Annotated in this window: 40 protein-coding genes; 27 read left to right on the forward strand and 13 right to left on the reverse strand. The window is 53.5% G+C overall.

Annotated features, from left to right (window positions below; genetic code table 11):
- Positions 1 to 832: 832 nt before the first annotated feature.
- The 3 genes from CX650_RS20200 to hutI form a co-directional block, all read right to left on the reverse strand.
- Positions 833 to 1,195, reverse strand: a complete 363-nt coding sequence (locus CX650_RS20200; RefSeq protein ID WP_208622098.1) for a hypothetical protein — start codon at positions 1,193 to 1,195, stop codon at positions 833 to 835.
- Positions 1,196 to 1,240: 45 nt separating this feature from the next.
- A complete protein-coding gene (locus tag CX650_RS20205; RefSeq protein WP_208622099.1) occupies positions 1,241 to 1,957 on the reverse strand; it encodes a hypothetical protein in 717 nt (238 codons plus the stop codon).
- Positions 1,958 to 2,355: 398 nt separating this feature from the next.
- Positions 2,356 to 3,582: an imidazolonepropionase gene (hutI, locus tag CX650_RS00010; RefSeq protein WP_101094671.1), complete on the reverse strand. Its 1,227-nt coding sequence runs from the start codon at positions 3,580 to 3,582 to the stop codon at positions 2,356 to 2,358.
- A 145-nt stretch (positions 3,583 to 3,727) separates the two neighbouring features.
- On the opposite strand from hutI, the gene hutC reads away from it, so the two are divergent.
- From hutC to hutH, 3 genes are read left to right on the forward strand one after another with little or no spacing between them, the layout of a single operon-like run.
- Positions 3,728 to 4,450, forward strand: coding sequence for a histidine utilization repressor (gene hutC, locus CX650_RS00015; RefSeq protein WP_101094672.1), 723 nt, complete (start codon positions 3,728 to 3,730; stop codon positions 4,448 to 4,450).
- A gap of 47 nt (positions 4,451 to 4,497) precedes the next feature.
- Positions 4,498 to 6,168: a urocanate hydratase gene (hutU, locus tag CX650_RS00020; protein ID WP_101094673.1), complete on the forward strand. Its 1,671-nt coding sequence runs from the start codon at positions 4,498 to 4,500 to the stop codon at positions 6,166 to 6,168.
- Positions 6,168 to 7,709: a histidine ammonia-lyase gene (gene hutH, locus CX650_RS00025; protein WP_101094674.1), complete on the forward strand. Its 1,542-nt coding sequence runs from the start codon at positions 6,168 to 6,170 to the stop codon at positions 7,707 to 7,709. The genes hutU and hutH overlap by 1 nt, the downstream gene beginning before the upstream one ends.
- Before the next feature lie 128 nt (positions 7,710 to 7,837).
- On the opposite strand, the gene CX650_RS00030 is transcribed toward hutH, so the two are convergent.
- On the reverse strand, positions 7,838 to 8,512 hold the full coding sequence (locus CX650_RS00030; RefSeq protein WP_101094675.1) for a DUF3157 family protein: 675 nt from the start codon (positions 8,510 to 8,512) through the stop codon (positions 7,838 to 7,840).
- A 519-nt stretch (positions 8,513 to 9,031) separates the two neighbouring features.
- Between CX650_RS00030 and CX650_RS00035 the strand changes: the two genes are divergently transcribed.
- Positions 9,032 to 9,466 (forward strand): hypothetical protein, encoded by a 435-nt coding sequence (locus CX650_RS00035; protein ID WP_101094676.1) that lies wholly within the window; start codon positions 9,032 to 9,034, stop codon positions 9,464 to 9,466.
- Between the two features lie 130 nt (positions 9,467 to 9,596).
- Entirely contained in the window at positions 9,597 to 10,877 is a 1,281-nt protein-coding gene (locus tag CX650_RS00040; RefSeq protein ID WP_039035189.1) for a mechanosensitive ion channel family protein, read from the forward strand.
- A gap of 30 nt (positions 10,878 to 10,907) precedes the next feature.
- On the opposite strand, the gene CX650_RS00045 is transcribed toward CX650_RS00040, so the two are convergent.
- Together CX650_RS00045 and CX650_RS00050 are read right to left on the reverse strand one after the other, a co-directional pair.
- Positions 10,908 to 11,528 carry a LysE family translocator gene (locus CX650_RS00045; protein WP_101094677.1) on the reverse strand — a complete coding sequence of 207 codons (621 nt, stop codon included), beginning with the start codon at positions 11,526 to 11,528 and terminating at the stop codon, positions 10,908 to 10,910.
- Between the two features lie 64 nt (positions 11,529 to 11,592).
- On the reverse strand, positions 11,593 to 12,150 hold the full coding sequence (locus CX650_RS00050) for a lysophospholipid acyltransferase family protein (protein ID WP_101094687.1): 558 nt from the start codon (positions 12,148 to 12,150) through the stop codon (positions 11,593 to 11,595).
- Between the two features lie 384 nt (positions 12,151 to 12,534).
- Between CX650_RS00050 and CX650_RS00055 the strand changes: the two genes are divergently transcribed.
- Both CX650_RS00055 and CX650_RS00060 read left to right on the forward strand, forming a co-directional pair.
- A complete protein-coding gene (locus CX650_RS00055; protein ID WP_039035131.1) occupies positions 12,535 to 12,960 on the forward strand; it encodes a YybH family protein in 426 nt (141 codons plus the stop codon).
- Positions 12,961 to 13,022: 62 nt separating this feature from the next.
- Positions 13,023 to 13,592, forward strand: coding sequence for a Tll0287-like domain-containing protein (locus CX650_RS00060; protein WP_208622100.1), 570 nt, complete (start codon positions 13,023 to 13,025; stop codon positions 13,590 to 13,592).
- Here CX650_RS00060 and CX650_RS00065 read toward each other — a convergent pair.
- Together CX650_RS00065 and CX650_RS00070 are read right to left on the reverse strand one after the other, a co-directional pair.
- Positions 13,555 to 14,334 (reverse strand): NRDE family protein, encoded by a 780-nt coding sequence (locus tag CX650_RS00065; protein ID WP_039035133.1) that lies wholly within the window; start codon positions 14,332 to 14,334, stop codon positions 13,555 to 13,557. The two genes, CX650_RS00060 and CX650_RS00065, sit on opposite strands and share 38 nt — an antisense overlap.
- Before the next feature lie 78 nt (positions 14,335 to 14,412).
- Positions 14,413 to 16,092, reverse strand: a complete 1,680-nt coding sequence (locus CX650_RS00070; protein ID WP_101094679.1) for a ZIP family metal transporter — start codon at positions 16,090 to 16,092, stop codon at positions 14,413 to 14,415.
- Positions 16,093 to 16,278: 186 nt separating this feature from the next.
- Between CX650_RS00070 and CX650_RS00075 the strand changes: the two genes are divergently transcribed.
- From CX650_RS00075 to CX650_RS00090, 4 genes are all read left to right on the forward strand, one after another.
- Positions 16,279 to 16,866, forward strand: a complete 588-nt coding sequence (locus CX650_RS00075) for a YhgN family NAAT transporter (RefSeq protein WP_039035135.1) — start codon at positions 16,279 to 16,281, stop codon at positions 16,864 to 16,866.
- A 59-nt stretch (positions 16,867 to 16,925) separates the two neighbouring features.
- Positions 16,926 to 19,028: an MGH1-like glycoside hydrolase domain-containing protein gene (locus tag CX650_RS00080; protein WP_244175160.1), complete on the forward strand. Its 2,103-nt coding sequence runs from the start codon at positions 16,926 to 16,928 to the stop codon at positions 19,026 to 19,028.
- Between the two features lie 99 nt (positions 19,029 to 19,127).
- Positions 19,128 to 19,415 carry a hypothetical protein gene (locus CX650_RS00085; RefSeq protein ID WP_101094681.1) on the forward strand — a complete coding sequence of 96 codons (288 nt, stop codon included), beginning with the start codon at positions 19,128 to 19,130 and terminating at the stop codon, positions 19,413 to 19,415.
- A complete protein-coding gene (locus CX650_RS00090; protein ID WP_101094682.1) occupies positions 19,412 to 22,225 on the forward strand; it encodes an immune inhibitor A domain-containing protein in 2,814 nt (937 codons plus the stop codon). The genes CX650_RS00085 and CX650_RS00090 overlap by 4 nt, the downstream gene beginning before the upstream one ends.
- Positions 22,226 to 22,294: 69 nt before the next feature.
- On the opposite strand, the gene CX650_RS00095 is transcribed toward CX650_RS00090, so the two are convergent.
- Positions 22,295 to 22,873, reverse strand: coding sequence for a chorismate--pyruvate lyase family protein (locus tag CX650_RS00095; protein WP_039035139.1), 579 nt, complete (start codon positions 22,871 to 22,873; stop codon positions 22,295 to 22,297).
- A gap of 105 nt (positions 22,874 to 22,978) precedes the next feature.
- Here CX650_RS00095 and CX650_RS00100 point away from each other — a divergent pair, with 105 nt between their 5' ends.
- Together CX650_RS00100 and rlmF are read left to right on the forward strand one after the other, a co-directional pair.
- A complete protein-coding gene (locus CX650_RS00100; protein ID WP_025010605.1) occupies positions 22,979 to 23,386 on the forward strand; it encodes a flagellar basal body-associated protein FliL in 408 nt (135 codons plus the stop codon).
- The gene (rlmF, locus tag CX650_RS00105) at positions 23,379 to 24,452 is read left to right on the forward strand and encodes a 23S rRNA (adenine(1618)-N(6))-methyltransferase RlmF (RefSeq protein ID WP_071239164.1); all 1,074 of its coding nucleotides are present in this window, start codon (positions 23,379 to 23,381) and stop codon (positions 24,450 to 24,452) included. Before CX650_RS00100 ends, rlmF begins: the two co-directional genes overlap by 8 nt.
- 42 nt (positions 24,453 to 24,494) lie before the next feature.
- On the opposite strand, the gene CX650_RS00110 is transcribed toward rlmF, so the two are convergent.
- The gene (locus CX650_RS00110; RefSeq protein WP_039035141.1) at positions 24,495 to 25,400 is read right to left on the reverse strand and encodes a helix-turn-helix transcriptional regulator; all 906 of its coding nucleotides are present in this window, start codon (positions 25,398 to 25,400) and stop codon (positions 24,495 to 24,497) included.
- A gap of 24 nt (positions 25,401 to 25,424) precedes the next feature.
- Complete coding sequence (locus CX650_RS00115) at positions 25,425 to 26,255, reverse strand: formate dehydrogenase accessory sulfurtransferase FdhD (RefSeq protein WP_101094683.1); 831 nt, start codon at positions 26,253 to 26,255, stop codon at positions 25,425 to 25,427.
- A 278-nt stretch (positions 26,256 to 26,533) separates the two neighbouring features.
- Here CX650_RS00115 and CX650_RS00120 point away from each other — a divergent pair, with 278 nt between their 5' ends.
- The 14 genes from CX650_RS00120 (at position 26,534) to CX650_RS00185 (ending at position 43,594) form a co-directional block, all read left to right on the forward strand.
- Positions 26,534 to 26,992: a DUF3305 domain-containing protein gene (locus tag CX650_RS00120; RefSeq protein WP_025010609.1), complete on the forward strand. Its 459-nt coding sequence runs from the start codon at positions 26,534 to 26,536 to the stop codon at positions 26,990 to 26,992.
- Positions 26,992 to 27,618 carry a DUF3306 domain-containing protein gene (locus CX650_RS00125; protein WP_101094684.1) on the forward strand — a complete coding sequence of 209 codons (627 nt, stop codon included), beginning with the start codon at positions 26,992 to 26,994 and terminating at the stop codon, positions 27,616 to 27,618. Before CX650_RS00120 ends, CX650_RS00125 begins: the two co-directional genes overlap by 1 nt.
- Positions 27,619 to 27,768: 150 nt before the next feature.
- On the forward strand, positions 27,769 to 29,433 hold the full coding sequence (locus tag CX650_RS00130; protein ID WP_039035191.1) for a 4Fe-4S binding protein: 1,665 nt from the start codon (positions 27,769 to 27,771) through the stop codon (positions 29,431 to 29,433).
- A 10-nt stretch (positions 29,434 to 29,443) separates the two neighbouring features.
- A complete protein-coding gene (locus CX650_RS00135; RefSeq protein ID WP_039035144.1) occupies positions 29,444 to 30,100 on the forward strand; it encodes a TorD/DmsD family molecular chaperone in 657 nt (218 codons plus the stop codon).
- A 75-nt stretch (positions 30,101 to 30,175) separates the two neighbouring features.
- Positions 30,176 to 30,373 (forward strand): twin-arginine translocation signal domain-containing protein, encoded by a 198-nt coding sequence (locus tag CX650_RS00140; protein ID WP_025010612.1) that lies wholly within the window; start codon positions 30,176 to 30,178, stop codon positions 30,371 to 30,373.
- A gap of 18 nt (positions 30,374 to 30,391) precedes the next feature.
- A complete protein-coding gene (locus tag CX650_RS00145; RefSeq protein ID WP_071239163.1) occupies positions 30,392 to 33,241 on the forward strand; it encodes a molybdopterin-dependent oxidoreductase in 2,850 nt (949 codons plus the stop codon).
- Between the two features lie 27 nt (positions 33,242 to 33,268).
- Entirely contained in the window at positions 33,269 to 33,865 is a 597-nt protein-coding gene (gene fdh3B, locus CX650_RS00150) for a formate dehydrogenase FDH3 subunit beta (RefSeq protein WP_039035146.1), read from the forward strand.
- 45 nt (positions 33,866 to 33,910) lie between these two features.
- Positions 33,911 to 34,909: a formate dehydrogenase subunit gamma gene (locus tag CX650_RS00155; protein WP_039035147.1), complete on the forward strand. Its 999-nt coding sequence runs from the start codon at positions 33,911 to 33,913 to the stop codon at positions 34,907 to 34,909.
- 373 nt (positions 34,910 to 35,282) lie between these two features.
- Complete coding sequence (locus CX650_RS00160) at positions 35,283 to 35,480, forward strand: twin-arginine translocation signal domain-containing protein (protein ID WP_039035148.1); 198 nt, start codon at positions 35,283 to 35,285, stop codon at positions 35,478 to 35,480.
- Between the two features lie 18 nt (positions 35,481 to 35,498).
- Positions 35,499 to 38,351 (forward strand): molybdopterin-dependent oxidoreductase, encoded by a 2,853-nt coding sequence (locus CX650_RS00165; RefSeq protein WP_101094685.1) that lies wholly within the window; start codon positions 35,499 to 35,501, stop codon positions 38,349 to 38,351.
- 29 nt (positions 38,352 to 38,380) lie between these two features.
- Entirely contained in the window at positions 38,381 to 38,950 is a 570-nt protein-coding gene (gene fdh3B, locus CX650_RS00170; protein WP_025010615.1) for a formate dehydrogenase FDH3 subunit beta, read from the forward strand.
- Positions 38,951 to 39,003: 53 nt separating this feature from the next.
- The gene (locus CX650_RS00175) at positions 39,004 to 39,984 is read left to right on the forward strand and encodes a formate dehydrogenase subunit gamma (RefSeq protein ID WP_044733397.1); all 981 of its coding nucleotides are present in this window, start codon (positions 39,004 to 39,006) and stop codon (positions 39,982 to 39,984) included.
- 428 nt (positions 39,985 to 40,412) lie between these two features.
- Positions 40,413 to 41,999 (forward strand): methyl-accepting chemotaxis protein, encoded by a 1,587-nt coding sequence (locus CX650_RS00180; protein ID WP_101094686.1) that lies wholly within the window; start codon positions 40,413 to 40,415, stop codon positions 41,997 to 41,999.
- Between the two features lie 257 nt (positions 42,000 to 42,256).
- A complete protein-coding gene (locus CX650_RS00185; protein WP_025010617.1) occupies positions 42,257 to 43,594 on the forward strand; it encodes a coproporphyrinogen III oxidase family protein in 1,338 nt (445 codons plus the stop codon).
- 75 nt (positions 43,595 to 43,669) lie between these two features.
- On the opposite strand, the gene CX650_RS00190 is transcribed toward CX650_RS00185, so the two are convergent.
- Positions 43,670 to 44,086 (reverse strand): GFA family protein, encoded by a 417-nt coding sequence (locus CX650_RS00190; protein WP_044733395.1) that lies wholly within the window; start codon positions 44,084 to 44,086, stop codon positions 43,670 to 43,672.
- A 32-nt stretch (positions 44,087 to 44,118) separates the two neighbouring features.
- Complete coding sequence (locus CX650_RS00195) at positions 44,119 to 45,939, reverse strand: M14 family metallopeptidase (RefSeq protein WP_044733394.1); 1,821 nt, start codon at positions 45,937 to 45,939, stop codon at positions 44,119 to 44,121.
- Positions 45,940 to 46,533: the final 594 nt, after the last annotated feature.

A 46,533-nucleotide genomic window follows, 5' to 3' on the forward strand; every position in this document is an offset into this window, starting at 1 on the left:
TCCATCCATTTTGAAGGACGACTGGATGCTCACATCGATCTGTGATTTTTAACGTGACACAGAATTTTGAACACCCTCCATCCCCATTAACCTTAAGCCCTTGGTGATTTTGCATAAACAGGCTTAAGCCTGCCGTTGGCATGCTTGGCAACCGCAGTTTTTGCATGAATCTCGCAGATTACTCATCTCAGAGAGCCTACTTCCAAAAATACGTCGTTATTTATCAGAGACTGACACCCTGCATCGTACTTCCTTGCAGCTCAGAAAGTGTTTTGGATGTCCTGTAAGTTTCCGTATGAAGCATGCAAATTACTCATCTCAGAGAGCCTATTTCCAAAAATCCGTCGTTATTTATCAGAGACTGACCCCTGCAAGGTGCTTCCTTGCGGCTCAGAAAGTGTTTTGGATGTCCTGTATATTTTATGAAGGCCAAATATGGCGGTAAGTGGTGCCGGGGTAAGCAACAAAGCCAAGCAATACATCCCCATTAACCTTAAACCCTTGGTGATTTTGCATAAACAGGCTTAAGCCTGCCGTTGGCATGCTTGGCAACCGCAGTTTTTGCATGAATCTCGCAGATTACTCATCTCAGAGAGCCTACTTCCAAAAATACGTCGTTATTTATCAGAGACTGACACCCTGCATCGTACTTCCTTGCAGCTCAGAAAGTGTTTTGGATGTCCTGTAAGTTTCCGTATGAAGCATGCAAATTACTCATCTCAGAGAGCCTATTTCCAAAAATCCGTCGTTATTTATCAGAGACTGACCCCTGCAAGGTGCTTCCTTGCAGCTCGTAAAGTGTTTAGGATGTCCTGTATGTTCGGTTTAATGTTCAACCTTTAAGACCGTATAACTTCATTAATCGTGATTTTTCTTCATTAAATAAATAGTCATAGTCTAGATTATCTTCAAGGGTGTCTTTTATGACCATCAATTTTTTAATGATCACCCAAGCACTATAATTTGCAAATGGATTAAGGCCAATAAAGTTGCCAGCATCATGATCTTTAACTGTCCGAATTTTATAAATTATTTCAACCTTTCCCCATGCTTCATCAATATCCCAATTCGATACAAATAGTAGTAAAGCTGAAAGTGCCATTAACGGATTAGATTTAAAAATTGCACTAGGAGATAGATTTTGTGATAGAAAACCATCGTTTTGAACAATTTTATCGGAAAGCTTACGGGTCAATTGATACTTATCTAAGAGTACGCTTCGGTCAAAACTTAAGAAATTTTAGTCGTTTCTTATTATTTTAATAGCCTTTTTAACTACAGCCTTCTGTGCTATTTCTAAATAGAATGGATTTTCCTTATAATACTCAATCAATTTGTAATGAGGATATTGATGGCTTAGAGATTCATAAACTTCCCTATCGATATCAAACCCTTCCTTTGAAGCTTCACTCACGTCTGGGACAAATTTTTCAAAATTTCTTTTAGATCTAACGTATGAGCTTCTGGCTAGATTGACAATGTGTGGAGAGATATCAAAAAGTTCTTGGCCACTTTTCCTCAAATCAAGAAACCATTGCCTCATATCCCTCATGTCACCTTGGCTGAAAATATTATTTTCTATCCCAATACTAACTATGACTCCAATTTGTCTTGTTATAGCAGACTGAGACCTTCTGAAGTCAACTCTACCCTCATTTGATACCAATTTCTGTTTGTCTTCACCATCATAGAAGTCACAAAATGGTAAGTGTGCATCTACTCCTTGAGCGTTTCTAAATGCAAAGTGAGCTTGAGATACCGTTCTACCCGTTCTTGTACAAATGCCCTCACTAACTATATAACCACCAGTAACATTGCATGAAGGGCACTCTATGTCATTTTTCACAAAGTTTTGAAACGAAACATCTAGAGAATGAGGACTTTCATTAAAAAGTGACTCCAATTGAGTTGCATCTAATTCTCGTTTATAAGTGTTTGAATAGGCAGTTATTGGCATATCTCATCATCTCTCAATCTGTCCGATTACAAATCATTTTTATCAACGATTAAGATACTACTTTAAAGATAAGTTGTCGCTCATTTTTATTTTTTGTCAAGACCAGGTGATAGAAAGAAAGTCATTCATTAGTTTCATCGTGCGAAAGTAACTTCTTCGAGGTACTTTGGATTAGTAAAATTACTACATATATCGTGCATAACTCATTTTGGGGCAGAACCAGGTTAGGCCAATCTGTCAGATATGGTCACGTCAAGGAAACGAAACTGACAGATTGGATCCATACTAATCCAGTTAAAACTGATGAGTTTAAGCTGTGCAGCTATTCCCTGGCGCTGGGAAGCCTGCGCGCAAGCCGATAGCAGGTCGGTGACCTGCCATCCAATCACTTGCCAAACTTATTGATGAATAAGTTTGCCCCCTTTGATGACATCCACCAACGGATTCACGCCGTAGCTGTAGGCGAGTTCCGCTGGGGTTGAGATCCGCCACAGGCAGAAGTCGGCATCCATTCCCTGGCGCAGCATGCCTATGCGCTGTTCACGACCCAGGGCGCGGGCGGCGTTGCAGGTGACACCGGCCAAGGCCTCTTCCGGCGTCAGGCGGAACAGGGTGCAGCCCAGGTTGAGCATCAACAGGGTTGAGCAGATGGGGGACGTCCCCGGGTTGAAGTCGCTGGCCAGTACCATGGGCACCTGATATTGGCGCAGCAAGGCTATCGGTGGCATCTGGGTTTCCCGCAGGAAGTAAAAGGCGCCGGGCAACAGGGTGGCGCAGGTGCCGCTCTCGGCCAGGGCCTTGACTCCGGCTTCATCCAGATACTCGATATGATCCACAGACTTGGCCCCCAGACGGGCGGCCAGTATTGAGCCGCCCATGTTGGAGAGCTGCTCGGCGTGCAACTTGATATCCAGCCCTTTGGCCTTGGCGGCGCTGAGAATGGCTTCTGTCTGTTGCAGGTCGAAGGCGATATTTTCACAAAACACATCCACGGCATCGGCGAGATCTTCCGCCAATACCTGAGGCAGCATCTCCTCGATTACCAGTTGCACATATTCCTGCTCCCGGCCTTGATATTCGGCCGGGAAGGCGTGGGCGCCCAGGAAGGTTGTGACCACATCCACATGGTGGTGTTTGCCCAGCTCGCGGGCGACCCTGAGCAACTTGAGTTCGGTCGCGGTTTCCAGCCCGTAGCCCGACTTTATCTCCACCGTAGTAACCCCTTCCTTGGCCAGGGCGTTGAGGCGGCGACGAGCCTCATCGAACAGTTCGGCCTCGCTGGCCTCACGGCAGGCCTTAACCGTGCTGATAATGCCGCCACCGGCACGGGCGATTTCTTCATAGCTGGCGCCCTTGAGACGCAGCTCGAACTCGTTGGCGCGGTTACCGGCAAACACCAAATGGGTATGGGCATCTATCAACCCGGGCGTCAGCCAGCCGCCTTTGCCCTTGTAAACCGGAGTTGCCAGCACGTCGAAGGCAGGCAGTTCGCTGCGCTTGCCAATCCAGGCTATTTTGCCGTCTTTTACTGCCAGGGCCGCGTCGGTGATGGCACCATAAGCCTCTGATACAGAAGGGTCCATAGTGGCAATATTGATATCTATCCAAACCTGATCCCAGGACATGCTTGCTCCTTGTTGTTTGCCTTACGCTTGCCTTAATGATGGCAATTGTTGTGATTTTGTGAGCCAACTTGTATTTACTTGTATATACAAGTTAGGATTATAGCCGAGTTTTTCAGCAGATTGAAACCAACACAGAGTCGATTCGATGAGCACAGCCAAGTTCGCCCGCATTAAACAGTACATCTCAGACCGCATTGAGTCGGGTGAATGGGTCGAGCACTCCAGGGTGCCTTCCGAAAACCAACTGGCGGAGCTGTTTGAGTGCAGCCGGATGACGGCCAGACGGGCATTGACCGAGCTGGTGGACAACGGCGTGCTGGAGCGCAGTCAGGGGCTGGGTACCTTTGTGGCCGAGTTCAAGTCGCAGTCATCCATGTTGTCTATCCGTAATATCGCCGATGAGATCAAGGCCCGCGGCCATGGTTACAGCGTGCAGGTGCTGGAGCTGACCGCCATAGAGGCCCTGGCGCCTATCGCCATCGCCCTGGGGCTGGAGACCGGCAGCCGGGTGTTTTACTCGGTGCTGGTGCACTGCGAAGAGGAGCTGCCGCTACAGCTCGAGGAGCGCTTCGTGAATCCCCAGTTAATTCCCGACTATCTGCAGCAGGATTTCAATTTGCAGACCCCTCATGAATATCTGTCGCAGGTGGCGCCTTTGACCGAGGCACGCCATACCATAGAGGCGATAGTCGCCAATGAACAGATACGCGCCCGCTTGGCTATTCCCGCCAGCGAGCCCTGTTTACAGATACTGCGCCGCACCTGGTCACGCCAGGGGGTGGTGAGTTTTGCCCGGCTGATCCATCCCGGCAGTCGCTTCCGTCTCGGAGGGCATTTGACCTTCAGAGGCGAACATAAAGCTAAATAAAAACAACAAAATAAACCACAAGACAAGCAACAGAGGAATGGAAGTTTATGGATAAGAGACATGATCCGGCGCGCAAAATTATTGCGCCGACCGGCACCACTCTGAACTGCAAGAGCTGGCAGACCGAAGCGCCGCTCAGAATGCTGATGAACAACCTGCATCCGGATGTGGCAGAGCGCCCCGAGGATCTGGTGGTTTACGGCGGCATAGGCCGCGCCGCCCGCGATTGGCAGTGTTTCGACAAAATCGTCGAGGTGCTCAAGCGTCTGGAAGAGGATGAAACCTTGCTGGTGCAATCCGGCAAGCCGGTGGGAGTATTCAAGACCCACAGCGATGCCCCCAGGGTGCTGATCGCCAACTCCAACCTGGTACCTCACTGGGCCAACTGGGAACACTTCAACGAGCTGGACAAGCAAGGGTTGGCTATGTATGGCCAGATGACCGCCGGCTCCTGGATCTACATAGGCACCCAAGGCATAGTCCAGGGCACCTACGAAACCTTTGTGGCCGTGGCCAAGCAGCATTTCGACGGTGACGCCAAGGGCCGCTGGATCCTGACCGGTGGCCTGGGCGGCATGGGCGGTGCCCAGCCTCTGGCCGGTACCATGGCCGGTTTCTCTGTACTGGCCTGTGAAGTGGACGAGACCCGTATCGATTTTCGTCTGCGTACCCGTTATCTGGACAAGAAGGCCCATAGCCTGGACGAGGCACTGGCGATGCTGGAAGCCGCCAAGGCCGAGGGCAAGCCGGTTTCCGTCGGTTTGCTGGGCAATGCCGCCGATATCTTCAGTGAGCTGGTTGAGCGCGGCATTACTCCGGATGTAGTGACAGACCAAACTTCGGCGCACGATCCGCTGAATGGCTATCTGCCTCAGGGCTGGACGCTGGAGCAGGCCAAGGAGATGCGCCTCAAAGACGAGGCCGCTGTGATCAAGGCCGCCAAGGCTTCCATGGCGGTGCAGGTTCAGGCCATGCTTGCGCTGCAAAGCCGCGGCGCCGCGACCCTGGACTATGGCAATAACATCCGCCAGATGGCGTTTGAGGAAGGCGTGGCCAACGCCTTCGATTTCCCCGGTTTTGTTCCCGCCTATATCAGGCCGCTGTTCTGTGAAGGCATTGGCCCGTTCCGCTGGGCGGCGCTCAGTGGTGACCCTGAGGATATCTACAAGACAGATCAGAAGGTGAAAGAACTGATCCCGGACGACCCACACCTGCACAACTGGCTGGATATGGCTCGTGAACGTATCGCCTTCCAGGGGCTGCCGGCCCGTATCTGCTGGGTTGGCCTCAAAGACCGCGCCCGTCTGGCGCTGGCCTTCAACGAAATGGTGAAAAACGGCGAGCTGTCGGCGCCTGTGGTCATCGGCAGGGATCACCTGGATTCCGGCTCTGTGGCCAGTCCCAACCGGGAAACCGAATCCATGCTCGATGGCTCGGATGCCGTCTCCGACTGGCCGCTGCTCAATGCACTGCTCAATACTGCCGGTGGCGCCACCTGGGTGTCGCTGCACCATGGTGGGGGTGTCGGCATGGGCTTCAGTCAGCACTCCGGGGTAGTGATCCTCTGTGACGGCAGCGATGCCGCCGCCAAGCGGGTATCCCGGGTATTGTGGAACGATCCGGCCACGGGCGTGATGCGTCATGCCGATGCCGGCTATGAGATTGCCAAGCGCTGCGCCAAAGAGCAGGGCCTGGATCTGCCTATGTTGGAGGACTGATGATGACCACTCAAATCACTCTAACACCGGGAAGCCTGACACTGTTTGAACTGCGCAGCATCAGCCGCGCGCCAACCCAGCTGCAATTGCACCCGGAATCGCTGGCGGCCATCAACAGCAGCGCCGCCGTGGTGCAAAAAGTCTTGGATGAGGGCCGCACGGTTTACGGCATCAACACAGGCTTTGGCCTGTTGGCCAACACCAAGATTGCCCCGGCGGATCTGGAACTGTTGCAGCGCTCTATCGTGTTGTCCCACGCCGCCGGTACCGGCCAATTGATGCGCGATGAAACCGTGCGGCTGATGATGGTGTTGAAGATCAACTCACTGTCCCGCGGGTTTTCCGGGATCCGTCTCGAGGTGATCAACTTCCTGATCGCCCTGGTCAATGCCGGTGTCTACCCTTGCGTACCCGAGAAGGGCTCAGTGGGGGCCTCGGGCGACTTGGCGCCGCTGTCGCACATGTGTCTGCCGATCATCGGCGAGGGCGAAGTGCGTTATCAGGGGCGTATCATGCCCGCCATTGAGGGCTTGAGTATCGCCGGCCTGAAACCGATTGAATTGGCTGCCAAAGAGGGCCTGGCCCTGCTCAACGGCACCCAGGCATCGACGGCGTTGGCACTGGAGGGCTTGTTCCATGCCGAGGACCTGTTTGCCGCCGGCTCTGTGGTCGGCGCCATGAGTGTCGAGGCGGCCATGGGCAGTCGCAGCCCGTTCGACCCGAGAATTCATGCGGTGCGCGGTCAAAAGGGCCAAATAGACTCGGCGGCAGTATTCCGTCATCTGCTGGGGAGCGGCTCCGAGATTGCCGAGTCACACGCCAATTGTGAAAAGGTGCAGGATCCCTACTCTCTGCGCTGTCAGCCACAGGTGATGGGCGCTTGCCTGACGCAGATCCGTCAGGCGGCCGAAGTGCTGGAAATTGAAGCCAACGGCGTAACAGATAACCCACTGGTGTTTGAAGATACCGGCGAGATCATCTCAGGCGGTAACTTCCATGCCGAACCTGTGGCCATGGCGGCGGATAATCTGGCACTGGCGATTGCCGAGCTGGGGGCCATCAGTGAGCGCCGCATTGCGCTGCTGATCGACTCCAATCTTTCCAAGCTGCCGCCATTCTTGGTGGAAAACGGTGGGGTTAACTCGGGCTTTATGATTGCCCAGGTGACAGCCGCGGCACTGGCCAGTGAAAACAAGACCTTTGCTCATCCGGCCTCTGTCGACAGCTTGCCGACCTCGGCCAACCAGGAAGATCATGTTTCCATGGCGACCTTTGCCGCCCGCAGGCTCAAGGATATGGCGGAAAACACCCGCGGCGTGCTGGCAGTGGAACTGCTGGCTGCGGCCCAAGGGTTGGATTTCCGGGCGCCGCTGCAGCCAAGCCAGGCAGTAGCCAAGGCCAAGGCTGAACTGCGCGAGCGGGTTACCTTCTATGACAAGGACAGATACTTCGGTCCGGATATCACCAAGGCCACTGAGCTGCTGGCGAGTGGGCGCTATAACGCCTATCTGCCAAAGGAGTTGCTGCCAAGCAGCCTCTGAGCCGGGAATCGCTGGAAGGGTCTGAGGGCCCTTGGGCACCTTAGGGACAAAAGTCCGTATATGAAATACAAAGAGCGCCAACTGGCGCTCTTTATTTATTTTACTAAATCAATGCCGAGAGACAGATGTTACCAGGCATCCAGTTCTGTGATCTTTAGATTCAACAGCTGCTTCTGCCACTGGTTTTTATCTACCCCTTCAATCCAGATCACCGAGGATTGCCGCTGCTGGCCCTTGCGCAGATAGGTTTCCGGCATACGCTTGATGGCACGCCAAACCTGTAGCTCCTCTTCTTTCATCTTGCGCCCCTGATCGTTATAAAAGCTGACACTGATCAGTACGCCAACCATATCTTCACTGCTGTTACTGCCGAGTTCGAAGGTCAGGCCCAGTTTGTCACCTTGCCACTGCGTCTGCAGCAGAGAAACGCTGACCCCTTCCCTGGCAGTCTTGCCAAGCAGTCCGGGAGTGGTCATGGCGCTCTGGGTCAGTTGCTCAGCCGTGGCGGCTGGGTTTACCTCGGACTTGGGCGCCACTGCGACAGTATGGGTGCCGGTATTGGCTGCGGTATTCGATATCTCGGCCACCACATCTTCAGTCACAGTTTCGGGTTCGGCGGCGCTGATCACCGCCTCTGTAAGCACATATTCCCAGGTAAAATCATCTTTGAGTATGACTCTGGCGCCATTTTCCAGAGTGACTTCGGCCACCTGGGCCGGTTCGGCAACGGCAAAACTTGAGCTCAATAGCAACGCCAGAGCACTGACGGCGAAGCCGGGTTTGAAAAGGTTCTGTTTCGACATGAAAAAATTCGCTTGCGCTTGGCTGGATCCTGGCGTCAACAATAACCGGGCTTACCTGGGCTGGCAATGACGAAAAACATAAACTTGCTTTCCTGGCATACGGCAATCCACGGGAAGTATGTTCAAGTGCCTTTGTCCAGGAAAGGTGCGAACAAGCCCCATGTGTGCTCTGCGTCGGCTTACTGACTGGAATGTAAGACATAGTTCGCAGCAAATGACCAAGTCCTTGGCAAGAAAGTGAAGTTATTGCCCGCTAATATGTCAGCCTTGACTGTAAAGGGGGTCAGAATTGTCTTGCAGGCAACTTTGGCGCTGGGTATACCGGAAGATAAAGGGCATTATCATCTCTTATACTTTGGCTGCGGTGAAGAGTCCTATGACACATCCAGCCGGCTGTGTGGCGAATTAAACCATTCAATGAAACAATCACCGAGTTTGTAACTCATTGGTCAGCGTTTACTTACAACATACCCCACTATATGATCCCGCTCTTAGTCTATCTGATAGTTTGGAGAGGGTATGCCGTCGAATACCAAGGCCTGGTTGTCGAAGGCTCTGCAATTTGGCGGAGGATGCTTTTACCTGTTGCTGGCCTCATGGAGTCTGTTCCATGTGGCAGGTTGGGTAGGCAAACTACCTGACCATAGCGAGCATTGCCAAGAGTCAATACTGCTCAGCAGCTGGTCACCGAATAAAGATTGGCAGGCCGACGTCAGCTTTTCCAACTGCAGTCTGCATGGACGTAAGCACTGGCAGAGCCACTTAAGCTTGACCGAGCTGGACTCGGGACGCCGCTTCCCCGGTCTGCTGGTGGTATCCGGTCGCCACGATGAGTTGAAACTCGACTGGTACAATCACAGACAATTATCAATTTCCGGGCTTCCCATAGATCACCTGGAGCACTTCCAACAGCCGCTGGGAACCAAAATAGTACTCACCTTGAAAGGTGATTAAGCGCACACTTTCCAACGAGGATGGGATCGACTGTTCAGCCAAAGTTAACACCTGTATGTTACTCTGCAACCTGGCCTGGGTTGTGGGCCGGGATGAGTGATTTTTCTCTGAGAGGTTAATTTTGGATAACTTGGACAAAGACTTAAGATTCGAACTGTCACACTGGTTGTCACAGCTGGGGATCAACAGCCAACCAGCCGATGGTTTGTCCACTTCGCTCATGGTGCTCGCCTGCCTGCTGCTGGCAGGTTTGGCTTATTTTATTGTGCGTCGCGGCGTAGTACGGGCGATGAACCTGGTGATTCAACGTTCCAAAGTCACCTGGGACGATATCTTTATGCGCCACAGAGTGCTGGAAAAGCTGGCGATGCTGGTGCCGGCGCTGGTGCTCAACCTGCTGATCCCCATAGCACTGACAGATCATAAACTGTTGGCCGGACTGGTCGACAGGCTGCTCAGTGTCTGGCTGGTCGTCTTGCTGATCCGCGCCGCCTATTCGGCATTGGATGCGGTCAACGAGGTGGCAGACGTTAAGCTGATTAGCCGTCGTCTACCGGTGAAGAGCTTTGTGCAGCTGATCAAGCTGTTCCTGTTCTTTGTCGCCATCATTATTTCCATCTCTGTGCTCGCCAACCAGTCTCCTGTCTACTTCCTCAGCGGCTTGGGTGTCGCCACTGGTTTGGTGATGTTAGTGTTCAAGGACACCATTCTGGGGTTTGTTGCCGGTATTCAGCTGGCGGCTAACCGTATGGTCAGCACAGGCGACTGGATCCAGATGGATAAATACGGCGCCGATGGCGCGGTGGAAGAGGTATCGCTGACAACAGTCAAGGTTCGCAACTGGGACAAGACCATCACCATGATCCCGGCCTATGCGTTGGTATCCGATGCCTTCCGCAACTGGCGTGGCATGTCTGAGTCAGGCGGTCGCCGAATCAAACGTTCGGTCAACATAGATATCAACAGCATACGTTTCCTGACCGAAGAAGACAGGAAGAAGCTGGAGAAGATCAACCTGTTGAAAGAGTACCTGCCGAAGAAAATCCATGAAATCACTGAATGTAATGCGAAAGTGTCGGATATCGAAATGCCGGTCAATGGTCGCAGGCTGACCAATGTGGGGACCTTCAGAGCCTACCTGCTGGAGTATCTCAAGCACCACGACAAGGTACACAAGGAGATGACCCTGATGGTGCGGCAATTGGCGCCTACGACTGAAGGGCTGCCGATCGAGCTATATATCTTCACCAATGATACCCGCTGGACATATTATGAAGATATTCAGTCGGATATCTTCGATCATATCTTTGCCATCTTGCCGCAGTTCGATCTGCGTGCCTTCCAGGGACCTACCGGCAATGATATCCGCAGCTTAAAAGATAATGGAGCCGGCGCAAATAAGCCTACATAGGCTTATTCGCACCTCCCCTAAAGCGCTCCCCTAATCTTTAACGGCCAATACAGTGGCGAGGGTGACAAACACCCCGCCACTGACACGATCCAGCCAATGCAAGCGTTGACTGCGCTTCAGCCATGAAGCCAACACACTGGCCATAGAGGCGTAAATCATCACAAAGCTGAAGTCTACCAAGGCCCAGGTGGAAGCCAATACTGCCAGTTGTGGCCCCTGCGGCACAGTCACATCGATAAATTGTGGAAACAGAGCGGCGAAAAATAGCAGATCCTTGGGATTGCTGATCCCCACCAGAAACGCCTGCCGGAACAGACTGAGAGGATGACCATGTCCCTTGGGGCCAACACTCTGCTCGGCCGCATGGGGCTTGGTGAGCAGCAGCTTAATCCCCAGATACATAAGGTAGGCGGCACCGCACCATTTGAGCAGGGTAAAGCCGTATTCGCTGGCATGCAGCAAGGCGCTCAGCCCGGCGATGGAGGCCAACATCAACAGCAGTGCCGCACTGACACTCCCCAAGGCCGTTGCCAGACTGCGGCGTTTACCAAAATGGATCCCGTGAGAAATAGACAACATGGCGATCGGGCCGGGAGAAATGGCTATCAATAAGATCGCAAACAGGTACAACAGGAAGGTCTGGTGATCCATAATTTTGTATACAAAGTTTTCGGTTAAGCGTCACTATAGTCCTGAGACGCCTGCCGAACAAGATTCACTTTTCCGCTGAATAGTCCGGGATCTCCTTTGGGAAGCGGCCGCGAATGCCGCGATAGAAGGCGATAAGCTGATCCATGTCTTGCTGCATGTCAGCACTCGGTATCAAGGGTTGATTGATCACCACCGCCTTCTGACCAAAGTCCAACCCCACTGCCACAATCGGCACCCCTGCCTTGGATGCGATATGGTAGAAACCTGTCTTCCAGCGTTTCACCGGGCTGCGGGTGCCCTCCGGCGCCAGCGCCAGCTTAAAGTTGCGATCCAGGCGATACAAGTCGCTGACCGCATCGACCAGATTATTGTTCTTGCGCCTGTCTACCGGCCTGCCACCTATGGCCCTGAAAAACCAGCCCCAGGGCGGAATAAAGAGTTGATGCTTACCGAGAAAGTGGATCTTCACCGCCAGAGCTCCACGGGCGAGTACGCCGATAATGAAGTCCCAGTTACTGGTATGGGGCGCCACTATCACCAGGTATTGCTGGGAGTCGGGCAGTTGTCCGCGAATTTGCCAGCCGAACAGAGCCAGCAGCCATTGGCAGATTTTTTTAAACATAGAGAGTTGCCAAACCTTGAGTTGATTAAAGGTATAGTTCAAAAGTGTTTGGGGTGGGCCGCCAGTCCAACCTTGATTAGCTTAGGAGTCTGAACATAGGCAGCACTTCCCCAAGCAGAGGCCTGAGGGAAAATATAATTTCAGTATTATCTCTTTTGTGCAAGCCTGGGTTCTACATCTTGCCAAGGACTCGTCATTGGCTATAAATCGCCGTGACGTAAGTTTGTTCAAAACGCGCGGTGGATTTGCTTACAATCTACTAAGACAATGTTTACCCGGTTCTTTCCTTATCCAGGGCCAAATAGGTTAGTATCTGTATAGAAGCTCAACGCCTGTGTCGGCACGGTTTCCTGGCCTGGTTCCGGGAGAGTGCAAGGAGGGAATATGAAAAAGTTAATCTTTGGACTCCTGTCAGTACTGCTACTTGCAATCGCTCCGGCTAAAGCGGTACCGACAGATGAAATTACCGAGCTGATCAATCGTCAGCAACAAGCCTGGAATCAGGGAAATATTGATGCCTATATGCTGGGTTACTGGCACGATCCCAAGCTGAGGTTTGTCTCCAAAGGCGAGTTCAAATATGGCTGGGACAAGATGCTGGCCGCCTATAAACGTAGCTATCCGAATCGCGCGACTATGGGCCAGCTCAAGCTGGAGCTCAAGGATGTGCAGATGTTGAGTAACTATTCTGCCTTGGTGGCCGGTCGCTGGGTCTTGCTCAGACAAAAGGACAGCCCATCCGGAGTCTTTACCCTGCTGTTGGAAAAGAAAGACGACCATTGGGTAATCACTCACGATCATTCATCCTGACTTGCATAGGGAATTAGATTTATCTAATATCAACCCATTAAAAAAATCTAATGGAGCACCCTATGTTAAAACCCACACTGACCGCCTTGCTGGCTTTTGCGCTAGCGAATCAAGCCACGGCAGAGCCAACAGCGGCAGAATTCAAAACCGAAGCGGCCGCGCTGGCCAAGCGTTTTGCCCAAACACTCAAGCCGCAACTGCAACAAGCCCTGGCCGAAGGTGGCCCGGTGGCGGCTATCGAAGTTTGTTCCCATAAGGCGCCGGAAATCGCCCGCCAACTCTCTGCCGAGAGCGGTTGGCAGGTAAAACGTGTCAGCTTGAAACCCCGTAATCCGACAGCCGAGCCGGAAACCTGGCAGCGACAGGTATTGTTGTCATTCGATACGCGGGCCGCAGCCGGTGAAGATCCGCAAACCTTGAGCCATGTTGCCCAGACCGAGTCACAGCTGCGTTTTATGAAGGCCCAGGGCGTAGCGCCGCTTTGCCTCACCTGTCACGGCAGCCAATTGGCGCCCGAGGTCAAAACCGCATTGGATGAGCACTACCCGGATGACAGCGCCAGAGGTTATCAGCTTGGGCAGATCCGCGGCGCCATCAGCATAGTGGCTCCGCGTTTGTCAGCGCAAAACTGAACTGCTCCAACCCCAGTTGTCGCCCCTTGCCATCATACCTGGCTTCGTAAAAGTTCAGTTTCCCTTCGCGGGAGATGAATATCAGGCTGGTGGCCCGGGTGCCGTATTCCGGGTGGCGAATATAGATGGATGACAGACGTCGCTCCCATTCCAGGCTGACTCCTGTGTTTGGCAGGCTGATGTCCGGCGCTGGAGTCTCATCACGCATTATTGCCAGCAGCCTATCTATATCCGGCTTGGCCGATTGGCTAATCAACCGCTCCAACGCCTGCTCGCCGCGGGCCATCTTGGGCCAGATTTCATCCAAGGCGCCATTGCTGATGGCGTGAAACCCCCTGTTCAAGCACCGCAATGACTTATCCGGGCTGTGATAACACCAAAGGCGCTTGCCCTGGCCGAAAACCAGATTGAAAGGATTGTAGTTGTCGCTGTGGTCACTGAGCCATTGCGGCTCTATTGGGGTTTGGCTATTGAGCGCCTTGAGCACCAGTTCCCCGCGGCTGCGCATACCATCCGGCTGAGAGATTGACTGACGGATATTAGTGAGGCCAGCCACCATTCCCAAACGATTACAGCCAAGCCAGGTCCCACCTGCCTGCAGATCCTTACCCGCCAGCAGTTGCTGCTGTGGCGGCCAAAAATGTGCCGGGGCTGTGGGCCTGTGATGAAACTCATCGCGGTTGGCGCAGAGGATCAGCGGATAATCCGGATGCTGATCCAGCGCCAGAAACAGAATGCACATGGGCTGTCCTTATGCCGGGTCTAAATGCGGGCTTATCCCACAAGTTAGCCAACAAAGGCGCCAATTGACAGGGTTAAATCAGTGAGAGCCTTTGTCTTGATGCTCGTGGCCATTATGGTGAGCATGACTGTGTGAATCATGGCTGCTCGAACCATGACTATGTGAACCATGACTATGTGAACCATGACTATGTGAACCATGACTATGTGAACCATGGTTGTGGCCTGAGTCGTTGTGCTGCCCCGAGCCGTGGTCATGGCTATGGCCTTTGACCAGCCACATACCCCGTAAAAACTTACGTGGCCCCTGACGCAGTATGCTACTGGAGTAAAGCAGACACAGCAACGTCAGTGCCGGGTAGCTTATCTCTTTCGGTAGATCGCCCAGCTCACGCCACTGTGGTTGCCACCAGGCAATGCCGCTAAGCAGAATGGATAACAGCAACAACATACCGAGCCGTTGACTCCAGTTCATCAACTTGAGTTGTGACAGGTTAAGCACAGGTGCGGCGATCAGGGGCAAGGCTACTGCCAAGGGGCTCCAGCCGCTGTAGGCCAGTGACATAGCCAATACGGCGGCGCCCAGATTACAGAAACGCAGCGGCAGAAACAGCAAGGCCAGCACCAGCACTTGTGCCACCGGGTGCGACAGTGGCACTGACGGATGACCTATCAGATTGGCGAGGATTAAACTGAGCAAGATCCAGGGCGCGCTTCTATCCACCAGATGAGTGAAGCCAAAATGCCAGGCGGACTGCGGCACCTTGGGGTGGGGATCGGTCAATTCAATGCGGGCATAACTCAAAAACAGTCCCAGTGCGGCGAGTGCGAGGGTCTGCAGCAGGGCAAACTGCCAGCCCAGCAGCACCAAGGTCAGCAACAAGGCTTCAGGGCCAGCGAGACGTTGAACCCAGCGTCCCGGCAGCGAAGCTTGAGTAGGAGACAAACCTGCGGCAAAACGTATGCTGGCCAAGGCGTAGGCCGCCAGCAATACCGGAGCCAGTAACAACAACCAGTGCAGCAGTTGATCTGTGCTGTGGTCATGGTGAGCGTGTTGGTGGCCGCCGGAATCCATCATCAGCAGCAATGCCAACAGGCCTATCCCCAGCAGGCTGCCTATGCCGGCCTGATATTCATATTTGCTGCTTGGGGTCTGCTGCCCATGGCCGTGGGGCTGATGCAGCACCACATGCAAAATAGAGCCTGTGACAAAGGCTTGCAGGTACACGGTATTATCCAGGCTCAGATGGCTGAGCAGCTGCTCGCCGGCGAAGTAGCCCACAGATGTCAGCGCCATCATGGCCAGCAACACCAGACTGGCCCAACGGGTACCAACCTGGGGTTTGAGCAACCACCAAATCGCCAGGCCCACGGGTAGCCTGTGCATGATCACCCCAAGCGCCAGCAGGCTGGAGTTGCCTTCCTGTTGTGCCAGCACCATGGCGCCGCCATCTGTGATGGTGTGCAACAACAAGCCGCCGATCCCCAGCGTGAGGGTCAGGTTATGGGTGATCTCTGAGTAGCGATGAAACAACTTCTCACTGGCACTGGGTCCCCAAAGGCCGAGGATCACGAAGATGATCGCCAGTATGCCGCCATGCTCCAGCAGTTCCGGTAGGATATGGATCAATACCAGGCCGCCAAGGGAAACAAAAATAAAGCCGTCCAAGCCCTTCTGCAAACCGCTGCCTGAAGAGAAATAGCGGTAAAACAGCGGGCCCAGGAGCAGGGCGATAAAACTGGCGACAAGATAGAGCATGTATTTCACGGCTGAAGTTTAGAGAACGCCATAGTATACCAGTAGCCGGGCAAATGAGCAGTGCCGTTACCTGGAATTTACCTTGAAGGATTTTCCCCCCGAGACCACAGATAAAAGTCCACAGCCGGTGACTAAAAAGTTATACAATAGTCGACTCTATGTTGTTGTATTGGTGAATGGATATTTATGGATACTCTGTCGGCTGCCGTAATGCTGTTTCTTATTATGGATCCCTTGGGCAACTTGCCTATCTTTGCCTCTATATTGCGTCATATCGAGCCCAAGAAACGCCGTCGAGTGTTGATCCGTGAGCTTATTTTTGCCTTGTTGATCATGCTGTTATTTCTATATGCCGGTGAAGCTATCCTGAGTTTCCTCAACCTCAAGTCAGAATCGGTCAGCATTGCCGGCGGCATTATTCTGTTCCTGATAGCCATCAGGATGATCTTCCCCCAACCCGGTGGGGTGGTGGGCCTGGCTGCCGGTGAAGAGCCCTTCATTGTGCCGATGGCGATTCCGCTGATGGCCGGTCCTTCGATTTTGGCGGCACTGATACTGCTGGCCCATACGGATAGCAGCCGTATGGGCGACTGGACCATAGCTCTGGTGGCGGCCTGGGGCGCCAGCGTGGTTATCTTGATGTTTTATAAGTTATTTACCAGGGTGTTGGGCGACAAGGGGCTCACGGCGGTCGAGCGTCTGATGGGCATGGTGCTGGTGATGATCTCGGTGCAGATGTTCCTCGATGGTGTCTCCCGATATTTGAATCCCTGAGTTGTTAATCCTTTTGTTGAGTCGAGGTAAAAGTGCTTAGTTGTGCCCTGATCTGTGCTTTGAGTCTGAGCGCCGGAGATTATGACAATCTCTTGCCCTATCAAGGCACGCCGCAGCAAGCGCTGGAGCGGGACGCCGCCGGGAATCTGAAGATCCCCGCAGTGTACATGGATATGGGGGCCTGGCATGGATATCACCTACCGGATAATCCTGCATTTTATGGCAGCTTCACCGGCCCCATGATCATCGCCCAGGAATACAGCCTGCATCTGGCGCCAAGCTTGCAGCACCTCAGCATATTGGAGTTGAGCACAGGGCAGGCGAAGAATTTTGCCGAAGCGGAGAAACGCCTGTTCAGTCGCCCGGATGGCCTGTATCAGGAATACCGCTGGCAAGATCTCAGCCTCAGCACCAGGCTCTATTTTGCCGATGAGCGCAGCTCACTGATTGAGACTGTTCTGGAAAATATCGGCTCCCAAGCCGGTCAGTGGCAGTTGCAATGGCAGGGAGAACCCTTCGACAAGGCGATAGGCAAGCCCTGGATTGCCGACAGACAATTTGCGACCAATCAACTGGAGTGGCAGTTTCGGCCACTGAGAAAAACCTGGTCGCTGCTGCTCGATGATGCCAAATTCCGCTTAAGCTTCCGTGAACCCACCTTTCTGGAAGAGCGTGGCACTCGGGGCTACCGAGCCAGTTCTGAAGTGCTGAATCTGTCTCCCTCAGAGCGGCGCAGTTTTCTCAGTGCCCAGCAGTATTTTCACACCGCAGCAGAGGCAAAGCCGCTGCAGTGGCCGAAGTTATTGCAGAGCGCCGAGCGCAACCAAAGTCGCTGGGGTTGGCGTCTGGCCAAGTTGGCCGATGGTGACTTGGGGCAAAAGCGCATGGCTGCCCGGGCCATCAGCACCCTGACACATAACTGGCGCAGCCCAGCCGGTGCCCTGCGTCACCACGGGATAACGCCTTCGGTCACCTATCAATGGTTCAATGGTATCTGGGCATGGGATAGCTGGAAACAGGCGGTAGCCTTGGCGCGTGTCGAGCCCTGGCTTGCCAAGTCCAATGTGCGGGCGATGTTTGACTATCAATTTGATGAGCAAGATCCCGTCAGACCTCAGGATGCCGGCAGCATGCCGGATGCGGTGTTTTACAACCAAGATGCAGCCCGCGGCGGTGACGGCGGCAACTGGAATGAGCGGAATGGCAAACCGCCACTGGCAGCCTGGGCCGTATGGGAGATCTACCTTCAGGACGGTGATAAGGCATTTGTCGCCGAGCTCTACCCAAGACTGATGGCCCTGCATGCCTGGTGGTATCGCAACCGGGATCATGACGGCAATGGTTTGGCAGAATATGGCGCCAATCTGCATCCGTTGCACGGTGAGCCCGGGGCACTTAATCGTGATGCCATCATTCAGGCGGCAGCCTGGGAGTCCGGGATGGACAATGCGCCCAGATTCGATGCCGATAACAGCCTGCAGGTACTGGAAAACCGCGACACCAAAGGGCGTTTACTCGGCTACTCTCTCAATCAGGAGAGTGTCGATCTCAATGCATTTCTCTATGCCGATAAGCAATATCTGGCACAAATGGCCAGTCTGCTGGGACGGGAAGCCGAGGCGATGCAACTGCGGCAACAGGCCCAGCGGTTGGGACAAGCGATTCGGCAGGCCTTTTACGACCCTGCCAGCGGTTTCTTCTACGATGTACGTTTCGATGCCGAGGGCAAGCGGCGATTGCTCCGCGGCAATAAGGGCACTGAAGGTTGGATCCCGTTGTGGGCCAGTGTTGCTTCGCCTGAGCAGGCAGATGCGGTTGTAAAGCAACAACTTAGGCCAGAAGTCTTCGGTACCCAGGTGCCGTTTCCGAGCGTGAGCCGCGACAGCCCGGAGTTTGCCCCCGACAGATACTGGCGCGGGCCGGTATGGCTGGATCAGGCCTTCTTTGCCATCAAGGGATTGCAGCATTACGGTTACCGGCAGCAGGCAAGTGCAATGTCGCGGCGCTTGCTGAAGGCCATCGCCGCCGATAGCCGGGATCTGCCGATACGGGAAAACTACCATCCACTCAGCGGTGAAGGACTGCATGGCACCAACTTCAGCTGGTCGGCCTCGGTCTTATTGTTGCTTTATAGCGACGGTTTGTTGTCTGAGGCTGAATAATCGCTGAATGAGGCGAATTGGCCGCGATTTTCTGCTGTGCAATCTTAACAGCCACTGTTAATCTTCTGTACCATCTCTGTTAACAACAAGGTGTTGCCTGTGCGACTGCCCTCAACTCTTGCGATCTGCTTGTTTCTCTGTGCCTGTCAGGCAGGGAACGATGGCGAAATCGATGCCATTGCGGATAAAAACCGCGCGGTTAAACCTTTGTTGCCCTGTGGCAGTGGGGCACCTGTGGTAAATCGGGCTAAAATTAAAGCCAGTCTAATCGAGCGCAACATCATCACTCAGCACATGAGTGAACAAGAGGCCGAAGCTAAGGTCTCTGAGTATATTCAGCAGCGCAATCAGAAGTTTGAAAACTGTATCAAGGAGCCAAAGTCATGAGTTTGACGTCGGTATTGGCCCTGGGGGCTGCTTGTCTCTTTGGCATATCCAATGCTCTGGCCGCCACGGCTCCGGCGGATCCCGGAGTGATCAACAAAGAGCAGATCCTCTACTGGCTGGAGAAACGCGGTGAACTCGATGCCGACGCCTCAGAAGAGGAGCGGCAACAAGCGCTGGCAGCCTACATCGCCAAATCTACCGGAGCGGGCAGCAAGGCCGCACAAGTGCTTAAGGCCAGAGAACAACAACTGCTGCAACAGGCGCGAAGCAACAGCCTGCGTCAAAGCAAGTTAATGCGGGCACAGTCGCGGGTAGCCGATACCGATGTGACCAAGCGGGTCAAGGTGTTGGCCGTGCTGGTGGATTTCCCCGATTTGCCCTATAACAACAATCGCCTGAGTCCCGGCGATACCGAAATGTATTACGTCAACTACTCGGTAGCCCATTACCGTGGTCTGTTGTTTTCCGATGCAGGTTTCCCAGGACCTCAGGGGCAAACTCTGCCCTCTGCCTATCAATATTATCAAGCGGTTTCCGGCCAGAGCTTTTTCTTCAGCGGCGATGTGAAAGGCTGGTTTAGAGCCAGCCAAAATGCCGCCTACTATGGTGCCAACGACCCAAATAACAACAATGACGACACTGCCGCCACTGAATTGGTGGAAGAAGCGGTCGCGGCTGCGGTAGCCAGCATGAGCGCCGCTGAGTTGGCGCAGTATGATATTGAAGATCCTTATGATATCGACACTGACGGCAACCTGGATGAAGCCGATGGGATTTTGGATCATGTGATGATCTTCCATTCCAGCATAGGCGAAGAGGCCGGTGGCGGTATGCTCGGCGATGATGCCATCTGGTCACACAGATTCTTTGTGCCCTCGGCGCCCGGTCAATATGGTCAGGCTATTCCCGGCAGTAATATGCGTCTGTTCGGTTACACCATTCAGCCGCTGGATGCCGGAACAGGTGTTTGTACCCATGAATTTGGTCACGATCTCGGTTTACCGGATGAGTATGACACCAGTGCCGAAGCCAGCGATGGCTCGCCTGTAGGTCTCTGGTCTCTGATGTCCGGCGGCAGCTGGGCAGGTTCCCCAAGAGGCTCCCAGCCAAGTGGTTTCAGCCCCTACGCCCGCTCATTTCTACAGGACAGGTACAAGGGCCGCTGGGTCAACGAACAAACCCTGGATTATCAAGCACTGGATAGCAACGGCACTCAAGTGTCGCTTGAGCATGCCAATAGCAATGGCGTAAACCAGCTGGCCATCAAGCTGCCGTCCGACTCCATCGCCTTTACTCAGGCCTATCAGGGGCAATACCAGTACTATTCGAATCAGGGCGATCAGCTCAACAACGCCATGTCGTTCGAGCTGCAACTGCCCATGAGTACCAAGCTAACACTGAAGATGAAGGCCCATTGGCAGATAGAGCAGGACTATGACTATGTGCAACTGCTGGTGGATGGGGTGCCATTGGCTGGAAGCCATACCAAGAGCAGTAACAGTATCAACAATGCCGCCAATATTATCAGTGGTGACTCGGCGGCCTTATCCGGTGGTGAAGGGGAACAAGGCTGGCAGGAATTGAATTTCGACCTTAGCGCATACGCCGGAATGAGCAAGCAGATAAGCCTGGTGTATCGTACCGATGAAGCGGTCGGTGGCTATGGCTTTGCCGTCGATGACTTACGTCTCGAGAGTGATGGCAAGCTTATCTACAGCGATAATGCCGAAACAGCTCTCAAGACTGTGGTACTTTCCGGCTTTGTCCGCACCGACGATACCCGCCCGGGAGCGACACGGCGTTACCTGCTGCAACTGCGTAACTATCAGGGTGTTGATAGCGGACTGCAACAAGATAGCTATGAACCGGGACTCTTGGTGTGGTATGAAAACTTAGCCTACAGCGACAACAAGGTGGCTGAACATCCGGGATACGGCCTCATTGGAGTGGTGGATGCGGATCAAAACCTGATCGGCAACCGTGATACCGATGTGCAGGTTCGTGATGCCAGCTTCAGTATTTATCCACAGTCGGCGTTTTTCGGTGACCCCCATCTTGGCAACAATAGCCTATTTGATGACAGCGACGACTACAGCGCGCCGCTTAAGCCTCAGGCCGGTCTGGTGTTGCCCCAGCTGGGTCTTATGGTGCAGCTTTTGACCCAGGAGCAAGACAGCAGCCAGGCGCTACTGTTGGTGAGTAAACGCAGCGACAGCAGCGGCACAGAACTCAGTGCCAGCATTTCAGCGCAGCAGGAGGGGGGCAATGTCAGTTTCAGCGCTAATCTCAGTGGCGGTACTGCGCCTTACACCTACCAGTGGGATTTTGGGGTCGGCGGCGCCAGCAGTACCCAAGCGACGCCTCAATACAGTTACAGTGAGTCCGGCAACTACACAGTCACACTGACTGTGACAGACGCCAATAATCGGCAAACCGTGACCAGCTTGCAGCTGACGGTTAGCATTCCTCTGTCGGCACTGTTCGATATCAGTGGTACAGGTTTAACCGTGCAGTTCAATAACCTCAGTCGCGGTGGCAACGGTGAACTCAGTTATCAGTGGCACTTTGGTGACGGCCAGAGCAGCACTATCGCTTCTCCCTCACATACCTACAGTGCGGCAGGCAGTTACAGTGTGCGCCTGGTTGTGACCGACTCACAGAATAATCAGAGCAGCAATAGTCGCACTCTGGTGGTCTCCAATCCGGTCGTGCCCAATACAACTGAAAGCAGTTCCGGCGGCGGTGGCGGTAGCCTCGGCGGCCTGAGCCTATTGGGGCTGGCGCTGATCGCCTGGCGGCGCAGGCACTGACAGAAATAAGGGACGCTCAAGCGTCCCTTATGTTTTTGGTCGTTCAATAGAGGGATTACAAGCCCTTGCTCAAGGCGTAAGTTGGCCTTGATTGATGGCGGCAACCGCCGCCGGCAGGAAGATTTCACCAACAATCAGTTGCTGCTCCTGAAAGTGAAAATAACGTCTTCTGCCCCATATTGCCTCTGTGGTGGATTGCGACAGTGAATCTGCGAGGGAAGCGACCCGTGAATGGTTATCGAAACTGGCGACTTCTATGGCACCGGGTTCAAAGCCGATATCACCGAATAACAGCTCTCCCAGGGGGCGGGTACCCAACTTTCCCAGTCGCTGCTGTTGCTCCAGCAGCTTTGCCGGGATCAGGGTGCGGCCAAAGACCCAGGGAGTACCATCCAGGCAGAGTAACACCTCTCTGATCCAGATGGCTTTGTGCTCCTTACCCTGCCATTCCTGAGCGGCGGTGGACAGCATGGCTTCACCGAGCAGTTTGACTTCAAAGTGGTTGCAGCAGCTCTTGAGTCTCTTGGTGAGACTACCGGTCGCCAGCAGCCAATCGTGCAATGGCGCTGCGGGAAGTTGTTGTGATTGCTCTGGCGAAAACCACTGAATTGATTCACCATAAGGAAAGCTTAAACTGGTCACACTCATCGGATACCCGGTACAATATTACAACTCGGGAGTCTATCACGCTTGCCCACAAGCAGATAGATCGCAAGGGGCGTCTGCACAAGTTACGGGAGCTTGATACTCAATATGAAACGCGTTTTGACACTGTTGTTTTTTATGCTGGCCGGCATGTTGCAGCCTGTGATGGCGGCCGATGAAAAGCCCGCCGAAGACACCTATGCCTACTATGGCTTTGAACCTGAAATAGTGACCAACTATATCTCCAATCGTAAGAAGCTGGGGTTTGTGCGCATCAGTGTTGAACTGATGGTGAAAGACCCTCAGGACTTGGTAGCCTTGCAACACCATGATCCCCTGCTGCGGGCCGCGATAGTGGAGATTCTCGGTAACCAACCCGAGGACAGGGTCAAGTCGCTTACCGGCAGGGAAGAGATCCGTCGCGAATGTTACGACACAGTCAATCGTTTGCTGGAACAGGAAACCGGTCGGGCGCTGGTAGTGAATCTGCTGTTTACCAAATACCTGTATGACTGAGGTAAAAAAGCGTCGGCTCAACACCTCGAAAGGCAAGGCCAGGACCGAGGTAAAGAAAAAGGTTAATAAAACGCCGCCAAAGACGACGGCCGGCAAAACCTCGGTTAAAACGGGCGGGAAAGCCAAAGACAAGGGCTTGCACCCGCGCAACCTGCACCGCCAGGGCTATGACTTTGCCGCCCTGGCAGCCAGTTACCCAGCGCTCGCGCCTCATCTTATCACCACAGATTATGGCCAGGTTTCGATTCCCTTTGCCGAGCCACAAGCTGTTTTGGCCCTTAATGCCGCCTTATTGCAGCACCATTACCATATCCAGGGTTGGCAATTGCCCGAGGGCTATCTGTGCCCCCCCATTCCCGGGCGAGTGGACTATTTGCACCATATCGCCGATCTGCTGGCAGAAGGCAGTAAAATCCCCCAAGGCCGACGTATTCGCGGCCTGGATATAGGAACGGGAGCCAATGGCATCTACCCCTTGCTGGGCTCAAGTGTCTACGGCTGGCAGTTTGTCGGCGCCGATATTAACCCTGTGGCGCTGGATAATGTCGCCGGCGTTTTACAGCACAATCCCAAGCTGGCCAGCGCCATTGAACTGCGGTTGCAGCCCAAGCCAGAGCAGATATTTCATGGTCTTTTGCAGAGCAGGGAGTGTTTTGACTTCAGCCTCTGTAATCCGCCGTTTCATGCCTCGGCCGCCGATGCCCGCAGTGGCAGCGAACGCAAACAGCGCAATCTGGCGGCGAGTCGCGGCGAGCAACATCAGAGTCAGGAGCCCAAACTCAACTTCGGCGGTTGTCAGGCCGAGCTTTGGTGCGATGGTGGCGAGTTGGGCTTCTTGCTGCGTATGATTCACGAAAGCCGTGAATATGGTGGACAAGTGCTGTGGTTTTCTTCTTTGGTGTCCAAGGGTGACAACCTCAAACCCTGCCAACAGGCGTTAAAGCAACTTGGCGCCAAAGAGGTCAAGATTCTGGAGATGCAACAGGGCAATAAGCAAACCCGGGTGTTGGCCTGGAGTTTCTTCGATGCTGCCGCCAGATGTCAGTGGTGGAAGTTCAAGGCTTGAGGCCCACCAACGGCAGGCCTCAAATTGGATTGAGAAATCGAGCTACTCCGGACTCCACAGTAACCGGCCGCAATCGGTGAGATCGTAACCACCGAGTAGAGCAGCCATCTGCCGGGTGTGGCTGCCGCCGAGCATCTTGAACAGCTGCTGCAACTGGCGGCGGAAGTAGATCCCTTGCGGCATGACAAAGTCGAAAGACTCAGTCACCAAGGGCACAAAGCTCAGGCCACTCTCCATGGCGACAGCCTGACAACCGAAGCCTATATCGGCATCCCCCCGGGCGATATAACCGGCTAACTCCCGCTCACTGAAGGCGGTGAGTACTGAGTTGAGCTGCTCAAGCTTGGCACCCTGTTTCAACAGCCAATGTTCCAGATGTTGCTGGCTGCCGGCACCGCCCTGGCGGGTGACCCAGCGCCAGGAGAGTTGCAACACCTTGCTCTCTTCCTGACACCTGTGGTGCATATCCGGCCGCACTATCAACCCCTGCTGGCGGTTATAGCCGTGAACCATGATCCATTGCTGGTGGTTGGGATACCCCTTCAGCAGCGCCGTATGGCGGATATTACGCTCCTCCAAACTGCCCCAATGCAAGGTACAGACATCGGCGTAGCCCTTGGACAAGAGCTCCAGCCCCAGGCGGGAACCTGTAGCGCTGTAGCTAATAAGTTCTCGACTGCCAACCTGAGCCATCAGCCTGGCCACCTGCATCGATAACAAGGGGTCATCACTGCCGGTGATCAGCAAACGATCGGTCAACATACCACTGTGGCAGGAATCCATGATCCAACGGTCGATGAGTATCTTTGGAAACAGCCACTTACCTGTGATTTTGGTCGCCGGCAGCATACGTTCGTTAGCCATGGCATAGACCTTTTTTTCATTGAGGTCCAGATACTCGGCCACCTGCTTGGCGCTCATATAGACAAGTTCACTGGGCTCCGTCATCACTTCTCCTTGGTATCTTGGGTATCAGCGTGGATTGCTGGCATCAAACTCAATATTATCGGCGCCATTGTACACCAGGAAATGGCGCCCTTTAGCGCGGGCGACCATAGTGATCCCCAGCTTCTGCGCCAATTCCAGACCCATCTGGGTAACACCACTGCGGGACAAAAGCACAGGGATCCCCATCTTGGCGACCTTGATAACCATCTCGGAAGTAAGCCGTCCCGTGGTGTAGAAAATCTTGTTGTCGCCTCTGTCCTGCTCCAACCACATCTCACCGGCCAGAGTATCCACCGCATTGTGGCGGCCAACATCTTCGACAAAGGACTTTATCTTATCCGCTTCACACAAACCACAGCCGTGAACTGCGCCGGCATTCTTGTAGGTTTGATTGTATTCACTGATGTTTTTCAACAGGGCGTAGAGCATGCTCTGCTTCAATTTCGGCTGCGGCAGGACTATGTCGTCCAATCCTTCCATAAAGCCACCGAACACCGTGCCCTGGCCACAGCCAGTGGTGACCGTCTTATCGGCCAGTTTGGCGTCCAGATCCTCAGTCTGCTCCCGGGTGATTACGGCTGCGGAAGCCACATCCCAGTCGACAATCACAGATTCCAGTTGCGAAACATCATTGATAAAGCCTTGATTCTTTAGGTAACCCAGTGCCAGGGCCTCGGCTCTTGCGCCCAGGGTCATCAGGGTGACTATTGGTCGCCAGTTGAGGTAAACCGTCAGCGGCCTTTCACAGGCAACAAACTTTTCCTGCAACTGACCATTCTCATCGACCGCAGTTACGGCAATGGTCAAAGGTACCTGGGTATTGGTCTTGATCAATTGGGGTTTGGCACTTGTCATTATCGAACCTTCACAGAGAGCATGAGCCACAGCATAGCAATATTTATACCGTCACAGGATTCAGGCTGCAAAATGCGTGATCCGCAGCAAGCGCCGGCGGCACTCAGGTCATGAATGTCCCAAACCAGATTGCATATTGGACAAAATGTCCTATTTTTAGCCTTAAATAGATGATCAAGTTCAAACTTATTTCTCAAATGGCAACTGGCACTAAAATTGCAAAGACTTAGAGATCTTACTTATGCCCGAAAATAATCCCATCGGGAGGGAGAGTCAGTATGCAACATTCCGAAAGCGTATGGCCCATGTACGTTTCACTGAAAAAAGTGGAGAAACAGGTCGGTCGTTGGACATCCATCAGCTGGGAGCTGGACCAAATCGTGCCCGCTACCCATGAGGCGCCGCCCGGAGCCAAGCTGGTCCTACTGGAGTTGTTTCGTGATGAGCGTGCCAGTTACCGCCTTAACCTGGATATGGACAATCCCATGCTTTACATCGTCTGTGACGAAGATGTAGAGGGCAACTGGATCCCGGCCGCCATCTCCGCCGACCAAAATGTCGCAGCCGGCTGTCTCGAAGGAGATACCCCAGTGCTGAACATGCCGATGCCGGAGGCAATCGCCTGCTGGATTGAAGCCTTCATAACCCGTCACGGTGAAGTGGAAATCACCGCCCACAGACGCAAACATGTTAACCGCCGCAAGGAATTGGCCGAAGACAACATTCGGAGGCACTGATGGCCGAAAAGAGTGGATTCCTGAGCCGCTGGGCGCTACGCAAGCAGCAAGTACAGGAAGGTGAAACCCCTGTCGATGAACCGCTGCAAGAAATTCCTCCTCAAGCGGAAGCCGTTGCAGAGGCAGAGCCGGAAACTCAGACCGCGCTCGACCCCCTTCCAGAAACCGAGACCCAGGAAGAGAAACTGCTGACCGCCGAAGACTTACCCGACCCCAGTGGTATCGAGGTTGGTGGCAGCTTCGCCAGTTTTATGGCCAAGAATGTCGACCCGGCAGTGAAGACCGCCGCGTTGCGCACCCTGTGGAAGCAACCTCACTTCAACGAAATCGACGGCTTGCTCGAGTACGCCCTCGATTACAGCAACCAGCCCAAGCTAAGCGCTGAAGCCTCGGCCGAATTGGCCAAGAAGGTGTTCCGTCACGTGCTGGAAAAAGAGGAACCGGAAGAGGCTGAAGAAGCCCTGGCCGAAGCAGAGACTTCAGCAACCGAGGCAGAGGCCGCCCCCCCGCAGTTAGCCGAACAATCTGCGCCACAGTCACCAACGGACAATTTGGACGGAGATGTGACTGCAGAGGCCCAAAATGCCACAGATGCAGAAGCCGAAACTCATAAGCCGGTTGTTTGACGTCAGTTTAACAGCCTTTAATGCCCATAAATTTGGTATGTGAATTGCTGTATTCAGGCTATAGCAAGCTGTAAATCAATAATAAAAGCAGCAAGATAAAGAATACGGCCATCGCCATAAACTGTTCAGGAACGCAAAGTGAACAATAGTGTGAGCAATAATCCCGCCCAGCAAGCGCTGCGGCAGGTGCGTCGTGAGGTCAGCCAGCAGACTCAGATTCTGCAAAACCTGATCCCGCCGACCGTAAGTTACACCACAGAAGGGAATGTCCTTGTGATAGGCCCTGAGGATCTGGCCCGGCTGGCGGCAGATAAACTGTCTGCCATGGCCGGCAGAGTGATCTTGGCCAACGAGCCGATCACCAGCCAAGAAGAGGCCCATCTCGAAGCCGTAATGGCTGCCGCCGAAGATGTTGAGAGCTACTACAACAAGCTGATTGGCATCAAAGGCTTCCTCGGTCAATTCCAGGTGAGTGTCGAACATGACAATGGCGCCGCCGAGCTCAGTGTGGTTGCGCTGCGCAAGCCGCATTTTGACCTGATCCTCGACCTGAGCCGCGAGCCGCAAATTCAGTTGGAAATGCTGCCACCCGGCTATTTCTATGTGGGTCAGGATCCGCAGAAATTAGCCGAAGCCTTGCAGGAATTGCCCCAGATGATCGGCCAGTTTGACAAGCCTCGCTATGTCAAGGTCAACGCCGATCTCTGTGCCCACAATCGCAACGGCAATAATGGTTGTAACCGCTGCCTCAACTTCTGTCCGGCCGATGCTATCAAGAGCGTGGCCAAGCAGATTGAGATAGACCCCTATCTGTGCCACGGCGCCGGCAGCTGTACCAATGCCTGTCCAACCGGGGCCATTGCCTACGACCAGCCAACCCCTCAGGCGCTGCATTCATACCTGAATAAGTTGATTTCCCGCTTCCGCGAACAGGCACAAACCGCGCCTGTAGTGCTGTTCCACGACATGGGACAGGGCGGCGCCTTGATCAATGACGAGTTGCCGGGCGAGGTTCTCCCTGTGGCACTGGAAGAAGTCACTGTGGCCAGCATGGATCACTGGATGGCTTCTCTGGCTTGGGGAGCGCGCCAGGTGTTGATCCTCAACACCAGCGCTACGGCCCCTACCCTGACCCAGATGCTCAAGGGCGAACTGGGATTGGCCAATGCCATTTTGGATGAGATGGGACAGCCTCAAAGGATTCGGGTTATCGACGAAGCCGAGCTTGCCAATCTCTGGCCTATACTGGATGTAAGTCTGGACTGGCCCGTGATAGTACCTGCTGTGCTCTCTGAGGGTAACAAGCGCACCCAGCTGTACGCTGCTATCGACCATCTCAATGAGCAAGCAGCCAATGTTGATACTCAACTGACCATGGGCAATATCCCCTATGGCCTGGTGAATATCAATGCCGACAAGTGCACCTTGTGTATGTCCTGTGTCGCGACCTGCCCTACCCAGGCGCTGACCGACGGTGGCGACACTCCGGCACTGTATTTTGTCGAGCAGGATTGTGTGCAGTGTGGCCTATGTGAGGCTGCCTGCCCGGAGAAGGTGATCAGCCTGACTCCTCAGGTCAATCTGGATAAGGCTGCACGGCAGCAGCGCCGGATCCTGAAAGAAGAAGCTCCGTTCGAATGTATTCGTTGTGGAGCGCCGTTCGCGACCCAGTCTATGGTGCACCGGATGCTGGATATGGTCGGAAGCCACAGCGCTTTCAGCGCCAACATAGAGCGCTTAAAGATGTGTGGTGATTGCCGGGTGAAGGATATGTTTGAAGACATACTCCAGGATCCGGAAAAGCAACTGAGATAAGAGATCCGCTATGACCGAAACAGTAAGAGAAGTATCAGAAAACGATCAGCTTAGAGCAGATATCTATCAGCTGCTGGCGGCGCTGTTAAGGCGCCACCCCAGCCCGGAATTGCTGAGTTTTCTTGGCGACCTCGAAGTCGACGCCAATGACGACAGTGAGATGACCAAGGCCTGGTTGGCGCTCAAGTTGGCGGCCGTACAATTCGACAGTAACCAGCTGGAAGATGAGTATTTCAACATCTTCCTCGGCGTAGGCTCAGGGGAAATCCTGCCCTACGGTAGCTGGTTTATGACAGGTTCGCTGATGGACAAGCCCTTGGCTCTGCTGCGTCAGGACCTGATGCAACTGGGCTTCGAGCGCGAAGAAAATGTCAAGGAACCGGAAGATCATGTCGCCGCTCTGTGCGAGGTAATGGGCATACTGCTGCTGGAAGCTCCGGCCCACCAGCAACTGGCCTTCTACCGCCGCCATATCGGCAGCTGGATCATACGTTTCTTCGATACCTTGTCCCGTTGTCCCTCCGCCGCGTTTTACGCCGTGGTGGCACAACTCGGCCGGGCCTTCTTTGAAACCGAAATCAATGAGTTTGAACAGCTGGTGCTGAGCACGCCTGTGGTGGAAACCCCGGCGGTACAGATCCAGCCCAAGGCCAGTGAGCTGGCCTAAGAATTTGCCCGTGGCAACACGGGCTAAAGCATGCGGGGGAGTTTCCCCCGTCTACCTTCAACACGAGGAGACACTATGAAGAAGCAAGCTTCCGACATGGGTCGTCGTCAACTGCTCAAGGCATTGGCGATCGGCAGTGCGGCAGGCGCGGTTGCGACTGTCAGTGGTCAAGCCTTGGCGGCTAAGCCTGAAGCACCAGAAGTGCCAAAGGGTGAGGGCTACCGTGAGACTGACCATGTGCGCAATTATTACGCCTCACTGCGTAACAAATAACGATAAGGAGAGTATGTGATGCGATTAACCCGCAAAACAGACCAGGCCGCGGTGGCTGCAAAGCCCGCTCTGGGTCTGAATCGTCGTCAGTTCCTTAAGTCTGCCGGTTTGGCTACCGGTGGGATTGCCGCAGCATCTATGCTGGGCGCAGGAATGATGCGTAAAGCCGAAGCCAAAGATGTTCCTCATGATGCCCCTACCGAAGTGAAGCGTACTATCTGCTCTCACTGCTCAGTGGGTTGCGGCATTTACGCCGAAGTTCAAAACGGTGTTTGGACCGGGCAGGAGCCTGCCGTGGACCATCCATTCAACCGCGGTGGTCACTGTGCCAAGGGCGCGTCACTGCGTGAGCACGGCCATGGTGAGAAACGTCTCAAGTATCCAATGAAACTTGAAGGCGGTAAGTGGAAGCGTCTCAGCTGGGAGCAGGCTATCAACGAAGTCGGCGACAAGATGCTGAAGATCCGCGAAGAATCCGGCCCTGACTCTGTATACTTCATGGGTAGTGCCAAGTTCTCCAACGAACAGTCTTACCTGTACCGCAAACTCGCAGCCATGTGGGGCACCAACAACGTCGACCACTCGGCGCGTATTTGTCACTCTACCACTGTAGCCGGTGTGGCCAACACCTGGGGCTATGGTGCGCAAACCAACTCCTTCAACGATATGCACAATGCCAAGTGCATGCTGTTTATCGGCTCCAACCCCAGTGAAGCTCACCCTGTGGCGATGCAACACATTCTGGTAGGTAAAGAGCGCGGTGCCAAAGTCATAGTGGTTGATCCACGTTTCACCCGTACTGCAGCCAAGTCTGACGAGTACGTGCATATCCGTCCCGGTACCGACATTCCTTTCATCTACGGTCTGCTGTGGCATATCTTCGAAAACGGCTGGGAAGATCAGAGCTTTATCGATCAGCGTGTTTACGGCATGGAACGTATCCGCGAAGAGGTGAAGAAGTACAACCCTGCCGAGGTTGAGCATGTTGCCGGTGTCGGTGAAGCTCAGATGCGTCGCGTCGCCAAGATGATGGCCGAACACAAGCCCGGCACTATTGTTTGGTGTATGGGTGGTACTCAGCACCACGTGGGGAACGCCAATACCCGTGCTTACTGTATCCTGCAGTTGGCCCTGGGTAATATGGGTGTTTCCGGTGGCGGTACCAACATCTTCCGTGGTCACGACAACGTACAGGGTGCTACTGACTTTGGTCTGCTGTTCGATAACCTGCCTGGTTACTATGGTCTGACTACCGGCGCCTGGGCGCACTGGTGCAATGTGTGGGATCTGGATCCTGCCTGGGTCAACAGCCGTTTCGACCAAGGTGAGTATCTGGGCCAGAAGCCACAGACTTCAGCCGGTATTCCTTGTTCCCGCTGGCACGACGGTGTGCTGGAAGACAAGAACAAGATTGCCCAGAAAGACAATATCCGTCTGGCCTTCTTCTGGGGTCAGTCTGTCAACACCGAAACCCGTGGCCGCGAGGTGCGTGAAGCACTGAACAAGATGGACACTGTGGTCGTCGTTGACCCATTCCCAACCATGGCCGGTGTTATGCACCAGCGTAAAGATGGCGTTTACCTGCTGCCTGCCGCGACTCAGTTTGAAACCTATGGTTCTGTGTCAGCTTCCAACCGTTCACTGCAGTGGCGTTCTCAGGTCATCGACCCTCTGTTCGAATCGCTGCCTGACCATGTGATCATGTACAAGCTGGCCAAGAAGTGGGGCGTTGAGAAAGAGTTCTGTAAGCACATCAAGGTCAACGGTGAAGAGCCGCTGGTTGAAGATGTCACCCGCGAGTTCAACCGCGGTATGTGGACCATAGGTTACACAGGTCAGAGCCCTGAGCGTCTGAAGATGCACCAGGAAAACTGGGGTACCTTCGACTTCGATACCCTCGAAGCACCCGGCGGCCCAGCCAAGGGTGAAACTTATGGTCTGCCATGGCCATGTTGGGGCACTCCTGAGATGAAGCATCCAGGTACTCAAATCCTCTATCGTACTGACCGTGAAGTCCGCAACGGCGGTGGTAACTTCCGTGCCCGTTACGGTGTTGAGCACAATGGCAACAACATACTTGCCGAAGGTTCCTTCTCCAAAGGCAGTGAGATTCAGGACGGTTACCCTGAGTTCACCGACAAGATGCTCAAGCAGCTGGGTTGGTGGGATGACTTGACCGAAGAAGAGAAGAAACACGCCGAAGGCAAAAACTGGAAAACCGATATTTCCGGTGGCATTCAGCGTGTGGCCATAGCTCACGGCTGTATCCCTTATGGTAACGCCAAGGCCCGTTGTATCGTATGGAACTTCCCGGACGACATTCCGTTGCACCGTGAACCTCTGTACACGCCTCGTCGAGACCTGGTCGCCAAGTACCCCACCTACGAAGACCGTATGGTGGCGCGTCTGCCGACTCTGTACAAGTCAATTCAGGACAAGGATTTCTCCAAAGACTTCCCGCTGGCACTGACCTCTGGTCGTCTGGTGGAATATGAAGGCGGTGGTGAAGAAACCCGTTCCAACCCTTGGTTGGCCGAGTTGCAGCAAGAGATGTTTATCGAAATCAGCCCAGGAGATGCTGCCGACCGCGGTCTACGCGATGGCGACGATGTTTGGGTACACAGCCCTGAAGGCGCCAAGATCAAGGTTAAGGCCATGGTAACACCAAGGGTGATCAACGGTGAATGTTTCATGCCGTACCACTTCGCCGGTATCTTCGAAGGCGAGAGCCTGGTGAAGAACTATCCGGAAGGTACAGTACCTTACGTTCAAGGTGAATCGGCTAACACGGTTCTGACTTACGGCTATGATGTGGTGACACAGATGCAGGAAACCAAATCCAGCCTGTGTCAGATCACCAAAGCCTAACCGTACTTGATGAGGAGATAAGCCATTATGGCAGTCATGAAATTCTTATGTGACACCAAGCGCTGCATCGAGTGTAACGGTTGCGTCACAGCCTGTAAAAACGAAAACGACTCCGCGCTCGAGTGGGGTATCCAGCGTCGCCGCGTGGTGACCATCAATGATGGTCAGCCCGGTGAAGCGTCCATTTCAGTTGCCTGTATGCATTGTACCGACGCGCCTTGTATGGCCGTTTGTCCTGCAGACTGCTTCTACCGCACTGACGATGGCATAGTGCTGCACAACAAAGATACCTGTATCGGTTGTGGCTACTGCTTCTATGCCTGTCCTTTCGGGGCGCCTCAGTTCCCGAAAAAGACCGCCTTCGGCAGTCGCGGCAAGATGGATAAATGTACATTCTGTGCCGGTGGCCCAGAGGAAAACTTCTCTGAAGCCGAGCGCAAGAAGTACGGTGCCAACCGTATCGCCGAAGGTAAGCTGCCTATGTGTGCCGAGCTTTGCTCCACCAAGGCGCTGCTGGCCGGTGACGCGGAAGTGGTATCCAATATCTATCGTGAGCGGATGGCCGCCCGGGGTAACCCTGATGTCATTTGGGGCTACAATCCCAAGACCGGTGAGATCAACTGAGACAGAGCGAGGGTGGGCTAAGGCCCACCCTGACGAGGAGTGACTATGTTAATCAAATCACTGCGCAGTCTGTTCGCTCTGCTGGTATTGGTTGCCGGGCTGGGGTTTGCTTCCACAGCCATGGCCGCCGATGAACAGTCGAGCCAGCAACAGGCGCAAACCAGTGAGGCCGATCTTTGGCGCGCGGTAAAATCCGGTGAATCCGGCTATACCACAGCCAAAGGTGTTGAAACCGGCGTGCTGATCAACGTGGCCGGCAATCAGGGCAAGGAGTTGCGCAATCAGTACCTGACACCCGTTATGGCGATAGCCGTAGTCGGCGTGTTTGGGGCGTTCGTGCTCTTTTACCTGGTGAATGGCCCATCTAAGCTGCATCACGGCTTTTCCGGTAAGTTGGTGTTCCGCTGGAGTAAGGCTGACCTGATCATCCACTGGGTAGTGGCGATCAGTTGTCTTATCCTGATCTTCACCGGGCTCAACATCATGTTGGGCAAGCATGTACTGCAACCCTATGTCAGTGGCGATATTTGGGCGGCACTGATCTATGGCTCCAAGACGATCCACGATTGGGTCGGGCCACTGTTTATCGTCTCTTGGGCGGTATTGGTGGTGAAATGGATGCCGGATCAGCTGTTCAAGAGCTATGACCTCAAGTGGTTCATGCTGGTGGGAGGCTACATCAACTTCGGCCCCTTCAAGGGTAAGCACCCGGATTCGGGTTTTGCCAACGCCGGTGAGAAGATGTGGTTCTGGACCCTGGCCATTTTCGGCCTGTTTATCAGCATTTCCGGCATCATGATGGTGTTGCCTAACCTGGATTTGCCCCGCGAAGCCTCGATGGCGGCGCTGTTGGTGCATGGTATCAGTGCAATTCTGATCATCGCCTTCACCATAGTGCATATCTGGATGGCGACCGTACTATCTGAAGGTGGTATGGAGTGCATGAAGTCAGGTTATTGTGATGAAAACTGGGCGATGCAGCACCACAATGTCTGGTACGACGAAATCAAGGCCAACGGTACGCTCAAATATCGCGAAAATTGAGTCCCCTGAGCTGATTTAAGACTGCAAACACCCCGGCCTGCCGGGGTGTTTTTTTATGATCCGTTTTTTAACATCATTTACTTCAGAATCCACACTCTCCTGATACTTTCGCTATTTTCCTTTTATTGAAAGTTTGAAGCAGTTAACGCTTTAAACAGCCGCTCCCATGGGGCTTACATTCAAACTGTCCCAGATCAAAACCCATACTCTTGCAAAGCCTTATATTGCCCATGCTTAAAGAAGGACTCCATTCATATATAACGGATTTTTTACCTTTTTTGTACATAAGCGCAGCTTGAGTTGTTAATAGGCTGGAGTGCACAAAAAAGTGTCGAGTCACCCGCAGCGCGGGGGAAAATTATCAGGAGCGAAAATGAAAGACCAGAAGCCAGATCTGAACCGCAGATCCCTGCTGAAGGCTATCACCATAGGCAGTGCCGCGGGTGCCGCGATTGCTGCAACAGGGGTGAATGCCGCTCAGGCCAGTGAGCCTGTTGAAGCGAAGTCCGCGACAAAGGGCTATCACGAAACAGCGCATATCCGCAGCTATTACAACAGCCTGCGTAGCTAATCCAGGAGATCTCAAGCGATGAAGTTAACTCGCACATCCAATGTCGCCCCTAAGGCCGACAAACCCAAACTGGGGATCAGCCGTCGTCAGTTTATGAAAAATGCCGGTATTACTGCCGGTGGTATCGCTGCCGCCTCTATGCTGGGTACCGGCATGATACGTCGCGCCGAAGCCAAAGATGTACCTCATGATGCGCCTATAGAAGTAAAACGCACCATTTGTAGTGCCTGTGCCGTAGGTTGCGGTCTGTATGCCGAAGTACAAAACGGTGTTTGGACTGGTCAGGAGCCTGCCTTCGATCACCCATTCAACGCCGGTGGTCACTGTGCCAAAGGTGCTGCACTGCGCGAGCACGGTCATGGTGAGAAACGTCTCAAGTACCCAATGAAGCTTGAAGGCGGTAAGTGGAAGCGTATCAGCTGGGATCAGGCCATCAACGAAGTTGGTGACAAGATGCTGAAGATCCGCCAGGAATCAGGCCCTGATTCTGTTTACTTTATGGGTAGTGCCAAGTTCTCCAACGAAGGCTGCTACATGTATCGTAAGCTGGCTGCCATGTGGGGTACCAACAACGTCGACCACTCTGCCCGTATTTGTCACTCTACCACTGTAGCCGGTGTGGCCAACACCTGGGGCTATGGTGCGCAAACCAACTCTTTCAACGACATTCAGAATGCCCGCGCCATCTTCTTCATTGGTGCCAACCCTGCTGAAGCACACCCTGTTTCCATGCAGCACATTCTGATCGCCAAAGAGAAGAACAATGCCAAGTTGATCGTGGTTGACCCACGCTTCTCCCGCACCGCAGCTCATGCCGACCTGCATTGCTCTATCCGTCCGGGTACCGACATTCCATTTATCTACGGTATGTTGTGGCATATCTTCGAAAACGGCTGGGAAGACAAGACTTTCATCAAAGAACGTGTGTTCGAGATGGAAACCATCCGTGCAGAAGCCAAGAAGTTCCCACCTAAAGAAGTGGCTAACATCACTGGCTGTAGCGAAGAGTACCTGTACCAGGCCGCCAAGATGATGGCCGATAACCGTCCAGGCACTGTGGTTTGGTGTATGGGTGGTACCCAGCACCACGTAGGTAATGCCAACACCCGTGCTTACTGTATCCTGCAGTTGGCTCTGGGTAACATGGGTGTTTCCGGTGGTGGTACCAACATCTTCCGTGGTCACGATAACGTACAGGGCGCTACCGACCTGGGTCTGCTGTTCGATAACCTGCCTGGTTATTACGGCCTGACCACTGCGGCATGGCAACACTGGACCCACGTATGGGATCTGGATATGGAGTGGATGAAGAGCCGCTTCGACCAGGGGACTTACCTGGGCCGCGAACCTATGACGACTCCGGGTATTCCTTGCTCCCGTTGGCACGACGGCGTACTGGAAGACAAGCAAAAGCTGGCACAGAAAGACAACGTACGCCTGGCCTTCTTCTGGGGTCAGTCAGTCAACACTGAAACCCGTCAGCGCGACGTGCGTGATGCACTGGACAAGATGGATACAGTCGTTGTTGTTGACCCATTCCCAACTATGGCCGGTGTTATGCACCGTCGTAAGGATGGCGTCTACCTGCTGCCTGCCGCGACTCAGTTTGAGACCCGTGGTTCCATCTCCAACTCAGGCCGTTCTATCCAATGGCGTGAGCAGGTTATCGAGCCGCTGTTTGAGTCCAAGACAGATATTGAAATCATGTATCGTCTGGCGCAGAAACTGGGCTTTGCCGAGCAGTACACCAAGCGCATCAAGAAAGAGAATGGTCTGCCTCTGATCGAAGACATCACCCGCGAAATCAACCGCGGTATGTGGACTATCGGTATGTCCGGCCAGAGCCCTGAGCGTATTAAAGCTCACACCATGAACTGGGGCACTTTCTCCAACAAGACTCTGGAAGCCGAAGGTGGCCCATGCAAGGGCGAAACCTATGGTCTGCCTTGGCCATGTTGGGGTACACCTGAGATGAAGCACCCAGGTACCCAGATCCTCTATAACACAAGCAAGCACGTCAAAGACGGCGGCGGTAACTTCCGCGCCCGTTACGGTGTAGAATATCAAGGCAAGAACCTGCTGGCCGAAGGCTCCTTCTCCAAAGGTGCTGAAATCCAGGACGGCTATCCTGAATTCTCCGACAAGCTGCTCAAGCAATTGGGCTGGTGGGACGAGCTGACTGCCGAAGAGAAAGCCGAAGCCGAAGGCAAGAACTGGAAGACCGACCTTTCCGGCGGTATTGTCCGGGTTGCCATCAAGCACGGTTGTATCCCATACGGTAACGCCAAGGCCCGTTGTATTGTGTGGACCTTCCCTGATCAGGTGCCAGTACACCGCGAGCCGCTGTACACAGCCCGTCGCGATCTGGTAGCCAAGTATCCAACTTATGACGACATGCAAGTACATCGTCTACCGACTCTGTACAAGTCTATCCAGGAGAAAGATGTCAGTGGCAAGTACCCACTGGTACTGACTTCCGGTCGTCTGGTGGAATACGAGGGTGGTGGTGAAGAATCACGTGCCAACCCATGGCTGGCCGAACTGCAACAGGAGATGTTCGTTGAGATCAACCCTGGTGATGCTGCCGACCGCGGTATCCGCGACGGCGAGAAGGTATGGCTGGAAGGCGCCGAAGGTGGCCGGATACTGGTTCAGGCCATGGTGACCCCAAGGGTTCAACCTGGTGTGACCTGGATGCCTTATCACTTCGCCGGGATCATGCACGGCGAGAGCCTAGAGCCCAACTATCCGGAAGGCACTGTGCCTTACGTATTGGGTGAATCCTGTAACACTGCGCTGACCTATGGTTATGACCCAGTGACTCAGATGCAGGAAACCAAGGCGTCGCTTTGTCAGATCGTCAAAGCATAAGTGCAGCTTAAGCGAGGAGAATTGCCACTATGGCTACAATGAAATTTCTGTGTGATACCAAGCGCTGCATTGAATGTAATGGCTGTGTCACCGCTTGTAAAAACGAAAACGACTCCGCTCTCGAGTGGGGTATCCAACGTCGCCGTGTAGTGACCATCAAAGATGGTCAGCCCGGCGAGGCCTCTATCTCTGTGGCTTGTATGCATTGCAGCGACGCGCCTTGTATGGCCGTGTGTCCTGCCAACTGCTTCTACCGCACCGAAGACGGCATAGTGCTGCACAACAAAGATACCTGTATCGGTTGTGGTTACTGTCTCTATGCCTGCCCATTCGGCGCACCTCAGTTCCCGAAATCAGGTGCCTTCGGCTCCCGCGGCAAGATGGACAAATGTACCTTCTGTGCCGGTGGTCCTGAAGAAAACCATTCGGATGCCGAGCGTCAGAAATACGGTGCCAACCGTATTGCAGAAGGCAAACTGCCTATGTGTGCCGAACTCTGTGCAACCAAGGCCCTGCTGGCCGGTGATGCGGAAGTGGTTTCCGGCATCTACCGCGAGCGTGTGGCTTATCGCGGTGCCGAAAACGGCGCCTGGAAGTAACAGACGGCACGAATATCCGACCCGGTACTACCGGGTCGGTGAGAGAGGTTAATATGAACAAATGGTTCAAACACATAGGCTTGGCTATTGCGCTCTTGTTTAGTGCGGTCTGCTTTGCCAATGGTGCCGATGCACCTGTGGAACCACAAGCGAGCGACGCCCAGATCTGGGCTCAGCTCAAGGATGGGGCAACGGGTTACACCACGTCCCAGAGCCAGTTCCACAACCAGCCGATCAACACCTATGATCTGCGGGTACTGGAACTGCGCAGCGACTGGCTGGCCCCCGGGTTGATGCTGGCCCTGTTCGGCATGATCATCATTTTTGCCCTGTTTATCATGGTTAACGGTATTTCCAAACTGCACCATGGTTTCTCCGGCAAGATGGTACATCGTTGGTCCAAGTTTGATGTGAGCATTCACTGGCTGGGGGCGATTCCCTGCTTGCTGCTGATCCTCACCGGCTTGGTGCTGTTGGCCGGGCGTTTCTTCTTCCAGCCTTATCTGGGTGAAGGCTTCTGGGCATCCATGGTCAATGGTGCCAAACAAGTGCACGACGTGATGGCGATTCCCTTCATGTTCGGCTGGGCGCTGATGACTCTGTTGTGGGCCAAGAACCAGTTACCCAAGATGTATGACGTCAAGTGGTTCATGGTCGTGGGCGGTTACATCAACTTCGGTCCTTTCAAGGGCAAACACCCTGATGCCGGCTTTGCCAACGCCGGTGAGAAGATGTGGTTCTGGGCCTTTGCCTTCTTTGGACTGATCATCTCTGCCTCAGGCATGTTGTTGCTGTTCCCCAACCTGTTTGAACCCAGCCGTACCCTGAGCCTGATAGCTCTGGTGTTGCACTCAATCAGTGCCATCATCATCTGTGCCTTCTCCATAGTGCATATCTTTATGGCAACTGTTATGTCTGAAGGTGGTATGGAGTGCATGGTTTCCGGTTACTGTGATGAAAACTGGGCAACTCAGCACCACAACCTGTGGTATGACGAGATCAAGGCCAACGGTACTCTGAAATACAGAGACTGAGGCCAGCCCTTTGCAAAAAAGCCGTGTCAGTCGACACGGCTTTTTTATCAATAATGAAAAATAAAGCGGTGATTATTTTATTTATGGCGCTTATACCTCTAAATAGGTGGTCAAAGTGCCATTTTCTTGAGTGATTGGCATTAATTAGCTGTTTTTAATCATTAAATTATTTTAATCCTTAGCTTAATTCTTCTGCTGCTTAACTGTTTTTGTAACAAAATTTCTGATTTGAGCCGTAAAATAGTTAACGATTTGACTGTCAAAGTGTAAAAAATGCAATTCAAATAAAACAACGTCATGTTTATTAAGAGTTATTTCAATTTTTAATGACATTATGATGGATTGCTTATTTAATCACCAATATGTAAAATGGTTCTACAAACGTAACAAAGTTACGAGTCTTTTTCTTCATTCAATCAGATACCATCATGATCAACAATACCAGAACCAGTGTGTTATCCATGCTGCCGTCTTTGCTGTCCAGTGTGCTACTGATAGTGATCGGCATCTTTGCTTATCGTGCTTTTTTCCAACTCAATGACGTCAGCGAACGTCTGGTGAATAACAACAATCTGACCGAGACTTTCGCCGGGATCCGCGAAGAGTTCTATCAACTGCGACTGGCTTCCCTGGTGCACAACACTCAAGGGGTACGCCAGCATCAAGACAGAGTGCATGACCTGATAGCCCGCCTGAGTAAATTCGACACAGCCTTTATGAAGAATGGTGGTGCGCGAATCACCGTTCTCAAACCCGGAATCGACAGATACACCCGTCTCTACTTCGATGAGCTGGCGCTGGCCGAGCGAACCGGCACAGAGCCGCTTCTCACTCCGGTAAGACGAGATCTGGGCCCTGAGGTGAGTGCCGAGATCAATCTGCTGGTGGCGCAGATAACCGAGCGTAACCAGGAATTGGGGCAGATGACGGTTTCCGAGGTGGATAATGCCGAAGCTATTCTGCTCGGTCTGATCCTGTTTGCCATAGTGGCTTCCTTGCTGATGGCACTCCTTATGAGCCGCCATCTGGTGGCCATTGTCAGCCGGATCCAACAATCTGTCGCCAAGCTGGCGGTCGGCGACCTGACCCACAAGATAGGGATCCAGGGCAAGAATGAACTCTGCACTCTGGCGGCCGATCTGGATCAGCTCAGCGACAGATTACAAGTCATGATCCGTGAAATCGCCCAAGCCTCGGAACATATGGCGCAGCAGGTTGGTGAGCTCAATGTGCAGTCTGAGTCCAACTCGGCCGCATTGCAGGCCCACGCCTTGGAAACCGACCAGGTAGTCACCGCGGTTGAAGAGATGAGCGCTACTGCTCAAGGGGTTGCCAACGATGCTGCCTCCGCCGCACAGTTGACCGATAAGGCCAGAGCTCAAGGGGATGAGTCCCGTCAGGCGGTCGAACAGGCTTCCAACAATGTGATGGCGCTGGTCAGCGAAGTCGACAGTGCCTCCCAGACCATTGCCGAGATGGATGAGAGCACCCGTAGAATTGCCGGTGTGCTGGATGTGATAGGTGAGATTGCCGAACAAACCAACCTGCTGGCGCTGAATGCGGCCATCGAAGCGGCCCGAGCCGGTGAGCAGGGACGTGGCTTTGCTGTGGTGGCAGACGAAGTCAGGGCGTTGGCGGCACGCACCCAGGCCAGCACTTCAGAGATCAACAATATGTTGGAACAGCTGCGTCAGGGAGCCGATTCGGCGGTGAATGCCATGAATCGTACCCGCCAGAGCTGTCAGGCAACGGCCGATACCACGACTCTGGTGGCCGAAAGTTTGCAGGGGTTGACCGAGCATGTATTTGATATCAATGGCCTCAGTAGCCAGATAGCCACGGCTGCCGAAGAGCAGAGCTCGGTTTCTGAAGAGATTACCCGCAACCTCAGTGTCATTCGCGAAATGGTGGAAGAGCTAAATCAGAGTGGCAAGGCGACACTCGGCAGCACTGCGGCACTGGCCGCTGCCAAAGATCAGCTCTCCAGCGTGGTCAGACAGTTTAAACTCAGCTGAAAATAAGGGGTCTGCGGACCCCTTTTTGCTGCCTGGTGTAAAGGCACCCCTCGAAAGGTTGATTTTTCATCCGTTAATGCTAAAACATGATCTGCTTAACAAAACGCCACTCTCGATACTGATAGGTATTGTTAACTTCTAGCCAGTTCACGTTTTGACTCCTGTGCAGGAGGTAGTCTACAAACAGCTGGCAGTACCTTGGAAATCACCTAACTGTTTGTGGTATCTAAGGATTAGCAAAACTAACAGGAAGCCTTATGTCATCAATTATCCAAACTCTCGATCGCCAACTGGTCACTCCATACCAAGCCAATATTACAGTACCCAACTGGATGCTGGGGGCCATGGAGCGGGTGATGCAGTACTATGTTGACAAGAACCTGAGGCTGGACACTATTTCTGCTGATGTGATGCCGGCTCCGGTAGAGGGCAAGAAATACATGCTCTATGCCCATGTGCCTTTCTGCCACACGCTTTGCTCTTACTGTACCTTCCACCGCTTCCTGTTCAAGGAAGACAAGGCTCGTGCCTATTTTGTGGCGCTGCGTAAAGAGATGGATATGGTCAAGCAGTTGGGCTATGACTTCGAGTCCATGTACATAGGTGGCGGTACTACGACTGTGCTGGAAGATGAACTGGCGCGCACTATTGAGTATGCCAAGACCCTGTTCCCTTCCATCAAGGAAGTCTCCTGTGAATCGGATCCCCAACACCTTGACAGCCCTGGCTTTAAACAGCTCAAGGGATTGGTTGACCGCATGTCCATCGGGGTGCAGAGCTTTAATGATGACATCCTCAAGATGACAGACAGGTTGGAAAAGTTTGGCACCGGCCAGCAAACATTCGACAAGATCATGGCTGCCAAAGAGCTGTTTCCTATTATCAATGTCGATTTGATCTTCGGTTTCCGCGGTCAGACAGACGAAGTGATCCAGCATGACTTGGATATGGCTTCCAGACTAGATCCACGCCAGATCACCACTTATCCCCTGATGATCACCCACCAGACCCGCAAGAGCGTCAAAGGAAAATTGGCTGCGCCTCAGGCCGATATGGCCAACCAGTACCGGATGATCCTCAATACCCTCAATGGCCAGTACAACCAGTTGTCGGCCTGGGCCTTTGGTAAGGCCAACGATGAGGGCTTTGACGAGTACGTTATTGATTACGACGAATATCTGGGTGTGGGTTCAGGCTCATTCAGTTTCCTCAACGATACCCTGCATGTGAATACTTTCTCGCTGCGCAAGTATCAGGAGCGGATCGCCAGCGGCAAGATGGGTGTTGAGCAACAAAAGCAGTACAGCAAGAAAGATGTAATGCAGTATCGTTTCCTGCTGGGGATGTTCTCCGGTCGTCTGTCGCGCAAGTATTTCCGCGACACCTTCGGCGTTAATTTGGACACAGCCCTGTTCAAAGAGATGAGCTCGATGAAGCTGATTGGCGCCATCAAGAATGATCCCAGCAACCCGGATGAGCTGATCATTACAGACAACGGCAAGATGATGGGCCTGCTGATGATGAAAGAGTTTTATGCCGGTATGGATAATGTCCGGGCGCAACTGCGTAAGCCGCTGAAGCCTTGTGATATGTAATCTTTGGTTCAATGAATGACAAAAAATCCGCCACAGGGCGGATTTTTTATTGCGCAATAACGCTTCTGCCGACGGCTAGTCGCCTTGACTGATATTAGCGGGATAACGGGGGCAGTCGTCGCTAATCTCCAGCCAGGCGGGTTTGTTGGCGCAGTAGATATGATATCTGGGTGCCACCCTGTCTGGGTCATCCAAAGAAGCAATACTCAAGCTGATAAATTCTGGATGGTCGAGACTGCGATAACTCAGGCTGGTGCCACAGTTTGGGCAAAAGCCGCGGCGGACCTTGGCCGAAGAGGCGTATTCCCGCACGGCTTCACCCTGCCAAGTGAGTTGCTCCAGCTTGAAGTCCATCCAACTGCCCACCAGAGCCCCTGTGCTCTTACGGCATTGACTGCAGTAACAGTGGTCGGCATCGAACGGTTCACCCTCGAGGTGATAACGTATGGCGCCGCACAGGCAGCCTCCCTGTAACTCATCCTGCTGCTTCATCGCTCGACTCCTGGATAGCTTATTGTCAGGGCCTATCTGGCGCGATAGACGGGATAAGCCTGGTAAGCCTTGTCATAATAAGGGCTGCGCTCGTAGAACCAACGCAACCTGGCCTTGGCATCGGCGGCAAAGGCCGGGTCTTTGAGCGCCTGGTCAAATTCGGCCTGGAGCGCTTTGGAGTTGGCCAGCATCTGTTGTGCCAAAGGTTCAACCGCGTAGTCCTCAATATACTCGGTGCGGGTGAATATGGTGTTGAACAGGCCCCACTGCAGCAGTGAGTCGGGCGATTGCGGCTCCAGCAGTATCATCGCCAGATCGCCAAGCGGCTGCTCAGTGCTTATTTTGACGGTACCGGCGGGCAAGGTGAGTTCAACCTTTTCCAGTTTGGCTTTGGCACTGACTCTCTGGCGGCCTTCATAGTCACTGGCGGCAAACTGGGGTTCGCTGAGGCGATACTGCTGCAGCTTCAGTGTTTGAGGTTGCTCCAGGCGGCTCATACGAATGCCGTGCAGCGATAGTTTGGCAATCGCCTCCTGCCACTGGGGCGGAATATAGTAAGCGGCCGGGCGGCTGACCCGGATATCCGCCTCTGTGTTGCCTATTACCGGCAGGTTGGGATAAAGCTTGGGCTCGCCGGTCCAGCGCACCACTTGTTTGCCCGAAACAGGGCTCTGTTCCAGTTGATAGTCTATGCCTTTGAAATCCCAGCCCTGCTGCTGCTTTTGTGACTTCCAGGTCAGGGTCACCAGCCGTGGATAGCGGTACTTGTCTTTCTCTATCGCTGCGCGCAGCTTGGTCGCTTTGGCCCCCACAGTCTTGAGGGTTTGCTCCAGCATTACATAAGTGCCCAGTACCCGTTGTCGAAACGGCTTGAGGCTGTGGTTTTCAATCAATATGGTCGGCAGGTGTCTGGCATCGCCGTAACCGTTGGAGTAGCGGGCCGAGGCATTCCACAGTGACATGCCCTTGCTCAAATCGGTATTGTCCAAGGCGAAGACCAGAGGCCCCGGGATATGACCTGCCTGGGTCAGCGCCTGTTCTATCGCCGGGCGATATTCCTGCTGCAGCCAGTTGTAGCCTGCGGGGCTCAGCCCCTGAGACAGGTTGTAACCAAAGGTCACATCATATTGGTAGTCGATACCGTCGGTGACATGCACATCGATATACAGCTGCGGCTGCCAGTCGTTGATGGCGGTCAGCATGTGTTGCATCTCCATGCTGTCGGCCTTGGCGTAGTCACGATTGAGGTTGATGTTTTGGCTGGTGGTTCGCCAGCCCATGTTCAGAGGGCCGCGTTGGTTAACTCGGTTGCTTTGGCTGGAGCGCTCGTGCGCATCGACACTGAAAATCGGCACAAACAGCAGGTTGACCTGTTCCAACAGCTCGGCCTTGTCGCCGACTATGATATCCCGCAATAACATCATGCCGGCATCTTTGCCGTCAATTTCACCCGAGTGGATCCCGGCTTGCACCAGAACATTGGGCTTGTGGTTGCGTCTCAGCTGTGCCGGAGTGGCGGCACCTTCGGCGCTGGCCACTATCATCCAGATATCCCGCCCCTGGGGGCTCTTGCCCAGGCTCACCTTGTTAAGCTTGTTGCTTTGGGTCATCAGCCTATCCAGCCAGGCAAAGGTCTGCTGATAGCTTGGGCTTTCAATACCGCCGGATTGCTCAAAAGGCGTGGCCCAGCCGTCGTCGGCTGCACGCATTAAGGCCTCGCTGGCACCACTCCAGGGTTTGAGCGGCGGCAAAATGGCATCATTGATATAGGTGTTGGCTTGGGTGGCTGGTTCGGCAAGAGCGGCGCCGGGTAACGTCGCGACAGCGAGCCAGAGCAGGGACAGCATGCGCATGAAAGGCTCCGGGTACAGGATAATTGTTATTGTTGAAGCGCTCTATCTTTCACCAATTTGCCGAGCCCTGCAAGTCACCCGGAGTGACTCTCCCTTTCTGTTGTGGTTATAGCAATGAAAGCAAACTGCACCTCCCTAAATTTTGTTTTGTCAAAGTAATGTCAAAAAACGGCACTCAAGGGCAGTAATTTACATATTTGCAATCCAGTCTGAATAAATACCCAATCTCGCTTTTTAAGTTATTTTCTGTGTTGTAATTTCCTAACTGAGTTAATTAAAAAAGAATTTTATATTTATACCAGTTTTTATTAGCTGCTGGATAAATAAATTATATAAGTAAAGTAGTGCTTTAATGTGGCAGCCATTTAAATTATCAATAGTGCTTTTGGCGTTCACATTAATAATTTCTGATTAAGTTGTTTTATTCTTGGAGAACAGTGTTGATGAGAGGCTTATCCAATATATTGATAGTTTCGGCAGTGGCTTTACCCCTGGGGTGCGCTTCTGCGGCAGAGGCAGGGCGGGATCCCACTTTAAATTGAACTTTTACGGTTGGTCATGATCTGATCTGCCTTGCCCTTAATCCACAGATGA

Origin of the sequence: Shewanella indica (genome assembly GCF_002836975.1) — a bacterium.
In the GTDB taxonomy this organism is placed as follows: Bacteria; Pseudomonadota; Gammaproteobacteria; order Enterobacterales; family Shewanellaceae; genus Shewanella; species Shewanella indica.

Excerpts from the sequence above, each read along its gene's own strand:
- CX650_RS00060 (WP_208622100.1), top strand. The coding sequence starts at position 13,023 with ATGTTAAAACCCACACTGACCGCCTTGCTGGCTTTTGCGCTAGCGAAT.
- CX650_RS00175 (WP_044733397.1), top strand. The coding sequence starts at position 39,004 with ATGAACAAATGGTTCAAACACATAGGCTTGGCTATTGCGCTCTTGTTT.
- CX650_RS00180 (WP_101094686.1), top strand. The coding sequence starts at position 40,413 with ATGATCAACAATACCAGAACCAGTGTGTTATCCATGCTGCCGTCTTTG.
- CX650_RS00050 (WP_101094687.1), bottom strand. The coding sequence starts at position 12,150 with ATGTTTAAAAAAATCTGCCAATGGCTGCTGGCTCTGTTCGGCTGGCAA.
- CX650_RS00140 (WP_025010612.1), top strand. The coding sequence starts at position 30,176 with ATGAAGAAGCAAGCTTCCGACATGGGTCGTCGTCAACTGCTCAAGGCA.
- hutI (WP_101094671.1), bottom strand. The coding sequence starts at position 3,582 with ATGTCCTGGGATCAGGTTTGGATAGATATCAATATTGCCACTATGGAC.
- CX650_RS00165 (WP_101094685.1), top strand. The coding sequence starts at position 35,499 with ATGAAGTTAACTCGCACATCCAATGTCGCCCCTAAGGCCGACAAACCC.
- CX650_RS00090 (WP_101094682.1), top strand. The coding sequence starts at position 19,412 with ATGAGTTTGACGTCGGTATTGGCCCTGGGGGCTGCTTGTCTCTTTGGC.
- CX650_RS00055 (WP_039035131.1), top strand. The coding sequence starts at position 12,535 with ATGAAAAAGTTAATCTTTGGACTCCTGTCAGTACTGCTACTTGCAATC.
- fdh3B (WP_039035146.1), top strand. The coding sequence starts at position 33,269 with ATGGCAGTCATGAAATTCTTATGTGACACCAAGCGCTGCATCGAGTGT.
- CX650_RS00045 (WP_101094677.1), bottom strand. The coding sequence starts at position 11,528 with ATGGATCACCAGACCTTCCTGTTGTACCTGTTTGCGATCTTATTGATA.
- CX650_RS20205 (WP_208622099.1), bottom strand. The coding sequence starts at position 1,957 with ATGCCAATAACTGCCTATTCAAACACTTATAAACGAGAATTAGATGCA.
- hutH (WP_101094674.1), top strand. The coding sequence starts at position 6,168 with ATGATGACCACTCAAATCACTCTAACACCGGGAAGCCTGACACTGTTT.
- fdh3B (WP_025010615.1), top strand. The coding sequence starts at position 38,381 with ATGGCTACAATGAAATTTCTGTGTGATACCAAGCGCTGCATTGAATGT.
- rlmF (WP_071239164.1), top strand. The coding sequence starts at position 23,379 with ATGACTGAGGTAAAAAAGCGTCGGCTCAACACCTCGAAAGGCAAGGCC.
- CX650_RS00155 (WP_039035147.1), top strand. The coding sequence starts at position 33,911 with ATGTTAATCAAATCACTGCGCAGTCTGTTCGCTCTGCTGGTATTGGTT.
- CX650_RS00185 (WP_025010617.1), top strand. The coding sequence starts at position 42,257 with ATGTCATCAATTATCCAAACTCTCGATCGCCAACTGGTCACTCCATAC.
- hutU (WP_101094673.1), top strand. The coding sequence starts at position 4,498 with ATGGATAAGAGACATGATCCGGCGCGCAAAATTATTGCGCCGACCGGC.
- CX650_RS00125 (WP_101094684.1), top strand. The coding sequence starts at position 26,992 with ATGGCCGAAAAGAGTGGATTCCTGAGCCGCTGGGCGCTACGCAAGCAG.
- CX650_RS00190 (WP_044733395.1), bottom strand. The coding sequence starts at position 44,086 with ATGAAGCAGCAGGATGAGTTACAGGGAGGCTGCCTGTGCGGCGCCATA.
- CX650_RS00035 (WP_101094676.1), top strand. The coding sequence starts at position 9,032 with ATGCCGTCGAATACCAAGGCCTGGTTGTCGAAGGCTCTGCAATTTGGC.
- CX650_RS00070 (WP_101094679.1), bottom strand. The coding sequence starts at position 16,092 with ATGCTCTATCTTGTCGCCAGTTTTATCGCCCTGCTCCTGGGCCCGCTG.
- CX650_RS00075 (WP_039035135.1), top strand. The coding sequence starts at position 16,279 with ATGGATACTCTGTCGGCTGCCGTAATGCTGTTTCTTATTATGGATCCC.
- CX650_RS00065 (WP_039035133.1), bottom strand. The coding sequence starts at position 14,334 with ATGTGCATTCTGTTTCTGGCGCTGGATCAGCATCCGGATTATCCGCTG.
- CX650_RS00115 (WP_101094683.1), bottom strand. The coding sequence starts at position 26,255 with ATGACAAGTGCCAAACCCCAATTGATCAAGACCAATACCCAGGTACCT.
- CX650_RS00120 (WP_025010609.1), top strand. The coding sequence starts at position 26,534 with ATGCAACATTCCGAAAGCGTATGGCCCATGTACGTTTCACTGAAAAAA.
- CX650_RS00160 (WP_039035148.1), top strand. The coding sequence starts at position 35,283 with ATGAAAGACCAGAAGCCAGATCTGAACCGCAGATCCCTGCTGAAGGCT.
- CX650_RS00100 (WP_025010605.1), top strand. The coding sequence starts at position 22,979 with ATGAAACGCGTTTTGACACTGTTGTTTTTTATGCTGGCCGGCATGTTG.
- CX650_RS00195 (WP_044733394.1), bottom strand. The coding sequence starts at position 45,939 with ATGCGCATGCTGTCCCTGCTCTGGCTCGCTGTCGCGACGTTACCCGGC.
- CX650_RS00145 (WP_071239163.1), top strand. The coding sequence starts at position 30,392 with ATGCGATTAACCCGCAAAACAGACCAGGCCGCGGTGGCTGCAAAGCCC.
- CX650_RS00030 (WP_101094675.1), bottom strand. The coding sequence starts at position 8,512 with ATGTCGAAACAGAACCTTTTCAAACCCGGCTTCGCCGTCAGTGCTCTG.
- CX650_RS00110 (WP_039035141.1), bottom strand. The coding sequence starts at position 25,400 with ATGACGGAGCCCAGTGAACTTGTCTATATGAGCGCCAAGCAGGTGGCC.
- CX650_RS00095 (WP_039035139.1), bottom strand. The coding sequence starts at position 22,873 with ATGAGTGTGACCAGTTTAAGCTTTCCTTATGGTGAATCAATTCAGTGG.
- hutC (WP_101094672.1), top strand. The coding sequence starts at position 3,728 with ATGAGCACAGCCAAGTTCGCCCGCATTAAACAGTACATCTCAGACCGC.
- CX650_RS00135 (WP_039035144.1), top strand. The coding sequence starts at position 29,444 with ATGACCGAAACAGTAAGAGAAGTATCAGAAAACGATCAGCTTAGAGCA.